This window comes from Streptomyces galbus, from assembly GCF_005280195.1.
Lineage (GTDB): Bacteria > Actinomycetota > Actinomycetes > Streptomycetales > Streptomycetaceae > Streptomyces > Streptomyces galbus.
Genome location: NZ_SZPR01000023.1, coordinates 111,908 through 155,362 on the forward strand (window position 1 = coordinate 111,908; position 43,455 = coordinate 155,362).

The window sequence follows — 43,455 nt, forward strand, 5'->3', positions numbered from 1 at the left end:
CGCCGGCCGCTGAGCGCCCGCCGACCGGCCGCGGACACGCCGGAGGGCGGCCACCCCGTCGCGCACGGGGTGGCCGCCCTCCGGTTCTTCTCAGCTACTCACCGGCCGAGCTGCCGCTCACTGGTTGTAGGGACCGTAGTCGTAGTCCTCCAGCGGGACGGCCTGGCCGGAGCCGGTGCCGAACGGCGAGTAGTCGATGTCGTCGTAGCCGACGGCCGAGTACATCGCGGCCTTGGCCTCCTCGGTCGGCTCCACCCGGATGTTGCGGTAGCGGGACAGACCCGTACCGGCCGGGATGAGCTTACCGATGATGACGTTCTCCTTGAGGCCGATGAGGCTGTCGGACTTGGCGTTGATCGCCGCGTCCGTCAGCACTCGGGTCGTCTCCTGGAAGGAGGCGGCCGACAGCCAGGACTCCGTCGCCAGCGAGGCCTTGGTGATACCCATGAGCTGCGGACGACCGGAGGCCGGGTGACCGCCCTCCTGGACCACACGACGGTTCTCCTGCTCGAAGCGGGAGCGCTCGACCAGCTCGCCGGGCAGCAGCTCGGCGTCGCCGGACTCGATGATCGTCACCCGGCGCAGCATCTGCCGGATGATGATCTCGATGTGCTTGTCGTGGATCGACACGCCCTGCGAGTTGTACACCTTCTGGACCTCGCCGACCAGGTGGACCTGGACGGCACGCTGGCCCAGGATGCGCAGCACGTCGTGCGGGTTGGTGGCACCCACGGTGAGCTTCTGGCCCACCTCGACGTGCTCGCCCTCGCTGACCAGGAGTCGGGCGCGCTTGGAGATCGGGTAGGCCGTCTCGTCGCTGCCGTCGTCCGGCGTGATGACGATCTTCTTGGTCTTCTCGGTCTCCTCGATCCGCACGCGGCCGGAGGCCTCGGAGATCGGGGCGACACCCTTCGGGGTACGGGCCTCGAAGAGCTCGACGACACGCGGCAGACCCTGGGTGATGTCGTCACCGGCCACACCACCGGTGTGGAAGGTACGCATCGTGAGCTGGGTACCGGGCTCACCGATGGACTGGGCGGCGATGATGCCGACCGCCTCACCGATGTCGACCAGCTTGCCGGTGGCCAGCGAGCGGCCGTAGCACATGGCGCACGTGCCGACGGCGGACTCGCAGGTCAGGACCGAGCGGGTCTTGACCGTCTCCACCCCGTGGCGGACGAGCTCCTCGATGAGGACGTCGCCCAGGTCGGTGCCGGCCGGGGCCAGCACCTTGCCGTCGACCACGATGTCCTCGGCGAGGCAGCGCGCGTACACGGACGTCTCGACGTCGTCCGCCTTGCGCAGCACGCCGTCCGCGCCGTGCTCGGCGATGACGAGCTTGAGGCCGCGCTCGGTGCCGCAGTCCTCCTCGCGGATGATGACGTCCTGGGAGACGTCGACCAGACGACGGGTGAGGTAACCCGAGTCGGCGGTCCGCAGCGCGGTGTCCGCCAGACCCTTACGGGCACCGTGGGTGGAGATGAAGTACTCCAGCACGGACAGGCCCTCACGGAAGGACGCCTTGATCGGACGCGGGATCGTCTCGTTCTTCGCGTTCGACACCAGACCACGCATACCGGCGATCTGACGCATCTGCATCATGTTGCCTCGTGCACCCGAGTTCACCATCATGAAGATCGGGTTGGTCTTCGGGAAGTTGTCGTTCATCGCCTCGGCGACCTCGTTGGTCGCCTTGGTCCAGATCGCGATGAGCTCCTGCGTGCGCTCGTCCTTGGTGATCAGACCGCGCTCGTACTGCTTCTGGACCTTCTCGTCCTGCGCCTCGTAGCCCTTGACGATCTCCTTCTTCGCCTCGGGAACGACGACGTCGGAGATGGCCACGGTGACACCGGAACGGGTCGCCCAGAAGAAGCCGGCCGCCTTCAGGTTGTCGAGCGTCGCCGCCACGATGACCTTCGGGTAGCGCTCGGCGAGGTCGTTGACGATCTCGGAGAGCTGCTTCTTGCCGACCTCGTAGTCGACGAACGGGTAGTCCTCGGGCAGCAGCTCGTTGAAGAGCGCACGGCCCAGCGTGGTCTTCAGCCGGAAGGTGTCACCCTGCTGCCACTCGGGCTCGCCCTCCTCGCGCGCGGGCGGCGTCCAGCCACGCGGCGGGATGGTGCCCACCGGGAAGCGGATGTCGACCGGCGTCTGGAGCGACAGCTCGCCCGCGTCGAACGCCATGATCGCCTCGGCGACGGACGCGAACGAGCGGCCCTCGCCCTTGACGCCCCGGCCCTCGGCGTCCGTGGTGAGGAAGAACAGACCGAGGACCATGTCCTGGGTCGGCATCGTCACCGGACGGCCGTCGGCGGGCTTGAGGATGTTGTTCGAGGACAGCATCAGGATGCGGGCCTCGGCCTGCGCCTCCGCGGACAGCGGCAGGTGCACGGCCATCTGGTCACCGTCGAAGTCCGCGTTGAACGCGGTGCACACGAGCGGGTGGATCTGGATGGCCTTGCCCTCGACGAGCTGCGGCTCGAAGGCCTGGATGCCGAGGCGGTGCAGGGTGGGCGCACGGTTCAGCAGCACCGGGTGCTCGGCGATGACCTCTTCGAGGACGTCGTACACCACGGTGCGGCCGCGCTCGACCATGCGCTTGGCCGACTTGATGTTCTGCGCGTGGTTCAGGTCGACCAGGCGCTTCATCACGAACGGCTTGAACAGCTCCAGCGCCATCGCCTTCGGCAGACCGCACTGGTGCAGCTTGAGCTGCGGACCGACGACGATCACGGAACGCGCGGAGTAGTCCACGCGCTTGCCGAGCAGGTTCTGGCGGAAGCGGCCCTGCTTGCCCTTGAGCATGTCGGACAGCGACTTCAGCGGACGGTTGCCGGGGCCCGTGACCGGGCGGCCGCGGCGGCCGTTGTCGAAGAGCGCGTCGACGGCCTCCTGGAGCATGCGCTTCTCGTTGTTCACGATGATCTCGGGCGCGCCGAGGTCGAGAAGCCGCTTCAGGCGGTTGTTGCGGTTGATGACACGGCGGTACAGGTCGTTCAGGTCGGAGGTCGCGAAGCGGCCACCGTCGAGCTGCACCATCGGACGCAGGTCCGGCGGGATGACCGGCACGCAGTCGAGCACCATGCCCTTGGGGCTGTTGGACGTCTGCAGGAACGCGGAGACGACCTTCAGGCGCTTGAGCGCACGGGTCTTCTTCTGGCCCTTGCCGGTGCGGATGATCTCGCGGAGCTTCTCGGCCTCCTCGTCGAGGTCGAAGGACTCCAGGCGCTTCTGCAGCGCCGCGGCACCCATCGAACCGTCGAAGTACGTGCCGAAGCGGTCGCGCAGCTCGCGGTAGAGCAGCTCGTCGCCCTCGAGGTCCTGGACCTTGAGGTTCTTGAACCGGGTCCACACCTCGTCGAGGCGGTCGATCTCGCGCTGCGCACGGTCGCGCAGCTGCTTCATCTCGCGCTCGGCACCCTCGCGCACCTTGCGGCGCACGTCGGCCTTGGCACCCTCGGCCTCGAGCTCGGCCAGGTCGGTCTCGAGCTTCTTGGCGCGGGCCTCCAGGTCGGCGTCCCGGCGGTTCTCGATCTGCTGGCGCTCGACCGAGACGTGCGCCTCCAGGGAGGGCAGGTCGCGGGTGCGGCGCTCCTCGTCGACGAACGTGATCATGTACGCCGCGAAGTAGATGACCTTCTCGAGGTCCTTGGGGGCCAGGTCCAGCAGGTAGCCGAGCCGGCTCGGGACACCCTTGAAGTACCAGATGTGCGTGACGGGCGCGGCGAGCTCGATGTGGCCCATCCGCTCACGGCGCACCTTGGCGCGCGTGACCTCGACGCCACAGCGCTCGCAGATGATGCCCTTGAAGCGGACGCGCTTGTACTTGCCGCAGTAGCACTCCCAGTCCCGGGTCGGACCGAAGATCTTCTCGCAGAAGAGCCCGTCCTTTTCCGGCTTGAGCGTGCGGTAGTTGATGGTCTCGGGCTTCTTGACCTCGCCGTGGCTCCACTGACGGATGTCGTCAGCGGTGGCCAGGCCGATCCGGAGCTCGTCGAAGAAGTTGACGTCGAGCACTATGCGTCAATCCCTCTCAGGGTCGTGAGTCTGTGGTCTGAAACGGGGGCCTGGGGGTCGGCGGGGGCCACGCACGGTGGCGGGCCCCGGCCGGACTCCCGTCAGACCTCTTCGACGCTGCTCGGCTCGCGCCGGGACAGGTCGATGCCGAGCTCCTCCGCAGCGCGGAAGACGTCCTCGTCGGTGTCACGCATCTCGATGGACATACCGTCGCTGGACAGCACCTCCACGTTCAGGCAGAGCGACTGCATCTCCTTGATGAGCACCTTGAAGGACTCGGGGATGCCGGGCTCGGGGATGTTCTCGCCCTTGACGATGGCCTCGTAGACCTTCACGCGGCCGGTGACGTCGTCGGACTTGATGGTCAGCAGCTCCTGGAGGGCGTACGCGGCGCCGTAGGCCTCGAGGGCCCACACCTCCATCTCGCCGAAGCGCTGGCCACCGAACTGGGCCTTACCACCCAGCGGCTGCTGGGTGATCATGGAGTACGGGCCGGTCGAGCGGGCGTGCAGCTTGTCGTCGACCAGGTGGTGCAGCTTCAGGATGTACATGTAGCCGACCGAGATCGGGTCCGGGAACGGCTCACCGCTACGGCCGTCGAACAGCCGCGCCTTGCCGGTCGGGAGCACCATGCGCTCGCCGTCCCGGTTCGGGATGGTGTGCTGCAGCAGACCCGCCAGCTCGTCCTCACGGGCACCGTCGAAGACCGGGGTCGCGACGTTGGTGCCGGGGGCGACCTGGTCGGCGCCGATGACCTGCAGGCGCTGGGCCCACTCCTCCGCGAGGCCGGAGACGTCCCAGCCGCGGCTGGCGAGCCAGCCGAGGTGGATCTCCAGGACCTGTCCCGGGTTCATGCGGGACGGCACACCCAGCGGGTTGAGGATGATGTCGACCGGGGTGCCGTCCTCCAGGAACGGCATGTCCTCGATCGGCAGGATCTTGGAGATGACGCCCTTGTTGCCGTGACGGCCGGCGAGCTTGTCACCGTCGGTGATCTTGCGCTTCTGCGCGACGTAGACGCGCACGAGCTGGTTCACACCGGGGGGAAGCTCGTCGCCCTCCTCGCGGTCGAAGACGCGCACGCCGATGACCTTGCCGGTCTCGCCGTGCGGCACCTTCAGCGAGGTGTCACGGACCTCACGGGCCTTCTCACCGAAGATCGCGCGCAGCAGGCGCTCCTCGGGGGTCAGCTCGGTCTCGCCCTTGGGGGTCACCTTGCCGACGAGGATGTCGCCGGCGATGACCTCGGCGCCGATGCGGATGATGCCGCGCTCATCGAGGTCGGCGAGGACCTCCTCGGAGACGTTCGGGATGTCCCGGGTGATCTCCTCGGGGCCGAGCTTGGTGTCACGGGCGTCGACCTCGTGCTCCTCGATGTGGATCGAGGAGAGGACGTCGTCCTGCACGAGGCGCTGCGACAGGATGATCGCGTCCTCGTAGTTGTGACCCTCCCACGGCATGAACGCGACCAGCAGGTTCTTGCCGAGCGCCATCTCGCCGTTCTGGGTGGCCGGGCCGTCGGCCAGGACCTGGCCGGTGATGATCCGGTCGCCCTCGTTGACGATGACCTTCTGGTTGACCGAGGTGCCCTGGTTGGACCGGGAGAACTTGGCCAGGCGGTACGTGATGTACGTGCCGTCGTCGTTGGCGGTGGTGATGTAGTCCGCGGAGACCTCCTGGACCACACCGTCCTTCTCGGCCTTGACCACGTCGCCGGCGTCGACCGCGGAGCGGTACTCCATGCCGGTGCCGACGAGCGGCGCCTCGCTCTTGATGAGCGGGACGGCCTGGCGCATCATGTTCGCGCCCATGAGGGCACGGTTGGCGTCGTCGTGCTCGAGGAAGGGGATCATGGCGGTCGCGACCGACACCATCTGGCGCGGCGAGACGTCCATGTAGTCCACGTCCTCGGGAGCGACGTAGTCGACCTCGCCGCCACGGCGGCGGACCAGGACGCGGCTCTCCTCGAAGCGGAGCTCGTTCGTCAGCGGCGCGTTGGCCTGCGCGATGACGAAGCGGTCCTCCTCGTCGGCGGTCAGGTAGTCGACCTCGTCGGTGACCTGGCCCTCGAACACCTTGCGGTAGGGGGTCTCGACGAAACCGAACGCGTTGACCCGGCCGTACGAGGCGAGCGAGCCGATCAGACCGATGTTCGGGCCTTCGGGCGTCTCGATCGGGCACATGCGGCCGTAGTGCGAGGGGTGCACGTCACGGACCTCGAAGCCGGCCCGCTCACGGGAGAGACCACCCGGGCCGAGCGCGGACAGACGACGCTTGTGCGTCAGCCCGGACAGCGGGTTGTTCTGGTCCATGAACTGCGAGAGCTGGCTGGTGCCGAAGAACTCCTTGATGGAGGCGACGACCGGCCGGATGTTGATCAGGGTCTGCGGCGTGATCGCCTCGACGTCCTGGGTCGTCATCCGCTCGCGGACGACACGCTCCATACGCGCCAGACCCGTGCGGACCTGGTTCTGGATGAGCTCGCCGACGCTGCGCAGGCGGCGGTTGCCGAAGTGGTCGATGTCGTCGGTCTCGACGACGATCGTCGTACCGCTGTCACCGACGGTCTCGGTCTCGCCCGCGTGCAGCTTCACCAGGTACTTGATCGTCGAGATGATGTCCTCGACGGTCAGGATGCCGGCGTCCAGCGGGGCGTCCGCGCCCAGCTTCTTGTTGACCTTGTAGCGGCCGACCTTGGCCAGGTCGTAGCGCTTGGGATTGAAGTAGAGGTTCTCCAGCAGCGTCTGCGCGGCCTCACGCGTGGGGGGCTCGCCCGGACGCAGCTTGCGGTAGATGTCGAGCAGCGCGTCGTCCTGGCCCTGGGTGTGGTCCTTCTCCAGGGTGGCGCGCATGGACTCGTACTCGCCGAACTCCTCGAGGATCTGCTCGGTGGTCCAGCCGAGCGCCTTGAGCAGGACGGTGACGGACTGCTTGCGCTTGCGGTCGATGCGGACGCCGACCATGTCGCGCTTGTCGATCTCCATCTCCAGCCAGGCACCCCGGGACGGGATGATCTTGGCGGAGAAGATGTCCTTGTCGGACGTCTTGTCGATGCTGGAGTCGAAGTACACGCCCGGCGAACGGACGAGCTGCGACACGACGACACGCTCGGTGCCGTTGATGACGAAGGTGCCCTTGTTGGTCATGAGCGGGAAGTCGCCCATGAAGACCGTCTGGGACTTGATCTCGCCGGTCTCGTTGTTGGTGAACTCGGCCGTGACGAAGAGCGGGGCGGCGTACGTGAAGTCGCGCTCCTTGCACTCGTCGATGGAGTTCTTCGGCGGCTCGAAACGGTGGTCGCGGAACGTCAGCGACATCGACCCGGAGAAGTCCTCGATCGGGGAGATCTCCTCGAAGATCTCCTCCAGACCGGACTTGGTGGGGACGTCCTGACCGTTCTCGAGGGCCTCCTCGACGCGAGCCTTCCACGCGTCGTTGCCGAGCAGCCAGTCGAAGCTCTCGGTTTGCAGCGCGAGAAGGTTCGGAACCTCGAGGGGCTCCTTGATCTTTGCAAAAGAGATGCGCAGCGGGGCGGTGCTGGCAGCGTTGTTCGTATTCGCGGTCGAGGCGTTGCGCGAGGCGGCCAAGAGGGGGTCCTTCCGAGGGCTCGGACTCACTACGCGCTTCCGGCCCCTCACCGGTGCCGCAGAGACGGGAATCCTCCGGGGGAGAAGTTCCGGTCGTCCGTGCTGAGGCGAGGGCAGACCCCTGGTGACGGGCAGGGGACAGCTAACAGGCAGCGCAAAGGGTCAGTGTAGCCACTTGGCACACTGATGTCCACTCCCGGTTTGCAGCCCGGTTTTCAAACACCCTCGCTGTCCTCAACGCCTGCGGCATGTCTGCCCTCAACGCACGTTGATACTGCCCTCTTCGCCGCCGATCCATGCCTCGGATTCGGACCGTTGTGACGACGCGTCCTGAGAATTGCGCGCTGCGTGCGGTTCGTCAAGGCCCCCCGGCCCGCACCAGGGGCGTCCGGAGACACGACGAAGATCACCATACCCCCGTTGAACAGGGGCGCAAGGCAACCGTGGCCGCGCCCCCAGGAACGCCGAAGAGCGACCACCCGGATGGATGATCGCTCTTCGGTGCGTTCGCGTTACAGCCCCGCGGGGCCGTTCTCGTCACGCAGAGAGGTTCCGGGGAACCTCAGGGGTGTTACTTGACCTCGACGGAGGCACCGGCGCCCTTGAGGGCCTCGGCGGCCTTGTCGGCCTGCTCCTTGTTGACCTTCTCGAGGACCGGCTTCGGGGTGCCGTCGACCAGGTCCTTGGCCTCCTTGAGGCCCAGGGAGGTGAGCTCGCGCACGACCTTGATGACCTGGATCTTCTTCTCGCCGGCACCGGTGAGGACGACGTCGAACTCGTCCTTCTCCTCGGCCTGCTCGACCGGGGCGCCGGGGGCGCCCGGGGCGGCGGCGACGACGGCCGCGGCGGCGGCGGTGACGTCGAACTTCTCCTCGAACGCCTTCACGAACTCGGAAAGCTGGATGAGGGTCATGTTCTCGAACTCGGCAAGCAGTTCGTCCTGGGTGAGAGCCACGATGGCTTTCCTTCCACTATTCGGCAGGTGCCGGATGTACATGAGTGGCGGGCGTACGTTGGCCCGCTAGACCGCTGCCGGGGCGGCGGTCATGATGCGAGCCGAATTACTCGGCACCGCCCTGCTCGTCCTGCTTGGCGCGAAGCGCGTCCAGCGTGCGGACCAGCTTCGTCGGGAGCGCCTGGAGGAGCTGAGCAGTCTGCGTCTGCTTGCCCTTCATGGCACCCGCCAGCTTGGAGAGCAGAACCTCGCGGGACTCGAGGTCCGCAAGCTTCTTGATCTCGTCGGCGGACAGCGCCTTGCCGTCAAGGACACCGCCCTTGATGACGAGGTTCGGGTTGTCCTTGGCGAAGTCGCGCAGACCCTTCGCCGACTCCACCGGGTCACCGGTGACGAAGGCGACTGCCGTCGGACCGTTGAACAGGTCGTCCAGCGTCGAGATCCCGGCCTCGTTGGCCGCAATCTTGGTCAGCGTGTTCTTCACCACGGCGTACTGGGCGTTCTCACCGAGCGACCGGCGCAGCGTCTTGAGCTGTGCCACGGTGAGACCGCGGTACTCGGTCAGCACGGCAGCGCTGGAGTTGCGGAACTGCTCCGTCAACTCGGCCACCGCGGCAGCCTTGTCGGGCCTCGCCATAGAGCCTCGGCCTCCTTCCGGGTGATTCTGACCGCGCGGACCCGAAGGAGGACTGAGAAAACGAAACGCCCCGGCGCAGGCGCTCGGGGCGGACTCGACCGGGCGCACGCACGAGGACGCACATGCTCCGGGAGTTCTTCCACAGTCACCTGCGCGGGTCGTCCACTTTGCAGCGGATCCTTCGGCCACCGCGCACCCCTTCAGGCGCACGGCAACGACCAGCGGTCTTTGGCTTCTGTAGGAGAGTACGGGAACGGGTCGCCGTCAAGCAAATCCGTCCGTACGGGTCACGTCCGGCCCGCCTCCCCGAGGTCCCGGAACATCTCCAGGAAGTCGAAGGTCTGGGCGGCCGGGGGCACGGTGACCTCGGCCTTCGCGCCGTAGTCGGCGTAGGTCATGCTCATCTCGACGGTGCCCTCGGGGGTGTCCATGGCGACGTCCATCCGCACCGGCAGGTCGTCCTCGTTGACCCAGACCTCGGTGTCGTAGCCCTTGATCCCGGACTTCTCGATGCTGCCGAGCAGCTTACGGCGCTCGGCGGGGCCGAGGAGGTCGAGGGAGTCGTTGGAGTCCAGCATCTCCTGGACGGTCAGCGTGCCCTTGTAGTGCTCGGCCCGCTGCCCGGCGATCTTCTCGCTCCCCAGGTGCTTGAGGTTGGGCGAGTCGAGCAGCATCGCGAGCTGCTGGGCGGGGTCCTGGTTCATGTCCGCCAGGCCGCCGCTCATCTTCCGGCCGAGCGCGTCCCCGCCAGCCTCCTTGGCGAGCGCGCCGAGGTCCATCTTCATCCAGCGCTTGCCGCCCAGCTCGGCCTCGCGCGCGGCGGCCTCGCCCATATCCATGTACATGACGTTGTCGCGCCAGATCATCCGGACCTTCTCCGGGGCGTCCGGCTCGGCGGCCAGCGCGGAGCCCTTCATGGTGAGGTCCATGACGGCGGGGTCCCAGCCGATGACGCCGCTCGCCGTCATGTCCCCGCCGTCCTTCATGGTGTCCGGCGTCGACATGGTCATGGTCACCCGGGCCGACTTGGCCTCGGTGGTCTTCTCGAAGGCCGCGGTCAGCACCTGGGCCGCGGACCGCTGCGCGCCCTGCCCGTCGGAGCCGCCGCCCTGGCAGGCCACGGCCCCGGTCAGGAGCAGCACCGCCCCCGCCGAGCCGTACATCGTCGTCTTCATGATCCCGGTCCCCCCGCACCTCGCGGTTGCATGACGTTCTCTTTACCCGGCCCGAGCGTATCCGGGCGGCCCGCCGCCGTCTCCGGGATTTCTCAGGACCGCTCAGGACTGTTCAGGACTGCGGGGCCAGCTCCGTGAAGTCGGCGGTGTCCCCGGCGGGCGGCGCGGTGACCGCGACCTGAGTGCCGTAGTCGCTGTAGTACGCGGTCTGCGTGTAGCCGCCGCTGGTGGTGCGGCCCTTCTCCACCTTCTTCACCAGCAGGTCGCGCCCGTCGACCCAGACGTCCACGGTCCCGCCGGTCACCCCGGCCCGGGTGAGCTGGCCGCGCAGTTCCGCGTCGGAGACGTCGGCCACCTCGACGCTGCCCGTGTAGTGCGTCGTACGGCGGCCCGCGACCGTGTCCGTGCCGGCGCGGCGGACGTCGTCGGACTCCAGCAGCAGCTTCACCGACTGGCCGGGGGTGGTGTTGCGGACCTGCTCGGCGAAGCCGGCCCCGGCGGCGCCGTCGAGGGCGTCCAGGTCGTCGTAGGCGTAGCGGATCCAGTGCCGGCCGCCCGCCCTGCGGGCGAACGCGTCGCCCAGGCGCGCGTAGTAGGCGTCCGGCAGGTAGCGGGCCTGCATCGACGTCACGCCCAGCGCCCGCATCTGCTCGGCCGTGGCGCCGCCGGTGTACGTGATGGTCAGGGCGCCGGTGGTGGCCGCGCCAGCGCAGCGCGCCGTCGGCCCGCAGCGAGAGCTGGCCGCCCATGGCGGTCGTGGAGCGCACCCGGGCGGAGGCCGCGCCGTCGGTGGCCCGCTGGGCGGCGCGCAGGGCGGCGAGGGACGCCGCGGTGGAGGCGGAGGTGGCCGTCGGCCTCGCCGCGGGCCGCCCCGCGGAGGACCCCGTGCACGACGTCCCGGTCAGCGCGGCCGCGGTCACCAGTGCCGCCGACACCAGCGCCCGGCCCGCCCTCGTGACCCGCATCCGTGCCTCCCCCCGGCGATGACCCTCATCGCACGCTAGCCCAGAAGAGGGCGTGCGCTCCGGGAAAGTTCCGCACCCGCGACCGCGGGGGCGGGGCGCCCGGGAACGGGAACGGGAACGGGCCCCGCACCTCGGAAGGTGCGGGGCCCGTCGGCAGACCGGGGTCTCAGACCGACGCCGGGTCCTCCTCGACGAGGAGGTTGCGGGTGCGGTTCGGGTCCAGCGGGATGCCGGGGCCGATCGTGGTGGAGAGGGCGGCCTTCTTGATGTAGCGGCCCTTGGCGGCGGACGGCTTCAGACGGAGGATCTCCTCCAGCGCGGCGCCGTAGTTCTCCACCAGCTTGGCGTCGTCGAAGGACACCTTGCCGATGATGAAGTGCAGGTTCGAGTGCTTGTCGACGCGGAACTCGATCTTGCCGCCCTTGATGTCGGTGACGGCCTTGGCCACGTCGGGGGTGACGGTGCCGGTCTTCGGGTTCGGCATCAGACCACGGGGGCCGAGGACGCGGCCGAGGCGGCCGACCTTGCCCATGAGGTCCGGGGTGGCGACGACGGCGTCGAAGTCCAGACGGCCCTTCGACACCTCGTCGATCAGCTCGTCGGCGCCGACGATGTCGGCGCCCGCGGCACGCGCGGCCTCGGCACGGTCACCGGTCGCGAAGACCAGGACCCGGGCGGTCTTACCGGTGCCGTGCGGGAGGTTCACGGTGCCACGGACCATCTGGTCGGCCTTGCGCGGGTCGACACCCAGGCGGAAGGCGACCTCGACGGTGCCGTCGAACTTGGTCGTGGAGGTCTCCTTGGCGAGACGGACGGCCTCGAGCGGGGCGTAGAGCTTCTCCCGGTCGACCTTGGCGTCCGCAGCGCGGAGAGACTTGCTGCGCTTGCTCACTACTGCTCCTGATGTGTTCTTAGGAGTCGTGGTGCGGGCCGAGCAGGCCCTTCCACTACTTCTGCTGGGGGGTTGGGGCTCAGCCCTCGACCGTGATGCCCATGGAGCGGGCGGTGCCGGCGATGATCTTCGACGCGGCGTCCAGGTCGTTGGCGTTCAGGTCGGGGAGCTTGGTCTGGGCGATCTCGCGGACCTGCGCCTCGGTGATCTTGGCGACCTTGGTCTTGTGCGGCTCGCCGGAGCCCTTCTCGACACCCGCGGCCTTGAGGATCATCTTGGCGGCCGGCGGCGTCTTGGTGATGAAGGTGAAGGAGCGGTCCTCGTAGACCGTGATCTCCACCGGGATCACCCAGCCACGCTGCGACTCGGTCGCGGCGTTGTACGCCTTGCAGAACTCCATGATGTTGACGCCGTGCTGACCCAGCGCGGGGCCGACCGGCGGGGCGGGGTTCGCCGCACCGGCGTTGATCTGGAGCTTGATGAGCCCCGTGACCTTCTTCTTCTTGGGAGGCATTGCTCTCCGGGTCCTTTCCTTCGGGTCCATGCCCGCGCCCGGGTCGCGACCCTGACGCAGGCATACCGCACAACGATAACGGGTATGGATGCGCGGCCAAAAACGAGCAGGTCAGACAAGCTGGACAGCCGGTCTGACCTGCTCGGGGTTCGTGGGGAAGAGCCCGCTCCGGTGCGGAGCTAGTTCTTCTGGATCTGGTCGAAGCTCAGCTCGACCGGGGTCTCCCGGCCGAAGATCTCGACGAGACCCTTGACCTTCTTGGAGTCGGCGTTGATCTCGTTGATCGTGGCCTGGAGGGTGGCGAAGGGGCCGTCCGTGACGGTGACCGAGTCGCCGACCTCGAAGTCCAGCACCTGGACCTCGACCTTGCGCTGCGGCGCCGGCTTGCCCTCGGCCTCGGCGGCCTCGCGGGCGGCCTTCTCCTCGGCCTCCGGGGCGAGCATCTTGACGATCTCGTCCAGGGTCAGCGGGTACGGGTCGTAGGCGTTGCCGACGAAGCCGGTGACGCCCGGGGTGTTGCGGACGACGCCCCAGGACTCGTTCGTCAGGTCCATGCGGACCAGGACGTAACCGGGCAGCTTGTTCTGCTTGATCGTCTTGCGGTCGCCGTTCTTGATCTGGACGACCTCTTCCTGCGGCACCTCGGCCTGGAAGATGTAGTCCTCGACGTTCAGCGAGACGGCGCGCTGCTCCAGGTTGGTCTTCACGCGGTTCTCGTAGCCGGCGTAGGTGTGGATGACGTACCACTCGCCGGGCAGGGAGCGCAGCTCCTCGCGCAGGGCCTGGACCGGGTCCACGGGCTCGGCGGGCTCCTCCTCGGCGGCCTCGGCCTCGTCGGCGCCGGCCTCCTCGGTGTCGACCGTGCCGTCGGCGGACTCCCCGGACTCGGCGGCCTCGACGGACTCGCCGTCCTCAGCGGCCTCGTCGTCCTCGGCCGGCGCGTCGTCCTCGGCGAGCAGCGCGGCGTCCTCGGCGGCCTCCGCGTCGGCAGCCTCGGCCTCGTCCAGGTCCTCGTCCGCGCCCCCGACGATGTCGAGCTCGTCGTCGACGGACTCGACGCCTTCTCCACGTGGCTCGACGGCGTCGTTCAGGTTCTGGTCAGACACGGTGGCTGCTTCTTCCTGGATACATAGGGGTGGAACATGCGAAACGGGCGCCGGATACCTCGGCGCCCTTCGCTCTCGACTCAGCCGAAGACGTACTTGGCGGCGTGGCTGAGCCCATAGTCAATCACGGTCACCACGGCGATCATGATGGCGACGAAGAAGATCACCACGGTCGTGTACGACGTGAGCTGGTTGCGCGTCGGCCAGACGACCTTGCGGAGCTCCGCGACGATCTGCCGGTAGAAGAGCGCGAGCCGCTTCAGCGGGCCCTTCTTGGCGCGCTTGCCGCCCTTGCGGGACTTCCTCTGGTTCTCCGGCGCCTCGTCCTGAGCATCAGGCGTGTCGATGGAGCCCACGGCGTCCGCCATTCGTCCTCACCTGATCCCGGGTCGTGGCCGTGCCGCGCCCGGTCTGAGCCGCACGGCGGTGCATTGCTGTACGTACCTGCGCACACATCCTGGCGAAGGTGTGTGAAGCAGGGCCGGAGGGACTTGAACCCCCAACCGCCGGTTTTGGAGACCGGTGCTCTACCAATTGAGCTACGACCCTTTGCGTGTCCCCCAACCTACCGCATCCACCCGGGTGCTCGGTGTGCACCGACGGCGGCACGGCTGCTGGAGGCCAACGACGTGTGAGTGTACGTGGTCCTGGGGCACCTCGTCGAACGGAAAGTGCTCTTGGCGGGAATCAGTCTGATGTTCTGTCGGCTCCCCGCTCGGTTCCCACTCCGTGAAACCGGCGTGCCGGGCAGGTTTCGGGTCTGGAACCATGGGCCCCATGAGCGCTGCAACCCCTCCCACCGAGCGCCGGGTCTCGGCCCGCATCGGCGCGATCTCCGAGTCCGCCACCCTCGCCGTGGACGCCAAGGCCAAGGCCCTGAAGGCCGCAGGGCGTCCGGTGATCGGCTTCGGCGCCGGTGAGCCCGACTTCCCGACGCCCGACTACATCGTCGAGGCGGCCGTCGAGGCCTGCAAGAACCCCAAGTACCACCGGTACACCCCGGCCGGCGGCCTGCCCGAGCTGAAGGCCGCGATCGCCGAGAAGACCCGGCGCGACTCGGGCTACGAGGTCGACCCGGCGCAGATCCTGGTCACCAACGGCGGCAAGCAGGCCATCTACGAGGCGTTCGCCGCGATCCTCGACCCGGGCGACGAGGTCATCGTCCCCGCGCCGTACTGGACGACGTACCCGGAGTCGATCCGGCTGGCCGGCGGTGTCCCGGTGGAGGTGGTCGCCGACGAGACGACCGGCTACCGGGTCTCCGTCGAGCAGCTGGAGGCGGCGCGCACGGAGCGGACGAAGGTCGTCCTGTTCGTCTCCCCCTCCAACCCGACCGGTGCGGTCTACAGCGCCGAGGAGGCCGAGGCGATCGGCCGCTGGGCCGTCGAGCACGGCCTGTGGGTGCTGACCGACGAGATCTACGAGCACCTGGTCTACGGCGACGCGACCTTCGTGTCCCTGCCGGCCGTCCTGCCCGAGCTGCGCGACAAGTGCATCGTGGTCAACGGCGTCGCCAAGACGTACGCGATGACCGGCTGGCGCGTGGGCTGGATCATCGGCCCGAAGGACGTCGTCAAGGCCGCGACGAACCTCCAGTCGCACGCCACGTCCAACGTCTCCAACGTCGCGCAGGCCGCGGCGCTCGCCGCGGTCTCCGGCGACCTGTCGGCCGTCGACACGATGCGCGAGGCGTTCGACCGGCGCCGCCGGACCATCGTGCGGATGCTCAACGAGATCGACGGCGTGCTCTGCCCGGAGCCCGAGGGCGCGTTCTACGCCTACCCGTCGGTCAAGGCGCTCCTCGGCAAGGAGATCCGCGGCAGGCGCCCGCAGGACACGGTCGAGCTGGCCGCGCTCATCCTGGAGGAGGCCGAGGTCGCGGTCGTCCCGGGTGAGGCGTTCGGCACGCCGGGCTACCTGCGGCTGTCCTACGCCCTCGGGGACGAGGACCTGGTGGAGGGCGTCAGCCGGATCCAGAAGCTGCTGGCGGAGGCGCGGGACTGACCCGCGTCCGCCTCGACAGGGCACCCCGGGCACGTCCCGGGGTGCCCTGTCCGTTTGCGTTCCTCCGTTCGGGCAAGGCCCCGTCCGGGGAATCCGCTTCCGGGAGGACGCCGCCGTACGGCAGGATCCTGGGATGGAGCGTGTACGTGATGTCTCTGAGCTGCCGAAAGCCCATCTGCACCTGCACTTCACCGGCTCGATGCGGCCGGCGACCCTGCTGGAGCTGGCCGACAAGTACGGGGTGCGCCTGCCGGAGGCCCTGACCGAGGCGCTGACCGGCGGGGAACCGCCCCGGCTGCGGGCGACGGACGAGCGCGGCTGGTTCCGCTTCCAGCGGCTGTACGACGCCGCGCGCTCGTGCATCAGGGCGCCGGAGGACATCCAGCGGCTGGTCCGCGAGGCAGCCGAGGAGGACATCAGGGACGGCTCGGGCTGGCTGGAGATCCAGGTGGACCCGACGTCGTACGCGCCACGCCTCGGCGGTCTGATCGCGGCGATGGAGGTCATCCTGGACGCGGTGGACACGGCCGGCCGCGAGACGGGCCTCGGCATGCGCGTCCTGGTCGCCGCCAACCGGATGAAGCACCCGCTGGACGCGCGCACCCTCGCGCGGCTCGCGGTGCGCTACACCGACCGGGGCGTGGTCGGCTTCGGCCTGTCCAACGACGAACGCCGGGGCATGGCGCGCGACTTCGACCGCGCCTTCCACATCGCGCGCGAGGGCGGGCTGCTGTCGGCGCCGCACGGCGGCGAGCTGACCGGCCCGGCGTCGGTCCGCGACTGCCTGGACGACCTGCACGCCTCGCGCATCGGCCACGGCGTGCGCGCGGCGGAGGACCCGCGGCTGCTGCAGCGGCTCGCCGACCGGCAGATCACCTGCGAGGTGTGCCCCACGTCCAACGTGGCGCTCGGCGTCTACGAGAAGCCGGAGGACGTGCCGCTGCGCACGCTCTTCGCAGCGGGCGTCCCGATGGCCCTGGGCGCCGACGACCCGCTCCTGTTCGGCGCGCGCCTCGCCGCCCAGTACGAGCTGGCCCGCCGCCACCACGGCTTCACCGACCGGGAACTGGCAGAACTGGCCCGCCAGTCGATCCGCGGCTCGGCGGCCCCGGAGGACGTGCGGACCAAGCTGCTGGCGGGCGTGGACGACTGGCTGGCGGCGGATCCGGCGTAGCGCCGGGGCCGGCGGGGCCCCGGGGAGCCGCGGGGGCCGTCGCCCAGGGCGTGTGCCCGGCGCACGTCGGGGCCGCGGGGGCCGCCGGGCGCCTCAGAGCTGGACGCCCACCGTCACCGGCTCGTTGACCAGGGTGACGCCGAACGCCTCGCGCACCCCGGCGACGACCTCGCGGGCCAGCGCCAGCAGGTCCTCCGTGGTGGCCCCGCCCCGGTTGGTCAGGGCGAGGGTGTGCTTGGTGGAGATGCGGGCGGGCCCGCTGCCGTAGCCCTTGGTGAAGCCGGCCTTGTCGATCAGCCAGGCGGCGGAGGTCTTGGTGCGGCCGGGGCCGGCCGGGTAGGCGGGCGGCTCGGCGTCCGCGCCCAGCCGCTCCTTCACGCGCGCGTGGAAGGCCGCGAAGTCGGCGTCGGTGAGGATCGGGTTGGTGAAGAAGGACCCGGCGGACCAGGTGTCGTGGTCCTCGGGGTCGAGCACCATGCCCTTCCCGGCGCGCAGCTTCAGCACGGTCTCGCGCGCGTCGGCGAGCGGCACGCGGTCGCCCGGCTCGACGCCCAGCGCGCGGGCGGTCTCGGCGTACTTCAGGGGCGCGGACAGTCCCCCGGCGTCCTCCAGCTCGAAGCGGACGCGCAGGACGACGTAGCGCTCGGGGTCGGCCTTGAAGCGGCTGTGCCGGTAGGAGAAGGCGCACTCGGCGCCGGACAGCGCGACGGTCTCGCCGGACGTGCGGTCGTAGGCGACGACCTCGGTGATGGTGCTGGACACCTCCTGGCCGTACGCGCCGACGTTCTGGATCGGCGTGGCGCCGGCGGAGCCGGGGATGCCGGCCAGGCACTCGATGCCCGCGAGGCCGGCCTCGACCGTGCGGCCGACGGCGTCGGTCCACACCTCGCCGGCGGCCAGCTCCAGCCGGTTGCCGACGAGCTCGAACCCGCGCGTGGCGATCTTCAGCGCGGTCCCGTCGAAGCCCTTGTCCCCGATGACGAGGTTCGACCCGCCGCCGACGACCAGCAGCGGCGTCCCGGCGGCGTCGGCCTCCCGCACGGCCTCGACGACCTCGGCGTCGGTCGTGGCGGTCACCAGGCGCGCCGCGGGCCCACCGAGCCGGAAGGTGGTCAGGGGGGCGAGGGGAACATCGTGAAGTACCTGCACGGTCCCACCCTACGAGACCCTCCGGGGGCCGAGCCGTCGAGCCGGCGGTGCGGCCGTGGGCGCCCGCGTGCCGTTTCCCGGCTCACGCGTGCGGCGCGCATTTCCCGGGCTCCGGCCGGGTAGGACGTACCCGCTCGGGTAAGAGGCGCTCTCCTGGCGGGCGCCTCTTACCCGGCTCAGGCGCCCGCCCGGCCGGCGTGCGCCGTGGGGCTCACGCCAGTCGGACGACCGCGCGGGACATGCCGAGCACCTTCTGGCCGCCGCTGGTGACCGTGAGGTCCACGCGGACGGTGCGGTCGTCCAGCTTGGCGGCGACCTTGCCGGTGACCTCGATCACGGCTCCCTTGTCGTCGTCGGGCACGACGACGGGCCGGGTGAAGCGCACGCCGTACTCGACGACCGCGCCGGGGTCGCCGGTCCAGTCGGTGACCACCCGGATCGCCTCGGCCATGGTGAACATGCCGTGCGCGATGACGTCCGGCAGTCCGACCTCCTTGGCGAACCTCTCGTTCCAGTGGATGGGGTTGAAGTCCCCGGAGGCCCCCGCGTACCGCACGAGGGTGTCCCGGGTCACGGGGAACGTCCGCGCGGGCAGCTCGGTGCCGACCTCGACGTCGTCGTAAGCGATCTTCGCCGTCATGGTGGTGCTCACGCCTCCCCTGCCGCGGTGTTTCCGTCGGCGTCGGCCCCGCGCGCGACGAGCTTGGTCCACGCGGTGGCCACGTGCTCGCCGGCCTCGTCGTGCACCTCGCCGCGGACGTCCAGGATCTCGTTGCCGGCCATGGACCGGATCGTCTCGATCGTGGAGGTCACGGTGAGCCGGTCGCCGGCGCGCAGGGGACGGACGTAGGAGAACTTCTGGTCCCCGTGCACCACGCGGTCGTAGTCGAGGCCGAGCTGCGGGTCGCGCACGACCTGGCCGGCGGCCTTGAAGGTGATGGCGAACACAAAGGTCGGCGGGGCGATCACATCGGGGTGCCCGAGCGCCTTCGCGGCCTCCGGGTCCGTGTACGCGGGGTTGGTGTCGCCCACCGCCTCGGCGAACTCGCGGATCTTCTCCCGGCCCACTTCGTAGGGCTCGGTGGGCGGGTAGGTCCGCCCCACGAAGGACTGGTCGAGCGCCATGGCCCGGCACCTCCTGATGTTGGCTGTGGTTGACCTCGTGGTCAGCCCGCGGCCGGCCGGAACCGGCCGGTAACCGGGGCCGGAACGACACGAGGCCGCCCCCCGACTGCGGGGGCGGCCTCGTGTACGAGCCTGAATTATCGCGTTTCGCGGTGCGCGGTGTGCGCGTTGCAACGCGGGCAGTGCTTCTTCATCTCCAGACGATCCGGGTTGTTACGCCGGTTCTTCTTGGTGATGTAGTTCCGCTCCTTGCACTCCACGCAGGCCAGCGTGATCTTCGGGCGGACGTCGGTGGCAGCCACGTGAGTGCTCCTAAGACGAACGGATGGACTGTTTCAACGCAAAGAAGAGTAGCCGATCGAAGGACCGACCCCACAATCGGCTACTGTCAGTAGCGGTGACCGGACTTGAACCGGTGACACAGCGATTATGAGCCGCTTGCTCTACCGACTGAGCTACACCGCTTCGGATCAATCGGAACCCGTCTCACGACGGGAACCTCTCTCACCAGAGCCCCAAAACGGAATCGAACCGTTGACCTTCTCCTTACCATGGAGACGCTCTGCCGACTGAGCTATTGGGGCGAGCGATGAAGACATTACACGGTCCCCGGCCGTTCGCCCAAATCCGTTTCGCGCCCTTCGACCGGGCCCTCCGCGCGGCCCCCTCCGGGGCCCCCGAGCGACCCCGCCACGAGCGCTCCGTGACCGTCCGACGGCCCGTCCACGCGCGGGGCCGCGCACCGCACCGGCGGGCCGCACGCCCCCGCGCCCGTACGCCCAGGCCACGCCGGTACGACTATTGCGCTCCTCCCCGACACCGCCGTACCGCCGCCCTAGGCTCGACTCACTCTGCGTGATCTTGCCCCTGGAGTGCGATGCCCGACAGCCAGCCGCAGCAGCCCCCCTCGTCGTCCTCACCGGGCCCCGCGGGGCAGCCGGACCCGACCGCCCTCCTGCTGTGCGGCGCCCGTCTCACCGACGGCCGCACCGTGGACGTCCGGCTGGGCGGCGGACGGATCGAGGCGGTGGGCACCGCGGGCAGCCTGGCCGCCGGACCGGCCTGCGGCTCGCGCGTCGACCTGACCGGCTACCTCCTGCTGCCCGCCCCCGCCGAGCCCCACGCCCACGCCGACACGGCCCTGTCCGCCGACACCGACGGTCCCGTCTCGTACGTCCCCGAGGACGTCCAGCGCCGCGCCACGGAGGCGGCCCTGCTCCAGCTCGGCCACGGCGCGACCGCGGCGCGCGCGCACGTGCGCGTGGGCGACGTCCAGGGCCTGGGCGCGCTGGGCGCCGTCCTGCAGGCCCGGCGCTCCCTGCGCGGCCTCGCCGAGCTGACCACGGTGGCGGTCCCCCGGCTCCTGACCGGGGCGGCCGGCGCGGACGGGCTCGCGATGCTGCGCGACGCGCTGAAGATGGGCGCCTCGGTGGTCGGCGGCTGCCCGGACCTCGACCCCGACCCCACGGGGTACGTGGAGGCCGTCCTGGAGGTCGCCTCCGAACACGGCTCCCCCGTCGACCTGCACACCGACGCCGCCGACCCGGCCCGCCTCGCGCGCGTGGCGGCCATGGCGGGCGGCCTGCGCCCCGGGGTCACCCTCAGCCCGTGCGGCAGCCTGGCCCGGCTGCCCGCCGACGCGGCCTCACGCACCGCCGACCAGCTCGCCGCCGCGGGCATCACCGTGGTGTGCCTGCCGCAGGGCGGCTGCGGGGGCGTGGAGGGCCACGGCACGGCGCCCGTACGCCTGCTGCGCGCGGCCGGCGTGCGCCTCGCGGCGGGCAGCGGCGCCCTGCGCGACGTGTCCAACCCGGTGGGCCGGGGCGACCCGCTGGAGGCGGCCTACCTGCTGGCCTCCCGCCACGGCCTGCGCCCCGAGGACGCCTACGACGCCGTCAGCACCTCCGCACGGGCGGTGCTGGGCCTGCCCGAGGTACGGGTGGAGGCGGGCTTCCCGGCCGACCTGCTGGCGGTGCGCGGCGACCGGCTTGCGGCCGTGCTGTCGCTCGCGTACAGCAGGATCGTGATCCACCGGGGGCGCGTGGTGGCACGGACCAGCGCGGTCCGCGAGTACTGCAACTCGGCGGTGGCGGCGGAGCTGGGGCTGCCGCGACAGGGGCGGGGGGAGGTGTCGTAGAGGCGGCGAGGTCTCGCAGGGGTGACGTCGTGGGGGGCGGCGAACTCTTACAGGGGTGACGTCGTCGGGGCAGCGCCGGGGCCGGAGTTGGGTGGGGGCGGGGGCCAGGAGGCATCTGGGGCGTACGACGTCGCACGACGTCGCACGGCGTCGTACGGCATCGGCGGCCGTTCGGGCGTACGGTCGGAATCATGCGCATTGTCATCGCTGGTGGTCATGGTCAGATCGCGCTGCGGCTGGAGCGGCTGCTCGCCGCGCGCGGGGACGAGGTAGCGGGGATCATCCGCAAGCCGGAACAGGCCGACGCGCTTCGGGAGGCGGGCGCCGAACCGGTGCTGCTGGACCTGGAGTCGGCGTCGGTCGAGGAGGTGGCGGAGCGGCTGCGGGGCGCGGACGCGGTGGTGTTCGCGGCGGGCGCGGGTCCGGGCAGCGGGGTCGCCCGCAAGGACAGCGTGGACAAGGGAGCGGCGGTGCTGTTCGCGGACGCGGCGGTCCGCGCGGGTGTACGCCGGTTCCTGATCGTCTCCTCGATGGGGGCGGACCCCGGGCACCAGGGCGACGAGGTGTTCGACGTCTACCTGCGCGCCAAGGGTGAGGCGGACGCGTACGTGCAGGGCCTGGACGGCCTCGACTGGACGGTGCTGCGCCCCGGTTCGCTGACGGACGACGCCGGCACGGGCCTGGTGCGCCTGGAGGCCCGTACGGGCCGGGGCCCGGTCCCCCGCGACGACGTGGCCAGGGTCCTGGCCGAGTTGCTGGACACTCCGGCGACGGCGGGCCTGACGCTGGAGCTGATCAGCGGTTCGGCGCCGGTGTCGGTGGCGGTCAAATCGGTGGCAGGCAACTGAGGACGGCTGCGCGGGTGAGCCGGGTGACCGGCGCGAATCGGGTGAGTCGGGTGGTGCCTGGGATGGACCGGGTGACCCGGACGGCCCTGGATCAGAAGAGGGGCATCTGGCCGGGGATCTCGGGGACGACGTAGCCGTCCAGGGAGGGCTGCACGGCGTCCAGTTGGGCGGGGCGGCGGGAGCCGGGGCAGGACGTGAGCAGCCCGCTCCCGCGCGCACCGGGCGGGTCGTGCCGGGCGAACCGTCCGGCGACGACGGCGATCTCGCGGCGGCACTCGGGGCAGGTGCGGCGACGGCTGGACATGGAGCCAGTGTGCCGCAGTGGGCCACGCGGGTACGGCGCCGCGGCGTGCGCCGCGCTCGCCGCGCGGATGCGCCGGGACCTCCTTAGCATCCGTACTCGTGGCACATACCTTCGAGGAACTCGTGGAGAAGCAGCGCGCGGCGGACGAGGCCCATGTGCGGGTCCTCCAGCTGCGGGACAACTACGGCGCCCCCACGGCGTCCCCCTGGTCGCAGACCCAGACGGACACGTACGAGACGGCCTGGCGCGCCTGGCGCGACCTCGCCCGGGACGTGCAGGCCACGGTGACCGAGTACGCGAAGGAGGAGGGCAGGTCGCGCATCGAGGTCGAGGCAGAGGTGAAACGGGCGGCCCAGACACCGGGGAACGGGGAGTCCGGGACGTAGCCTTCGCGGCGCCGCTTGCACAGCGAGAGGCCCCTGCCTCCGCGTCTCCGCAGAAGGCAGGGGCCTCTCGTCCGTGTGGCGGCGCCAGGATTCGAACCTGGGAAGGCTGAGCCGGCAGATTTACAGTCTGCTCCCTTTGGCCGCTCGGGCACACCGCCGGGTTTGTCGCTCGTCGCACTGCTTTTCGGCGGTGCTCCGTGGCAACGACGTAAACAATACCCGATCCCGGGGGGTGCTCCGCCACCCGATTGATCACCACCCGGCCCCGGCGAGGTGGCTAGGCTTGTGCGGATGCGGCCCGGGCCTCCACCCGGTCGGCCGGCCGTCCCCGCGGACGCCGACGCGCACCCACCCGTACCGAAACGCACCGATACGCACCCCGATACAAGGAGCCACAGGACATGGCCGACTCCAGTTTCGACATCGTCTCGAAGGTCGAGCGGCAGGAGGTCGACAACGCCCTCAACCAGGCCGCCAAGGAAATCTCCCAGCGCTACGACTTCAAGGGCGTGGGCGCCTCGATCTCGTGGTCCGGCGACAAGATCCTCATGGAGGCGAACTCCGAGGACCGGGTGAAGGCTGTCCTCGACGTCTTCCAGTCGAAGCTCATCAAGCGCGGGATCTCGCTGAAGGCGCTGGACGCGGGCGAGCCGCAGCTCTCCGGCAAGGAGTACAAGCTCTTCGCGTCGATCGAGGAGGGCATCTCCCAGGAGAACGCCAAGAAGGTCGCGAAGATCATCCGGGACGAGGGCCCCAAGGGCGTCAAGGCCCAGGTCCAGGGCGACGAACTCCGCGTCAGCTCCAAGAGCCGCGACGACCTGCAGACCGTCATCGCCCTGCTCAAGGGCAAGGACTTCGACTTCGCGCTGCAGTTCGTGAACTACCGCTAGGCGCCTGTGCGCAGGGGGTGGGCACCGAGCGGTGCCCACCCTTTTCCGTGCCCCGGCCCGGGCTCGTGCCCGTCCCCGTCCCCGGGCCTGGCGTCGGCGCTCCTCAGTCGCGGGAGTTGCCGAACACGATGCGATAGAGGATCAGCAGGACCAGGGAGCCGCCTATCGCGGAGGCCCAGGTCGCCGCGTCGAAGAAGTCCTTGCTGACGGGGTGGTCCAGCCAGCGGGCGGAGATCCAGCCGCCGACGAAGGCGCCCGCGACGCCGATCAGGGTGGTGCCCACGAGTCCGCCCGGGTCGCGGCCCGGGAGCAGGATCTTGGCGATCACGCCGGCCAACAGTCCGAGGATGATCCAGGCGAGGATGCTCATGCCCGGGAACCTGCCCTTCTGCCCTGTGTACACACTGTCCCGGGACTGTGGTTACGGTCCGTGGGGGCGGTGTCCGTCTGCCTGTTCGTGCCTTGTTGCCGTGGACGACGCCCTCGCGCGGTCCGGTGGTTCCCCTGGTCAGTAGGGTGCGGCGCATGACACCGTCCGGATCCGCCGCTGAACTCCGGCGCACCCTGGGGCTCGGGGACGCCGTGGTCATCGGGCTCGGCTCGATGGTCGGCGCCGGCATCTTCGCCGCGCTGGGGCCGGCTGCCCGTACGGCCGGCTCCGGGCTGCTGCTCGGCCTGGCCGTCGCCGCCGTGGTGGCCTACTGCAACGCCGTCGCGTCGGCCCGCCTGGCGGCCGTGTATCCGGCGTCCGGCGGCACGTACGTCTACGGCCGTGAGCGGCTCGGCCCGTTCTGGGGCTACCTCGCCGGCTGGTCGTTCGTCGTCGGCAAGGCGGCCTCGTGTGCCGCCATGGCCCTGACGGTCGGCGCGTACGTCTGGCCCGGGCAGGCGCACGCCGTGGCGGTCGCGGCCGTGGTGGCGCTGACGGCCGTGAACTACGGCGGCATCCAGAAGTCGGCCTGGCTGACGCGGGTCGTCGTCGCGGTCGTCCTGGCGGTGCTGGCCGGTGTCGTGGTCGTGTGTCTGGGCTCGGACTCCTTCGCTTCGGAACGGTTGGACATCGGGGCCTCCCGGGGCGCCGGCGGGGTTCTGGAGGCGGCGGGCCTGCTCTTCTTCGCGTTCGCCGGGTACGCGCGCATCGCGACCCTCGGTGAGGAGGTGCGGGATCCGGCGCGCACCATTCCCCGCGCGATCCCGCTGGCTCTCGGTATCGCGCTGGCCGTCTACGCGTGCGTGGCGATCTCCGTCCTTTCGGTGCTGGGTGCGGGGGATCTCGGGCGGGCCGGTGCGCCGTTGGCGGACGCGGTGCGCGCGGCCGGGGTGCCGGCGCTGGTGCCGGTGGTGCGGGTCGGGGCCGCGGTGGCCGCCATGGGTTCGCTGCTCGCCCTAATTCTGGGCGTCTCCCGGACCACGCTGGCCATGGCACGGGACCGGCACCTGCCCGGGGCGCTGGCCGCCGTGCATCCGCGGTTCCACGTGCCGCACCGGGCCGAGCTGGCCGTGGGCGCGGTGGTCGCCGTCCTCGCCGCCACGGTGGACGTACGGGGCGCGATCGGCTTCTCCTCCTTCGGTGTGCTGACGTACTACGCGGTGGCCAACGCCTCGGCGTGGACGCTGGACGCGGCGGTCAGGGCACGAGTGCTGCCGGCCCTGGGGCTGGCCGGGTGCGCGGTCCTGGCCTTCTCGCTGCCGGGAACGTCGGTGGCCGTGGGTGCGGGGGTGATCGCGGTGGGGGTGGCCGTGTACGGGGTGCGGCGGCGGTTCGCCGGCCGTTAGCCGCGTCGGGGCGTTGAGCAGTGGTTGCCAGGCGTTGGCCGCCGGTGCGGGGGCATCGGACGCCAATTCCGAGGGGCCTCGGGCGCCGCGGTGCCGGGGCGATGGGCCGTGGACTGTGGCGGGTCGGGGGTCGGGCTCAGGTGTCGGGCGAGCGGCTTACGTCAGCCGTCCGTCCGTCCGCCGAGCCGTCGCCGGGTCGAGTGTCGCGGCAGCGTGGGATATCGGCAGGACGCCTTCGGGCCAGGGCCAGTCGGGGTCGTCCCGGCCTCGCTCGCGGTAGGTGAGGTACTGGGTGACGGCGGAGGACTCGCCGGCCGGTGGGCTGTCGAGCAGGGGCAACAGGCCGTACTCGGGGCCGAATCCGCCGTCTCCTGTCCGCAGGTAGAGGTCGGCGAGCAGCGGCGGCAGCGGGAAGCCCAGGGCGGCCTCGGCGCGGGTCAGGGTGTCCGCGTCGACGGGCCCGGGCAGGGTGGGCCAGCCCCAAGGGCGGGTGGAGCGGGCCTTGGCCGCCACCCGTGCCAGCAACTGCTCGTTCTCGGTCATGCGTTGATGATGCGGGCCGCTACTGACAGTCGTGCGGGCCTGTGGACAACTCGGTGGCTGTGGACGACTTCCGTGGCTGTGGACGACTCGGTGGCTGTGGACAGCCGGTGCCTGTGGATGACGGTCGGCGGAACGCTCCGTCGGCGGCCGTGGCTCAGCGTGCGGCGAACGGCTCGTCCGACGGCACGATCTCGCGGCCGAGGGGGAACAGCGAGACCGAGATCAGCTTGAAGTTGGCCACGCCGAAGGGGATGCCGATGATCGTGAGGCACAACAGCAGCCCGGTGACGATGTGGCCGATCGCCAGCCACCAGCCGGCGAGGACGAGCCAGAGCACGTTGCCGATGCAGGACGGGGCGCCGGCGTCGCGCCGTTCGACCGTGGTGTAGCCGAACGGCCAGAGGGCGTAGACGCCGATGCGGAACGCGGCGATGCCGAACGGGATGCCGATGATGGTGATGCAGAGGATCAGGCCCGCCGCCAGGTAGGCGAGGAACAGCCAGAAGCCGCTGAGGACGAGCCAAATGACGTTCAGGATGGTTCTCACGGGTGACCTGCCATCTTCTCGAGGCGGGCGATACGTTCCGCCATCGGAGGGTGCGTCGAGAACATCTTCGACAGTCCCTGCCCCGGGCGGAACGGGTTCGCGATCATCATGTGGCTGGCGGTCTCGATGCGGGGCTCCGGGGGCAGCGGGAGCTGCTTGGTGCCCGTCTCGAGCTTGCGCAGGGCCCCGGCGAGCGCCAGCGGGTCGCCGGTGAGCCGGGCGCCGGACGCGTCCGCCTCGTACTCCCGGGAGCGGCTGATGGCGAGCTGGATGAGGCTCGCCGCCAGCGGTCCAAGGATCATGATCAGGAGCATGCCGAGGATGCCGGGGCCGTCGTCGTCGTCCGAGCGGCCGACGGGGATGAGCCAGGCGAAGTTCACCAGGAACATGATCACGGAGGCCAGTGCGCCGGCGACGGACGAGATGAGGATGTCGCGGTTGTAGACGTGGCTGAGCTCGTGGCCGATCACCCCGCGCAGCTCGCGCTCGTCGAGGATGCGCAGGATGCCCTCCGTGCAGCACACGGCGGCGTTGCGCGGGTTGCGGCCGGTCGCGAAGGCGTTGGGTGCCTCGGTCGGCGAGATGTACAGGCGGGGCATCGGCTGGCGGGCCTGGGTGGAGAGCTCGCGCACCATGCGGTACAGCCCCGGTGCCTCGAACTCGCTCACCGGGCGGGCCCGCATGGCGCGCAGGGCCATCTTGTCGCTGTTCCAGTACGCGTACGCGTTGGTGCCGAGCGCGACGACGACCGCGACGATCAGTCCCGTGCGGCCGAAGAAGCCGCCGATGACGATGATGAGCGCCGACAGCCCCCCGAGGAGAACTGCGGTCCTGAGCCCGTTGTGCCGGCGGTGCACGGTACGCCCTCCAAGTCGTGCGGCAGGAGAACCCTTTGCTGGTCGATCTGCGGTCCTGTCTGGTGTCACGTCCAGTGGACCCTCCCGTCATGGTCAACGCCAGGCGGAAGTCACGAGTTCCCTTGTACCCGGGCGGCCAGGGGTGAGCCGTCCGGGTGACGGCCCACCGGCTCGCGGTCGTACGCGCCGGTCGGCGCTCAGAACAGCGTCGTGTCGGCGAAGCGCAGGACCAGCTGCGGCGCACCGGACAGGGCGATTCCGACGACCGCGGTCAGCGTGATCGCGGCGGTGAGCGGCGCGGGCACGCGGTGCTTCGCCGGCTCGCCCTCGGGGGCGCGGAACAGCAGGGCCGTCCACTGGAGGTAGTAGAACAGCGCGATCACGACGTTCGCGGCCATGACGACGGCGAGCCAGCCCAGGCCCGCGTCGACGGCGGCGGAGAACACGGTGACCTTCGCGAACAGGCCGATGATGCCCGGCGGGAGTCCGGCCAGGCACAGCAGGAAGAAGGCGAGGAGCAGCGCCGTGACGGGGTGGGACGCGTACAGGCCGCGGTAGTCGGCGACGCGGTTCTCGCGGGCGGTGCGGCCGACCAGCGCGGCCACCGCGAAGGCGCCGAGGTTCACGGCGGCGTACATGAGGGCGTACGCGAGCGTGGAGCCGACGGCGTGCTCGGCGTCGTCGGAGTAGGCGGCCGCGGCGATCGGCACCAGGAGGTAGCCGGCCTGGCCCACGGAGGACCAGGCGAGCAGGCGTACGGCGCTGTACGCGCGCGTGGTGCGCTGGCGCAGCGCGCCGACGTTGCCGACGGTCATGGTGAGCGCGGCCAGGGCGGCGAGGGCGGGGCCCCAGACGTCGGCGTACGACGGGAAGGCGACGACGGTCACGAGGATCAGGCCGGAGAAGCCGACCGCCTTGCCGACCACCGAGAGGTAGGCGGCGATCGGCAGCGGGGCGCCGACGTAGGTGTCCGGGACCCAGAAGTGGAAGGGCACGGCGGCCGTCTTGAAGGCGAAGCCGACGAGGGTGAGGACGACGCCGGTCTGCGCGAGGGTGTGCAGCTGTCCGTCGACGTGCTGGATGCGCTCGGCGACCTGGGTGAGGTACAGGGTGCCGGTCGTGGCGTACACGAAGCTGATGCCCAGGAGGCTGACGGCGGTCGCGGTGACGGACGACAGGAAGAACTTCAGGGCCGCCTCGGAGGACCTGCGGTCGCCGTGCCGCAGGCCGACGAGGGCGAAGGCCGGCAGGGAGGCGACCTCGAGGGCGACGATCAGGGTGGCGAGGTCGCGGGAGGCGGGCAGGAGGGCGGCGCCGGCGGCGGAGGACAGCAGCAGGAACCAGAACTCGCCCTCGGGGAGCTGCTTGCGCGCGTCCTTCAGCGCGGTGACCGACAGCAGCGCGGCGAGGAGGGCTCCGCCGAGGACCAGGAACTGGATGACCAGGGTGAAGCGGTCGACGGTGTAGCTGCACACGTCGCGCGTGCCGGTGAGGCAGAAGGTGGAGCGGTCGCCGTCGAGGAGGGGCAGCAGCAGGGCCGCGGAGGCGGCCAGGCCGGCCACCGACAGCCAGCCGAGGAGCTGTTTCCTCGCCTCGGGCACGAACAGGTCGGCGACGAGGACGGCGAGGGCGACGACCGCCGCGAGCGTGGGTGGGGCGATCGCGAGCCAGTCGACCGACTGGACGAGGTTCTCGGCCAGCGGCTGGGCCAGGGAGCTCATCGGGTACCTCCTGCGAGGAGCTGCTGCACGGCCGGGTCCGTCAGGCCGAGCAGGGTCCTGGGCCACAGTCCGGCGACGACGGTGAGGGCGACGAGGGGGGTCCAGGCGGCGAACTCGTAGGAGCGCACGTCGGTGAGGGCGGGCGCGTCCTGCGGTACGGCGCCCATGCAGACGCGGCGGACGACCACCAGCAGGTACGCGGCCGTCAGCAGCGTGCCGAAGGCGCCGATCGCGGTGAAGGTGAGGAAGGCGGGCCGGCTGAGGTCGGCGGCGGGGCGGAACGCGCCGAACAGGGCCAGCACCTCGCCCCAGAACCCAGCGAGGCCGGGCAGTCCGAGGGAGGCGACGGCAGCGAAGGCGAGCAGGCCGCCCAGGCGGGGCGCCTTGCCGTACAGCGCGGCGCCGGTCCCTTCGGCGAGGGTGTCGAGGTCGGTCGTGCCGGTGCGGTCCTTCAGGGCGCCGACCAGGAAGAACAGCAGGCCGGTGATGAGGCCGTGGGCGATGTTGGCGAAGAGAGCGCCGTTCACTCCGGTCGGGGTCATGGTGGCGATGCCGAGGAGGACGAAGCCCATGTGGCCCACGGAGGAGTAGGCGATCAGGCGCTTGAGGTCGCCCTTGGCGCCCTGCTTGGCGAGGGCCAGGCAGGCCAGCGATCCGTAGATGATGCCGACGACGGCGAACGCGGCGAGGTACGGCGCGAAGGTGCGGAAGCCGTCGGGTGCGATGGGCAGCAGGATCCGGACGAACCCGTACGTGCCCATCTTCAGCAGGACCCCCGCCAGCAGCACCGAGCCCACGGTCGGGGCGGCGGTGTGGGCGTCGGGAAGCCAGCTGTGCAGCGGCCACATCGGGGTCTTCACGGCGAGCCCGACGCCGATCGCCAGAACGGCGATGACCTGCACGGACGTGCTCAGCGACCGCCCGTTGTCAGTGGCGAGTGCCACCATGTCGAACGTGCCCGCCCTCAGGCCGATGAGGAGCAGGCCGAGCAGCATGACCACCGAGCCGAGCAGCGTGTACAGGATGAACTTCCAGGCCGCCCCGGTCCGGCCCTCGCCGCCCCAGCGGGCGATGAGGAAGTACATCGGGACGAGGACCATCTCGAAGGCGAGGAAGAACAGCAGCAGGTCGAGGACGGCGAAGGTGGCGAGGGTGCCGGACTCCAAGACGAGCACCAGGGCCACGAAGCCCTTGGCGCTCGGGCCCGCGGGCATCTTGAAGTAGCTGTAGAGGGCGCTCAGGAAGGTCAGCAGCGCCGTGAGGACCACGAGGGGGAGGGAGATGCCGTCGATGCCGAGGTGGATGCGCACGTCGAGTGCGGGGATCCAGCTGATGTCCGTGCTCGCCTGGATCCTCGACGGGTGGTCGTGGTCGAAGCCGAGCGCCAGGACGACGGCGGCGGCGAGGACGGCGCCGGTGACGGTCACGCCGTGCCGGAGCACGGCCTGCTCGGGCGACTTCCCCTTCAGTCCGGGCGGGGCGGGCAGGAGGGCGGCGGCCGCGCCGAGGAGCGGGCCGACGACGACGAACGCCAGAAGGAACTGCATCACGGACTCGTTGATATCGATCACGCCTGCTCACGCTCCCGTGGCGACGAGGACGGCGGCGACCGCGAGGACGACGGTGCCGGCGAGCAGCGCGCTCACATAGGTCTGCACGTTGCCGGTCTGGGCGCGCCGTACGGCGGCGCCGAACCAGCGGGGTAGGACGCCCGCACCGCGCACGTAGGTCTCGACGACCTCCCGGTCCAGGAACCGCACCAGTGAGGCACCGGCCAGCACCGGCCGCACGAAGAGCGCCGTGTAGACGGCGTCCAGGTGGAAGCCGACGGCCGCGTGCCGGTGCAGCGGGCCGAGCAGCAGCCGTCCGGGATCGGCGGGGTCGGGCGCCGAGGCCACGTCGCCGTACGCGGGGGCGTGGGTGGCGATCGCCTCGGCCTCGACCTGGCCGGCGTCGCCCTCGGGGTGGGCGGCGACCGCGCCCAGCGGTACGCGCGCGGCCAGCCCGGTGAGGTGCCGCCAGGCCGCGTAGGTGACGAGGCCGCCGATCAGGGCGATCCCGGTGCCGAGCACCGAGGTGGTCAGGGTCGGGGCGAGGTCGTCGCCGTCGAACCAGTCGGGCAGCGCCCGGTAGGCCAGTCCGCCCAGGGCGAGCGACGGTACGGCGAGCACCCACAGCACGACGGTCATCGTCAGCGGCTGACGGCCGTGGTCGGGGGCCTGCGCACCGTGCCCGCGGAACGCCAGCAGCCACAGGCGCGCCGCGTAGGCGGCGGTCAGGAAGGCGGTGACGAGGCCGGCGACGAGGACGATCCAGCCCGTCGCGGCGGGCACGTGCCCGGTGTGACCGGCCGTGACGTGCTCGGCGGCGCCGAGGACGGACTCCTTGGAGAAGAAGCCGCTGAACGGCGGGATCGCGGCGAGCGCGAGGAGCGCCACGGTCATCGTCCAGTAGGCGTCCGGGACGCGGTCCCGCAGGCCGCTCATCCGGGACATCGCGGCCAGCGAGTTGGTGCCGGCGGCGTGGATGACCACGCCGGCCGCGAGGAACAGCAGCGCCTTGAAGGCGCCGTGGGACAGGAGGTGGAAGACGGCGGCACCGCGGTCGCCGACGGCGAGGGCACCGGTCATGTAGCCGAGCTGGCCGATCGTCGAGTAGGCGAGGACGCGCTTGATGTCGTCCTGGGCCAGCGCGGCGAGCCCGGACCCGGTCATGGTGACCGCGGCCATGACGGCCATGACGACCATCGCGGCGGCGGACGCCTCGAACACGGGGAGGAGCCGGGCGATGAAGTAGACACCGGCGGCGACCATGGTCGCGGCGTGGATCAGCGCGGAGACGGGGGTGGGGCCGGCCATCGCGTCGGGGAGCCAGGTGTGCAGCGGAAACTGCGCCGACTTGCCCGCCACCCCGGCCAGGAGCAGCAGCGCCACCACCGTCGGGTGGTCGAGGCCGCCGTGCGCGACGGTGTCGAGGACCCGGGTGACGCGGAACGATCCGGCGTCGGTGGCGAGGGCGAACAGGCCGATCAGGAAGGGCACGTCGCCGAGCTTGGTGACCAGGAAGGCCTTGAGGGAGGCGGCCCGGGCCTCGGGGGTCTCCCAGTAGTGGCCGACCAGGAAGTACGAGCAGATGCCCATGACCTCCCAGCCGATCAGCAGCACGATCAGGTCGCCGGAGTAGACGACCAGCAGCATCGCGGAGGTGAACAGCGACACGAGCGCGGCGTACGACGGGTAGCGGGGGTCGTCGCGCAGGTAGCCCGTGGAGTAGATCTGCACGCAGGAGGCGACCAGGCCGACCAGGACGGCGACCAGGGCGGCGAAGCCGTCGATGTGCAGGGCGAGGTCCACCGGCACCGAGCCCGTGGGGGTGAGTTCGGTGGCCGCGTCGACGGCGGCGTCCCCGCCCTGGCGCGCGGCGACCAGCACGGCCAGGACGAAGGCGGTGAGGGTCGGCAGGACGGCGAGCGGGCGCACGAATCCGGGGACGGTGCGGCCCAGGAGCAGGCCGGCGACGGCGCCCAGGAACGGCAGGAGGGGGACGAGGACGGCGAGGGTGGTCGTGGTCACGCGCTGGCCTCAGCCTTCTCCGCCGCGGGGGCGTCGCCGTCGGGGCCGCTCTCGTGCCCTTCGGCGGTGTCGCGGAGCTTGTCGATGTCCGAGGTGCCGCGGTTGCGGTACACGGCGAGGACGATCGCCAGGCCGATGCCGATCTCGGCGGCCGCGATGGCGATGGTGAACAGGGTCAGGGCCTGGCCGGAGTGCAGGGTCTCCTCGGCGGTACGGCTGAGCCAGACGTCGAAGGCGACCAGGTTGAGGTTGACGGCGTTGAGCATCAGCTCGACCGACATCAGGACCAGGATCGCGTTGCGACGGGCGAGGACGCCGTACACGCCGGTGCAGAAGAGGAGGGCGGACAGGACGGCGGGATAGGCGAGGTGCATCAGCGGGCGCCTTCCTGCTCGGTGGGGCGGTGTCCCCCGGACGAGTGATTCCGGGATTCCGGGACGACGGGGGAACCGTCGGCCGAGTCCCGGGAGTTCACAGGGGGAGAGCTCTTCTCCGCCCTGGCCTTGCGGGACAGGACGATCGCGCCGACCAGGGCCGCGAGGAGGAGGACGGAGAGGGCCTCGAAGGGCAGGACCCAGTGCTGGAAGAGGCTCGCTCCGGTGACCTCGGTGGAGCCGGCGGCCGGGCCGTCCAGGTCGATCCAGGTGGTGCGGAAGGCGTCGACGACCACCCAGATCAGCGCGGCCGCCGCGGCGGCGGCGACCGTGAGGGCGGCCCAGCGGTTGCCGGAGTCGGCGTCCGGGGAGCGGCCGATGGGGGCCCTGGTGAGCATCAGACCGAACAGGAGGAGGACGACGACGGAACCCACGTAGATGAGGACCTGCACCCAGGCGATGAACTCGGCGGTGAGCAGGAGGTACTCGACGGCGAGCCCACCGAGTGCGACCACCAGCCAGAGGGCGGCGTGCACGAGCTGCCTGGTGGTGACGGTGACGAGGGCCGCGCCGAAGGTGAGCAGTCCGACGAGGAGGAAGGCGATCTCCACGCCGGTCGGCGAGAGGAAGCCGTGTGCTGCGGCGGCCAGGGGCACACCGCTCGGACCGGGGTGGGCCGGCCCGGCCGCGGCGAGGGCGAAGGTCATTCCCGGCCCTCCTGCTTCGGCTGGGGCGCGGTGCCGGGCTGGTCGGTCTGCTGGGGCGAGTCGCCCTGGGCTCGGGTGGGCCCCTCGGCCGTGCGGGCCTGCTCGTCGGCGTGGGGTTCGGTGGCCGGCGGGGTCTGCTGGGCCGCGAGCTTCTCGGCGGTCTTGCGGGCGGCGGCGATCTCCTTCGGTTCCTCCGCACCCGGGTCGAGGGCCGGCGGCGCCGGGACGGTCCACATCCACTCGCGCAGCTTGTCGCGCTCGTGGGTGAGGTCGCGGATGTCGGTCTCGGCGTACTCGAACTCCGGGGACCAGAACAGGGCGTCGAAAGGACAGACCTCGATGCAGATACCGCAGTACATGCACAGGGAGAAGTCGATGGCGAAGCGGTCCAGGACGTTGCGGCTGCGTTCGCGGCCACCGGGCGTCGCCGCCGGGACCGTCTCCTTGTGGGAGTCGATGTAGATGCACCAGTCGGGGCACTCACGGGCGCACAGCATGCAGACCGTGCAGTTCTCCTCGAACAGCCCGATCACCCCACGGGTGCGGGGCGGGAGGTCGGGCTGGGCGTCCGGGTACTGCTCGGTGACCGTCTTCCTGGTCATCGTGCGGAGGGTGACGGCCAGGCCCTTGGCGAGGCCGGAGCCAGGGATGGGGGCCATTTAGGAGATCACCACCTTGACGATGCCGGTGAGGGCGATCTGAGCGAGGGAGAGGGGGACGAGGAGGGTCCAGGAGAACTTCTGGAGCTGGTCCTCGCGCAGGCGGGGATAAGTGACGCGCAGCCAGATCACGACGAAGGCGAGGAGCGCGGTCTTCAGCAGGGTCCAGACCCAGCCGAGGCCGTCGGCACCCCAGGGGCCGTGCCAGCCGCCCAGGAAGAGGACGGTGGTCAGACCGCACAGGACGACGATCCCGGCGTACTCGGCGAGGAGGAAGAGAGCGAAACGCAGGCCCGTGTACTCGGTGTAGGCACCGAAGATGATCTCCGAGTCGGCGACGGGCATGTCGAACGGCGGCCGCTGCAGCTCGGCGAGACCGGCGATGAAGAAGACCAGGGCACCGGTGATCTGCCACGGCAGCCACCACCACGCGAAGGCGTCGACGATGCCGGGCAGGGAGACCGTGCCGGCGGCCATCGCCACGGAGGCGGCGGCGAGCAGCATGGGCAGTTCGTAGGACAGGAGCTGGGCGGCGGTGCGCAGGCCGCCGAGGAGGGAGAACTTGTTGGCGGAGGCCCAGCCGGCCATCAGTGAGCCGAGGACGCCCACGCCCATCACGGCCAGGACGAAGAACACGCCCGCGTCCAGCACCTGGCCCACGGCGCCCTCGCCGGGGCCGATCGGGATGGCGAGCAGCACGAGGAGATAGGGCAGCAGGGCCACGGCGGGCGCCAGCTGGAAGATGCGGCGGTCCGCACCCGCCGGGACGACGTCCTCCTTCTGCGCGAACTTCACCCCGTCGGCGATGAGCTGGGCCCAGCCGTGGAAGCCGCCGGCGTACATCGGGCCGAGGCGGCCCTGCATGTGGGCCATCACCTTGTGCTCGGTCTGACCCACGATCAGGGGGAAGGTGAGGAAGACGACGAAGACGATCAGGAGTCGCAGGGCGACGTCGAGAGCGTCGTTCACTGCGGGCCTCCTGGGGGGTCCTCGGGGGTCTGTGGAGCGGGGGGCGCTTCGCGGGGTGCGGAGGGGTCGGGCTGGGCGTCAGGTCCGGGCTGGGCGTCGGGCCCGGGCTGGGCGTCGGGTTGGGGCTGAGCCTCAGACCCGGGGTGGGCCTCAGCTCCCGGCTGGACCTCAGGTCCGGGCTTTGCCTCCGGTTCGGGCTTCGCCTCCGGTCCGGGCTGGGGTTCCGGTTGAGCCTCGGGCTCCGGTTCGTCGAAGGCCGGGCGGGCGTGGTGCCACGGGGCGTCGGCGCTGCGGGGGGTCGTCGCGGGGCGGTGCGGGGACACGCCGGGGGTCGCGGGGCCCTGGGCACGCTGGGAAGCGGAGCCCTGGGAAGCGCTGCGGGCACGACGGGGTCCGGACGGGGCGGCCGGAGGTGCCTCCGCGCCCGTGTCCTCGCCCGAAGGGGCGGCGGCAGCTTGGCTGACCGAACTCTCCCCTGCCGTGCGGGTGCGCCTCGGGGCGGGGGCGGGCGTCGTACCGGCCTCCGCTCCTGCGTCCGCGCCGGTAACCGGTCCCGTACCCGTACCCCTACCCGTGTCCGTGCCCGCGTCGGCAGGGGGCGGGGCCTGGCTCGCCGAGCCCTGGGTCGCTGTACGGGTGCGCCGCGGTGCGGGAGCAGGCGTCGTGCCCGCGGCCTCGTCGGTGACGGGCGTCGTCTGGCTCGCCGAGCCCTCCGCTGTCGTGCGGGTGCGGCGGGGCGGGCGGTCCGTGGTGGAGCGGGGTGCGGTGCGGGCGGGGCGGGTCGGGGCCGGGGGGAGCTGGCCCTTCAGGGGGCCCCACTCGTTGGGGTCGGGGACGCCCGGGGGGAGCATCTGGCGGCGCTTGGGGCCGCCGTGGTCGGACTCGCCGGGTTCCTTCGCGCCGGGCCATGCCTTGGCGACGCGGGCGGCGAGGACGAAGTCCTTGCGCAGGGGGTGGCCCTCGAAGTTGTCCGGGAGGAGGAGGTGGTCGAGCCCCGGGTGGCCGGTGAAGTCGACGCCGAACATCTCGTGGGTCTCGCGCTCGTGCCAGGCGGCGCCGGCGTAGACGCCGACGGCCGACGGCAGGGCCGGTGCCGCGTGCGGGACGGTGGTGCGCAGCAGCAGACGGCGTACCGGTGTGAGGGAGGCGAGGTGGGCGCAGACGCGGAAGCCGACGCCCACTTCGTCGACGGCGCTGAGCCAGTCGAAGTAGGTGCAGGTCAGCTCGTCGCGGGCGGTGCGCAGGGCGTCGAGCCAGGCGGTGGGCGGGACGTCCACGGTGAGGACGGCGTAGGACTCCTCGGCCGTGGCCTCGGGGCCGAACAGGTCCTCGGCGGGGGCCGGCAGCCAGCCGACGGTCGTCATCGGGCCTCCCCCGCGCCGTTCCCGGGGGCCGGCGGCTTGACCAGGTCGGACTGGAGGGCGGCGACGGAGGGGCGGGCCGGGGTGCCGTAGCGCTCGCCCAGGGACTCGCGCGCGATCTTCTCCTGGAGCTTGAGGATGCCCTGGAGCAGGGCCTCGGGGCGCGGCGGGCAGCCGGGGACGTAGACGTCGACCGGGATGATCTGGTCGACGCCCTTGGTCACCGCGTAGGAGTCCCAGTAGGGGCCGCCGCAGTTGCTGCACGCGCCGAAGGAGATGACGTACTTCGGCTCGGGCATCTGCTCGTACAGGCGCTTGACGGCGGGGGCCATCTTGTCGGTGACCGTGCCGGAGACGACCATCAGGTCGGCCTGGCGCGGGCCCGGGGCGAAGGGGATCACGCCGAGGCGGATGAAGTCGTGGCGGGCCATGGACGCGGCGATGAACTCGATGGCGCAGCAGGCCAGGCCGAAGTTGAAGACCCAGAGCGAGTAGCGGCGACCCCAGTTGAGGACCACCTTCATGGGCTCGGGGGCGAGGCGGGCGAGCGAGCCGAGCCGCTTGGGCTCGGGCAGCAGCACCGGCTCGGGTGCGGGGTGCGGTTCCGGCGCGGTCCCCGGCTCCGTGGCGGCCGGGCGCGCGTCGGCGGACGGGTTCACGTCCATGCCAGGACGCCCTTCTTGTATGCGTACAGCAGGCCCACGGTGAGGAAGCCGAGGAAGATGAACATCTCCACGAGCGTGGTCGCGCCGTAGCCGGGCGCGGCGAACACCGTCGCCCACGGGAAGAGGAAGATCGAGTCGACGGCGAAGACGACGTAGAGGAAGGCGTAGACGTAGTAGCGGACCTGGGTGTGGGCCCAGCCCTCGCCGACGGGGTCGACGCCGCACTCGTAGGTGAGGAGTTTCTCGGGGGTCGGGACCACCGGGCGCAGCAGGCGTCCGGCGCCGAAGGCGACGGCGACGAACAGCACGCCCACGACGGCCAGCAGGCCGACGACCGAGTACGACTCGAAGTAGCCCGCCGCGACGACGGTCGGCTCTCGCAGCGTCTCCCGCAACGTCCGCCCCTCGCTCCCTGCCCTCGACACGTCCGACGATCTGTACGCACGCGAGTCTAGGGCCTGCTAAAGAGACCGTAAGCAGCCCGTCACGCCTCGGGATGCTGGGGTGGGGTTTTCCCCCGTCCGCCCGGGCGGCGAACTCCATGGCGCGCGGCTCCGGCGCGCGGCACGCTAACGCATATGACCGCACCCGCACCCGCACCGGCCCTCACCCCGCGGCGGGGCGTCGCGCCCGGCGCCGACGCCCCGCTGCCCCCGCCCCGCCTCGCCTACGACGCGCAGACGTGGAAGGAGATCGCCCATCTGCTGGCGAACCTGCCGCTGTCGCTGGCCGGGTTCGTGTACGTGATGACGGTGACCTTCACGGGCGCCATGCTGAGCCTGACGGTGATCGGTCTGCCGCTGCTGGCGCTCGGTCTGATGGGGGCGCGGCTGCTGGGGCGGGCCGAGCGGGCGCGGGCCAGGGCGCTGCTGGGGGTGCGGATCGAGGAGCCGAGTCCGTTGCCGCTGCGCCGGGCCGGCGGTCTGCAGGGGATGTGGCTGGTCCTGAAGGACCCGGTGGGCTGGCGGACGATCCTGTACGACCTGATCCGGCTGCCGTGGGGCATCCTCACCTTCACGGTGACGCTGGCCTCGCTGTTCGTGCTGTGGCCGGTACTGCCGTTCGTGGCGCGGGGGCTGACCAACGCCGACCGGGCGATGGTGCGGGCGCTGTTGTCGCCCTCCGACGAGCTGGAGCGCCGTATCGCGGAGCTGGAGTCGGACCGGGGGGTCGTGGTCGACACCGCGGCGGCCGACCTGAGGCGCATCGAGCGGGACCTGCACGACGGGGCGCAGGCCCGGCTCGTGAACCTCGCGATGGGGCTGGGCCTGGCCAAGGAGAAGCTGCTCGAGGGGCAGGCCGACGACCAGGTGGCCGCCATGGTCGACGAGGCGCACGGCGAGGTGAAGCTGGCGCTGCGGGAGCTGCGCGACCTGGCCCGCGGCATCCATCCGGCCGTGCTGACCGACCGGGGTCTGGACGCGGCCCTGTCGTCGGTCGCCTCGCGCTGCACGGTGCCGGTGAAGGTGACGGCCGACCTGCCGTCGCGGCCGGCCGCGGCCATCGAGGGCATCGCCTACTTCACCGTCTCGGAGCTGCTGCAGAACATCAGCAAGCACAGCGGGGCGCGGCAGGCGAGCGTGGAGGTGTGGCGCTCCGACGACCGGTTGCTCGTCCAGGTCTGGGACGACGGCCACGGCGGGGCGAGCCTCGACGCCGGCAGCGGCATGCGGGGGCTCGCGGAACGCCTCGACGCGGTCGACGGCCTGTTCGTCGTGGACTCCCCGCCCGGCGGTCCGACGACGGTGACGGCCGAGCTGCCCTGGCGGGACCGCACCGAGCAGCCGTGACCGGGGACCGTACGCCGCGGCCCTGACCGGGGTCCCCGCGGGGCCGGCCGTGGTCGCGGGGTGGGGAAAACCCCCGGGGCAAGACGCCGACGGACCGCATGGCCCACGGGGCGCGGGTCGAGGAGGGTGGAGGTACGAGGCCACCCGGACGGGCAGCGCTCCGGCGCGTACGAGGCGTACGAGGCGTACGAGGCGTACGAGGCCACCCGGGCCGACAGCCCCGGCACGACCGGCAAGCGGCAGACCAGGCAAGCGGCAGACGAGCAGAAACGGACCACGCCGATGACCACGGAGTACGGACGGTACGCCGAGCACTACGGGCCGGCGCGCGAACCCGCGGGCGAGTGGGGACGCGAGCGGGGCCACCTGCTGCCCGCCGGGCTGCGGGCGCCCTTCGAGGGGCGGAGCTGGCGCGAGTTCGCGTACGTGCTGACCAGCCTGCCGATCAGCGTCGTGCTGTTCACGTACGCCGTGACGATGGTGGCGCTGGGCGCGGGGCTGCTGGTGACGTTCCTCGGCGTGCCGGTGCTGGCGGCGGCGCTGGCCGGCTGCCGGGGCTTGGGGGCGCTGGAGCGGGCGCGGGCACGGGGCCTGCTGCGGCTGGAGGTGGCCGAGCCGGAGCCGTTGCGGCCGCGCGGACGGGGATTGTTCGCGTGGATGGGGGCCGTGCTGAAGAGCGGGACGTCGTGGCGGCACCTGCTGTACGCGGTGCTGCAGCTGCCCTGGTCGACGTTCTCGTTCGTGGTGACGGTCAACTTCTGGGTGTACGGGTGGGCGCTGCTGACGTACCCGCTGTGGTTCTGGGTGTTCCCGGTGTACGGCGGGCAGGGCGGGCTGCAGCTCTACGGGGACGAGCAGCACAGCGTGTACCTGGACAACCCGTTCGAGATCGCGGTGACGGCGGCGGTGGGCCTGCTGTTCACGCTGGCCACGCCGTGGATCGTGCGGGCGCTGACCACGGTGGACCGGGTGATGGTGCACGGGCTGCTCGGGCCGTCGAAGCTGGCGTCGCGGGTGGTGGAGCTGGAGTCGGACCGGGGGGTCGTGGTCGACACCGCGGCGGCCGACCTGCGGCGCATCGAGCGGGATCTGCACGACGGGGCGCAGGCCCGGCTGGTGAACCTCGCCATGGACCTGGGGCTCGCGAAGGAGAAGCTGCGCGAGGACCCGCAGGAGGCCGCGCGGATGGTGGACGAGGCGCACGGCGAGGTGAAGACGGCGCTGCAGGAACTGCGCGACCTGGCCCGCGGCATCCATCCGGCCGTCCTCACCGACCGGGGCCTGGACGCGGCGCTGTCGTCGGTCGCCTCGCGCTGCACGGTGCCGGTGCGGGTGGAGGTGGACCTGGCGGAGCGGCCGGCGCCCGCCATCGAGGGCATCGCGTACTTCACGGTCTCGGAGCTGCTGCAGAACGTCAGCAAGCACAGTGGCGCCCGCGGGGCGTCGGTGGAGGTGTGGCGGGCCGGCGACCGGCTGATGGTGCAGGTCGTCGACGACGGCACCGGTGGGGCCGACGCGGCCGGGGGCTCCGGCCTGGCGGGACTGTCCGGACGGCTGGACGCGGTGGACGGCATCCTGGTGGTGGACTCGCCGGCGGGCGGCCCCACGCGGGTGACGGCGGAACTGCCGTGGCGGGGTGCGGTGGGGATGAGCGCCGCGGGCTGAGCATCGCGGCATGAGCGCCGCGGGCTGAAGGTCGTCGGGTGGCCGAGGGGCGGCCGGGGCGGAGGTCCCCGGCCGCCCCTCGCACGGCGCCCCGGCCACGTCGCCCCGGCCACCCTCCTCCCACGTCGCCCCGACCGCTCGCGCCGGTTCTCCTTTCTGTCCGGACCCGTTTGCTGGAATGCTGGGGTTCACCCCGGGCGGGTCGCGTGACGGGAGTCGGCCCGGTGGGGACGCCGGTGCGGGGGGACAAGATCGTGGAGGACAGGGTGCGGGTCGTCATCGCCGAGGACTCGGTGTTGTTGCGCGAAGGGCTGACGCGGCTGCTCACCGACCGCGGGCACGAGGTCGTCGCCGGGGTCGGGGACGCCGAGGCGCTGGTGAAGACGATCACCGAGCTGCACGCCGAGCAGGCGCTGCCCGACGTCGTCGTGGCCGACGTGCGGATGCCGCCCACGCACACCGACGAGGGCGTACGGGCCGCCGTACAGCTGCGGCGGACGCATCCCGGGCTCGGCGTGCTCGTGCTGTCGCAGTACGTGGAGGAGCGGTACGCCACCGAGCTGCTCGCCGGTTCCAGCAGGGGCGTCGGCTACCTGCTGAAGGACCGGGTGGCCGAGGTGCGCGAGTTCGTCGACGCGGTGGTGCGCGTGGCCGAGGGCGGTACGGCGCTGGACCCGGAGGTGGTCGCGCAGCTGCTCGGGCGCAGCCGCAAGCAGGACGTGCTCGCGGGTCTCACCCCGCGCGAGCGCGAGGTGCTGGGCCTGATGGCCGAGGGCCGCACCAACTCGGCGATCGCCAAGCAGCTCGTGGTGAGCGACGGCGCCGTGGAGAAGCACGTCAGCAACATCTTCCTCAAGCTGGGCCTGTCCCCGAGCGAGGGCGACCACCGCCGGGTGCTGGCCGTGCTGACCTACCTCAACTCCTGACACCCGGGACCGCCCGGTGACCGGAAGGTGAGACGAAGCGGTGTCGGTCGGGGCGAATGGCCCGGGAAGGCGACCCTTACCGACGTAGGGTTGAACGTGGGACGGCCTTCGGGAAGGCCGCTCCCCGACAGCCGCCTCGAGGGAGGTCCAGTTCAGTGACCAGTCAGGTCAGCAGCCCAGCGGAGCAGGCCGACGGAACCGTCGTGGGAGAGCAGCGCAAACCGGCCGGGACCAAGGACGTCCGTCGCCTCGACCGGGTGATCATCAGGTTCGCGGGGGACTCCGGTGACGGCATGCAGCTCACCGGTGACCGTTTCACGTCGGAGACGGCCTCCTTCGGGAACGATCTGTCCACGCTCCCCAACTTCCCCGCCGAGATCCGCGCCCCCGCCGGCACCCTCCCCGGCGTCTCCTCGTTCCAGCTGCACTTCGCCGACCACGACATCCTCACCCCCGGGGACGCGCCGAACGTCCTGGTCGCCATGAACCCCGCGGCGCTGAAGGCGAACATCGCCGATGTGCCGCGCGGCGCCGAGATCATCGTCAACACGGACGAGTTCACCAAGCGGGCGATGCAGAAGGTCGGCTACGCGGTCTCGCCGCTGGAGGACGGCTCGCTGGACGGCTACCACGTGCACCCGGTGCCGCTGACGACGCTGACGGTGGAGGCGCTGAAGGACTTCGACCTCAGCCGCAAGGAGGCCGAGCGCAGCAAGAACATGTTCGCGCTGGGTCTGCTGTCGTGGATGTACCACCGGCCGACCGAGGGAACGGAGAGGTTCCTGCGGACCAAGTTCGCGAAGAAGCCGGCCATCGCGGAGGCGAACATCGCGGCGTTCAGGGCGGGCTGGAACTTCGGTGAGACGACGGAGGACTTCGCGGTCTCCTACGAGGTGGCGCCGGCCGCGCAGGCGTTCCCGGTGGGCACCTACCGCAACATCTCCGGCAACCTCGCTCTCGCCTACGGGCTGGTCACGGCCTCGCGTCAGGCGGACCTGCCGCTGTTTTTGGGCTCCTACCCGATCACCCCGGCCTCGGACATCCTGCACGAGCTGAGCCGGCACAAGAACTTCGGTGTGCGCACGTTCCAGGCGGAGGACGAGATCGCGGGGATCGGTGCGGCGCTGGGGGCGGCGTTCGGCGGTTCGCTCGCGGTGACCACCACCTCCGGGCCGGGCGTGGCGCTGAAGTCGGAGACGATCGGCCTGGCGGTGTCCCTCGAACTCCCGCTGCTGATCGTGGACATCCAGCGCGGCGGCCCCTCGACGGGGCTGCCGACCAAGACGGAGCAGGCGGACCTGCTGCAGGCGATGTACGGCCGCAACGGTGAGGCCCCGGTCCCGGTGGTGGCGCCGAGGACCCCGGCCGACTGCTTCGACGCGGCCCTGGAGGCCGCCCGGATCGCCCTGGTCTACCGCACGCCGGTGTTCCTGCTGTCCGACGGCTACCTCGCCAACG

The 43,455-nt window shown here is 71.1% G+C and carries 39 protein-coding genes, 4 tRNA genes and 2 pseudogenes (1 of these 45 running past the window's edge); 12 read left to right on the forward strand and 33 right to left on the reverse strand.

From position 1 onward, the window contains the following. Positions 1 to 13 carry the end of a hypothetical protein gene (locus E4U92_RS27680; RefSeq protein WP_137303163.1) on the forward strand. Its footprint begins 257 nt before the window's first position, so the window shows 13 of its 270 coding nt (coding positions 258-270); the start codon falls outside the window, past its left edge; its stop codon occupies positions 11 to 13. A gap of 104 nt (positions 14 to 117) precedes the next feature. Here E4U92_RS27680 and E4U92_RS27685 read toward each other — a convergent pair whose 3' ends face one another. The 11 genes and pseudogenes from E4U92_RS27685 to E4U92_RS27740 all read right to left on the reverse strand — a co-directional run bounded on the left by E4U92_RS27685 (position 118) and on the right by E4U92_RS27740 (position 14,397). Then, entirely contained in the window at positions 118 to 4,017 is a 3,900-nt protein-coding gene (locus E4U92_RS27685) for a DNA-directed RNA polymerase subunit beta' (protein ID WP_137303164.1), read from the reverse strand. Between the two features lie 101 nt (positions 4,018 to 4,118). Further along, the gene (gene rpoB, locus E4U92_RS27690) at positions 4,119 to 7,604 is read right to left on the reverse strand and encodes a DNA-directed RNA polymerase subunit beta (RefSeq protein ID WP_137303165.1); all 3,486 of its coding nucleotides are present in this window, start codon (positions 7,602 to 7,604) and stop codon (positions 4,119 to 4,121) included. A gap of 571 nt (positions 7,605 to 8,175) precedes the next feature. Then, a complete protein-coding gene (rplL, locus tag E4U92_RS27700) occupies positions 8,176 to 8,562 on the reverse strand; it encodes a 50S ribosomal protein L7/L12 (RefSeq protein WP_137303197.1) in 387 nt (128 codons plus the stop codon). Between the two features lie 103 nt (positions 8,563 to 8,665). Continuing rightward, positions 8,666 to 9,196 (reverse strand): 50S ribosomal protein L10, encoded by a 531-nt coding sequence (gene rplJ / locus E4U92_RS27705; protein ID WP_067240382.1) that lies wholly within the window; start codon positions 9,194 to 9,196, stop codon positions 8,666 to 8,668. A gap of 287 nt (positions 9,197 to 9,483) precedes the next feature. Next, positions 9,484 to 10,371: an SCO4651 family lipoprotein gene (locus E4U92_RS27710; protein WP_137303166.1), complete on the reverse strand. Its 888-nt coding sequence runs from the start codon at positions 10,369 to 10,371 to the stop codon at positions 9,484 to 9,486. Positions 10,372 to 10,483: 112 nt separating this feature from the next. Next, positions 10,484 to 11,336, reverse strand: a pseudogene (locus E4U92_RS27715) (SCO4651 family lipoprotein). A 166-nt stretch (positions 11,337 to 11,502) separates the two neighbouring features. After that, a complete protein-coding gene (gene rplA, locus E4U92_RS27720) occupies positions 11,503 to 12,228 on the reverse strand; it encodes a 50S ribosomal protein L1 (RefSeq protein WP_137303167.1) in 726 nt (241 codons plus the stop codon). A 79-nt stretch (positions 12,229 to 12,307) separates the two neighbouring features. Continuing rightward, complete coding sequence (gene rplK / locus E4U92_RS27725; protein WP_055515278.1) at positions 12,308 to 12,742, reverse strand: 50S ribosomal protein L11; 435 nt, start codon at positions 12,740 to 12,742, stop codon at positions 12,308 to 12,310. Positions 12,743 to 12,921: 179 nt separating this feature from the next. Next, complete coding sequence (nusG, locus tag E4U92_RS27730; RefSeq protein ID WP_137303168.1) at positions 12,922 to 13,848, reverse strand: transcription termination/antitermination protein NusG; 927 nt, start codon at positions 13,846 to 13,848, stop codon at positions 12,922 to 12,924. 80 nt (positions 13,849 to 13,928) lie between these two features. Further along, positions 13,929 to 14,216 (reverse strand): preprotein translocase subunit SecE, encoded by a 288-nt coding sequence (gene secE / locus E4U92_RS27735; protein ID WP_137303169.1) that lies wholly within the window; start codon positions 14,214 to 14,216, stop codon positions 13,929 to 13,931. Positions 14,217 to 14,324: 108 nt separating this feature from the next. Continuing rightward, a tRNA-Trp gene (locus E4U92_RS27740) sits at positions 14,325 to 14,397 on the reverse strand. A gap of 228 nt (positions 14,398 to 14,625) precedes the next feature. On the opposite strand from E4U92_RS27740, the gene E4U92_RS27745 reads away from it, so the two are divergent. Both E4U92_RS27745 and E4U92_RS27750 read left to right on the forward strand, forming a co-directional pair. Beyond that, entirely contained in the window at positions 14,626 to 15,852 is a 1,227-nt protein-coding gene (locus E4U92_RS27745; RefSeq protein ID WP_137303170.1) for a pyridoxal phosphate-dependent aminotransferase, read from the forward strand. A gap of 133 nt (positions 15,853 to 15,985) precedes the next feature. Further along, positions 15,986 to 17,026: an adenosine deaminase gene (locus E4U92_RS27750; RefSeq protein WP_137303171.1), complete on the forward strand. Its 1,041-nt coding sequence runs from the start codon at positions 15,986 to 15,988 to the stop codon at positions 17,024 to 17,026. A 93-nt stretch (positions 17,027 to 17,119) separates the two neighbouring features. Here E4U92_RS27750 and E4U92_RS27755 read toward each other — a convergent pair whose 3' ends face one another. The 6 genes from E4U92_RS27755 to E4U92_RS27780 all read right to left on the reverse strand — a co-directional run bounded on the left by E4U92_RS27755 (position 17,120) and on the right by E4U92_RS27780 (position 19,884). Further along, the gene (locus tag E4U92_RS27755; RefSeq protein WP_137303172.1) at positions 17,120 to 18,175 is read right to left on the reverse strand and encodes a UDP-N-acetylmuramate dehydrogenase; all 1,056 of its coding nucleotides are present in this window, start codon (positions 18,173 to 18,175) and stop codon (positions 17,120 to 17,122) included. 211 nt (positions 18,176 to 18,386) lie between these two features. Further along, the gene (locus tag E4U92_RS27760; RefSeq protein WP_137303198.1) at positions 18,387 to 18,815 is read right to left on the reverse strand and encodes a MaoC family dehydratase; all 429 of its coding nucleotides are present in this window, start codon (positions 18,813 to 18,815) and stop codon (positions 18,387 to 18,389) included. 8 nt (positions 18,816 to 18,823) lie between these two features. Then, complete coding sequence (locus E4U92_RS27765; RefSeq protein WP_137303173.1) at positions 18,824 to 19,300, reverse strand: MaoC family dehydratase N-terminal domain-containing protein; 477 nt, start codon at positions 19,298 to 19,300, stop codon at positions 18,824 to 18,826. A 137-nt stretch (positions 19,301 to 19,437) separates the two neighbouring features. Continuing rightward, positions 19,438 to 19,602 carry a 50S ribosomal protein L33 gene (gene rpmG, locus E4U92_RS27770; RefSeq protein WP_003948671.1) on the reverse strand — a complete coding sequence of 55 codons (165 nt, stop codon included), beginning with the start codon at positions 19,600 to 19,602 and terminating at the stop codon, positions 19,438 to 19,440. A 90-nt stretch (positions 19,603 to 19,692) separates the two neighbouring features. Beyond that, positions 19,693 to 19,765, reverse strand: a tRNA-Met gene (locus tag E4U92_RS27775). A 46-nt stretch (positions 19,766 to 19,811) separates the two neighbouring features. After that, a tRNA-Thr gene (locus E4U92_RS27780) sits at positions 19,812 to 19,884 on the reverse strand. A gap of 293 nt (positions 19,885 to 20,177) precedes the next feature. Between E4U92_RS27780 and E4U92_RS27785 the strand changes: the two genes are divergently transcribed. Continuing rightward, positions 20,178 to 21,437, forward strand: coding sequence for an amidohydrolase family protein (locus tag E4U92_RS27785; protein WP_137303174.1), 1,260 nt, complete (start codon positions 20,178 to 20,180; stop codon positions 21,435 to 21,437). 191 nt (positions 21,438 to 21,628) lie between these two features. Beyond that, positions 21,629 to 22,285: an SDR family oxidoreductase gene (locus E4U92_RS27790; RefSeq protein WP_137303175.1), complete on the forward strand. Its 657-nt coding sequence runs from the start codon at positions 21,629 to 21,631 to the stop codon at positions 22,283 to 22,285. Between the two features lie 91 nt (positions 22,286 to 22,376). Here E4U92_RS27790 and E4U92_RS27795 read toward each other — a convergent pair whose 3' ends face one another. Next, positions 22,377 to 22,589, reverse strand: coding sequence for a hypothetical protein (locus E4U92_RS27795; protein ID WP_067240403.1), 213 nt, complete (start codon positions 22,587 to 22,589; stop codon positions 22,377 to 22,379). Between the two features lie 98 nt (positions 22,590 to 22,687). Between E4U92_RS27795 and E4U92_RS27800 the strand changes: the two genes are divergently transcribed. Continuing rightward, complete coding sequence (locus tag E4U92_RS27800) at positions 22,688 to 22,975, forward strand: hypothetical protein (protein WP_137303176.1); 288 nt, start codon at positions 22,688 to 22,690, stop codon at positions 22,973 to 22,975. Positions 22,976 to 23,051: 76 nt separating this feature from the next. Here E4U92_RS27800 and E4U92_RS27805 read toward each other — a convergent pair. Continuing rightward, positions 23,052 to 23,133, reverse strand: a tRNA-Tyr gene (locus tag E4U92_RS27805). A 243-nt stretch (positions 23,134 to 23,376) separates the two neighbouring features. On the opposite strand from E4U92_RS27805, the gene E4U92_RS27810 reads away from it, so the two are divergent. Next, entirely contained in the window at positions 23,377 to 23,865 is a 489-nt protein-coding gene (locus E4U92_RS27810; protein ID WP_137303177.1) for a YajQ family cyclic di-GMP-binding protein, read from the forward strand. A 103-nt stretch (positions 23,866 to 23,968) separates the two neighbouring features. Here E4U92_RS27810 and E4U92_RS27815 read toward each other — a convergent pair whose 3' ends face one another. Continuing rightward, complete coding sequence (locus E4U92_RS27815; RefSeq protein ID WP_067240408.1) at positions 23,969 to 24,235, reverse strand: GlsB/YeaQ/YmgE family stress response membrane protein; 267 nt, start codon at positions 24,233 to 24,235, stop codon at positions 23,969 to 23,971. Between the two features lie 155 nt (positions 24,236 to 24,390). Here E4U92_RS27815 and E4U92_RS27820 point away from each other — a divergent pair, with 155 nt between their 5' ends. Beyond that, positions 24,391 to 25,641, forward strand: a complete 1,251-nt coding sequence (locus E4U92_RS27820; protein ID WP_137303178.1) for an APC family permease — start codon at positions 24,391 to 24,393, stop codon at positions 25,639 to 25,641. Positions 25,642 to 25,854: 213 nt separating this feature from the next. Here E4U92_RS27820 and E4U92_RS27825 read toward each other — a convergent pair. The 13 genes and pseudogenes from E4U92_RS27825 to E4U92_RS27885 all read right to left on the reverse strand — a co-directional run. After that, positions 25,855 to 26,184: pseudogene (locus E4U92_RS27825) on the reverse strand (SMI1/KNR4 family protein); the annotation flags it as partial. Positions 26,185 to 26,338: 154 nt separating this feature from the next. Then, on the reverse strand, positions 26,339 to 26,731 hold the full coding sequence (locus tag E4U92_RS27830; protein ID WP_137303179.1) for a YccF domain-containing protein: 393 nt from the start codon (positions 26,729 to 26,731) through the stop codon (positions 26,339 to 26,341). After that, entirely contained in the window at positions 26,728 to 27,588 is an 861-nt protein-coding gene (gene htpX / locus E4U92_RS27835; protein ID WP_137303180.1) for a zinc metalloprotease HtpX, read from the reverse strand. Before htpX ends, E4U92_RS27830 begins: the two co-directional genes overlap by 4 nt. A 197-nt stretch (positions 27,589 to 27,785) precedes the next feature. Next, a complete protein-coding gene (locus tag E4U92_RS27840; protein ID WP_137303181.1) occupies positions 27,786 to 29,309 on the reverse strand; it encodes an NADH-quinone oxidoreductase subunit N in 1,524 nt (507 codons plus the stop codon). Next, the gene (locus E4U92_RS27845; RefSeq protein WP_137303182.1) at positions 29,306 to 30,880 is read right to left on the reverse strand and encodes a complex I subunit 4 family protein; all 1,575 of its coding nucleotides are present in this window, start codon (positions 30,878 to 30,880) and stop codon (positions 29,306 to 29,308) included. The genes E4U92_RS27840 and E4U92_RS27845 overlap by 4 nt, the downstream gene beginning before the upstream one ends. 6 nt (positions 30,881 to 30,886) lie before the next feature. Continuing rightward, positions 30,887 to 32,881: an NADH-quinone oxidoreductase subunit 5 family protein gene (locus E4U92_RS27850; RefSeq protein ID WP_137303183.1), complete on the reverse strand. Its 1,995-nt coding sequence runs from the start codon at positions 32,879 to 32,881 to the stop codon at positions 30,887 to 30,889. Next, complete coding sequence (gene nuoK, locus E4U92_RS27855) at positions 32,878 to 33,255, reverse strand: NADH-quinone oxidoreductase subunit NuoK (protein WP_137303184.1); 378 nt, start codon at positions 33,253 to 33,255, stop codon at positions 32,878 to 32,880. The genes E4U92_RS27850 and nuoK overlap by 4 nt, the downstream gene beginning before the upstream one ends. Further along, the gene (locus E4U92_RS27860; RefSeq protein WP_229863233.1) at positions 33,255 to 33,962 is read right to left on the reverse strand and encodes an NADH-quinone oxidoreductase subunit J family protein; all 708 of its coding nucleotides are present in this window, start codon (positions 33,960 to 33,962) and stop codon (positions 33,255 to 33,257) included. Before E4U92_RS27860 ends, nuoK begins: the two co-directional genes overlap by 1 nt. Next, positions 33,959 to 34,621 (reverse strand): NuoI/complex I 23 kDa subunit family protein, encoded by a 663-nt coding sequence (locus E4U92_RS27865; RefSeq protein ID WP_137303185.1) that lies wholly within the window; start codon positions 34,619 to 34,621, stop codon positions 33,959 to 33,961. Before E4U92_RS27865 ends, E4U92_RS27860 begins: the two co-directional genes overlap by 4 nt. Further along, positions 34,622 to 35,590 carry a complex I subunit 1/NuoH family protein gene (locus E4U92_RS27870; RefSeq protein WP_137303186.1) on the reverse strand — a complete coding sequence of 323 codons (969 nt, stop codon included), beginning with the start codon at positions 35,588 to 35,590 and terminating at the stop codon, positions 34,622 to 34,624. It abuts the gene before it with no gap. Further along, complete coding sequence (locus E4U92_RS27875) at positions 35,587 to 36,954, reverse strand: NADH-quinone oxidoreductase subunit C (RefSeq protein ID WP_137303187.1); 1,368 nt, start codon at positions 36,952 to 36,954, stop codon at positions 35,587 to 35,589. Before E4U92_RS27875 ends, E4U92_RS27870 begins: the two co-directional genes overlap by 4 nt. Next, positions 36,951 to 37,616, reverse strand: coding sequence for an NADH-quinone oxidoreductase subunit B (locus E4U92_RS27880; RefSeq protein ID WP_137303188.1), 666 nt, complete (start codon positions 37,614 to 37,616; stop codon positions 36,951 to 36,953). The genes E4U92_RS27875 and E4U92_RS27880 overlap by 4 nt, the downstream gene beginning before the upstream one ends. Further along, entirely contained in the window at positions 37,607 to 38,011 is a 405-nt protein-coding gene (locus tag E4U92_RS27885) for an NADH-quinone oxidoreductase subunit A (RefSeq protein ID WP_137303200.1), read from the reverse strand. Before E4U92_RS27885 ends, E4U92_RS27880 begins: the two co-directional genes overlap by 10 nt. Positions 38,012 to 38,194: 183 nt before the next feature. Between E4U92_RS27885 and E4U92_RS27890 the strand changes: the two genes are divergently transcribed. The 4 genes from E4U92_RS27890 to E4U92_RS27905 all read left to right on the forward strand — a co-directional run. Further along, positions 38,195 to 39,406, forward strand: a complete 1,212-nt coding sequence (locus tag E4U92_RS27890) for a sensor histidine kinase (protein ID WP_137303189.1) — start codon at positions 38,195 to 38,197, stop codon at positions 39,404 to 39,406. 282 nt (positions 39,407 to 39,688) lie between these two features. Beyond that, positions 39,689 to 41,071, forward strand: a complete 1,383-nt coding sequence (locus E4U92_RS27895; protein WP_137303201.1) for a sensor histidine kinase — start codon at positions 39,689 to 39,691, stop codon at positions 41,069 to 41,071. A gap of 254 nt (positions 41,072 to 41,325) precedes the next feature. Beyond that, positions 41,326 to 41,997: a response regulator transcription factor gene (locus E4U92_RS27900; RefSeq protein ID WP_067240461.1), complete on the forward strand. Its 672-nt coding sequence runs from the start codon at positions 41,326 to 41,328 to the stop codon at positions 41,995 to 41,997. Between the two features lie 155 nt (positions 41,998 to 42,152). Then, positions 42,153 to 43,455 (forward strand): 2-oxoacid:acceptor oxidoreductase family protein (locus E4U92_RS27905; RefSeq protein WP_137303190.1); only part of this gene is annotated, 1,303 nt, incomplete at its 3' end.

Excerpts from the sequence above, each read along its gene's own strand:
- rplJ (WP_067240382.1), bottom strand. The coding sequence starts at position 9,196 with ATGGCGAGGCCCGACAAGGCTGCCGCGGTGGCCGAGTTGACGGAGCAG.
- E4U92_RS27710 (WP_137303166.1), bottom strand. The coding sequence starts at position 10,371 with ATGAAGACGACGATGTACGGCTCGGCGGGGGCGGTGCTGCTCCTGACC.
- rplK (WP_055515278.1), bottom strand. The coding sequence starts at position 12,742 with ATGCCTCCCAAGAAGAAGAAGGTCACGGGGCTCATCAAGCTCCAGATC.
- secE (WP_137303169.1), bottom strand. The coding sequence starts at position 14,216 with ATGGCGGACGCCGTGGGCTCCATCGACACGCCTGATGCTCAGGACGAG.
- E4U92_RS27745 (WP_137303170.1), top strand. The coding sequence starts at position 14,626 with ATGAGCGCTGCAACCCCTCCCACCGAGCGCCGGGTCTCGGCCCGCATC.
- E4U92_RS27750 (WP_137303171.1), top strand. The coding sequence starts at position 15,986 with ATGGAGCGTGTACGTGATGTCTCTGAGCTGCCGAAAGCCCATCTGCAC.
- E4U92_RS27760 (WP_137303198.1), bottom strand. The coding sequence starts at position 18,815 with ATGACGGCGAAGATCGCTTACGACGACGTCGAGGTCGGCACCGAGCTG.
- E4U92_RS27765 (WP_137303173.1), bottom strand. The coding sequence starts at position 19,300 with ATGGCGCTCGACCAGTCCTTCGTGGGGCGGACCTACCCGCCCACCGAG.
- E4U92_RS27785 (WP_137303174.1), top strand. The coding sequence starts at position 20,178 with ATGCCCGACAGCCAGCCGCAGCAGCCCCCCTCGTCGTCCTCACCGGGC.
- E4U92_RS27790 (WP_137303175.1), top strand. The coding sequence starts at position 21,629 with ATGCGCATTGTCATCGCTGGTGGTCATGGTCAGATCGCGCTGCGGCTG.
- E4U92_RS27795 (WP_067240403.1), bottom strand. The coding sequence starts at position 22,589 with ATGTCCAGCCGTCGCCGCACCTGCCCCGAGTGCCGCCGCGAGATCGCC.
- E4U92_RS27810 (WP_137303177.1), top strand. The coding sequence starts at position 23,377 with ATGGCCGACTCCAGTTTCGACATCGTCTCGAAGGTCGAGCGGCAGGAG.
- E4U92_RS27815 (WP_067240408.1), bottom strand. The coding sequence starts at position 24,235 with ATGAGCATCCTCGCCTGGATCATCCTCGGACTGTTGGCCGGCGTGATC.
- E4U92_RS27820 (WP_137303178.1), top strand. The coding sequence starts at position 24,391 with ATGACACCGTCCGGATCCGCCGCTGAACTCCGGCGCACCCTGGGGCTC.
- E4U92_RS27840 (WP_137303181.1), bottom strand. The coding sequence starts at position 29,309 with ATGAGCTCCCTGGCCCAGCCGCTGGCCGAGAACCTCGTCCAGTCGGTC.
- nuoK (WP_137303184.1), bottom strand. The coding sequence starts at position 33,255 with ATGCACCTCGCCTATCCCGCCGTCCTGTCCGCCCTCCTCTTCTGCACC.
- E4U92_RS27860 (WP_229863233.1), bottom strand. The coding sequence starts at position 33,962 with ATGACCTTCGCCCTCGCCGCGGCCGGGCCGGCCCACCCCGGTCCGAGC.
- E4U92_RS27865 (WP_137303185.1), bottom strand. The coding sequence starts at position 34,621 with ATGGCCCCCATCCCTGGCTCCGGCCTCGCCAAGGGCCTGGCCGTCACC.
- E4U92_RS27875 (WP_137303187.1), bottom strand. The coding sequence starts at position 36,954 with ATGACGACCGTCGGCTGGCTGCCGGCCCCCGCCGAGGACCTGTTCGGC.
- E4U92_RS27880 (WP_137303188.1), bottom strand. The coding sequence starts at position 37,616 with ATGGACGTGAACCCGTCCGCCGACGCGCGCCCGGCCGCCACGGAGCCG.
- E4U92_RS27890 (WP_137303189.1), top strand. The coding sequence starts at position 38,195 with ATGACCGCACCCGCACCCGCACCGGCCCTCACCCCGCGGCGGGGCGTC.
- E4U92_RS27895 (WP_137303201.1), top strand. The coding sequence starts at position 39,689 with ATGACCACGGAGTACGGACGGTACGCCGAGCACTACGGGCCGGCGCGC.